We start from the raw sequence: 57,365 nt of genomic DNA, 5'->3' as shown, positions 1-57,365 counted from the left end.
AGGGCTCGGGGTTGCTGCCGCCGATCAGGGCGCGGACGGACTCGAAGGTCACGTAGGCGGCGAGGCCGAAGAACGAGAAGGCGAGCAGGCGCAGGGCCTGGCGTTCGCGGGTCTCGGGGAGGCGGTGGCGGAACTGCCACAGGATGATCAGGCCGCTGGACACCTCGACCACGGAGTCCAGGCCGAATCCGACCAGCGCGACCGACCCGGCGATGAGTCCGGCGGTGATGGCGATGATCGCTTCGATGATGTTGTACGTGACTGAGGCGCCGGCCAGCAGTTGCGCGCGGCGACTGAGCTTGCGGCGCTGCTCGGGGTCGGTGGTCCAGGTGCTGGGCGGGGTCACGGAGATCTGCAAAGGCTCGCTCACGACTGGGCCTCCACGCCGTACACCGGGCAGAGCGCGACCGCGTCGCCGGTGAGGCCGAGCAGTTGCTCGGCTGCCGTCAGCAGTTGCAGGGTCGCTTCGGGGTGGGTGAGGCTGAAGACCGAGGCCCGGCCCTCGGGACGGGATTCGACCAGGCCGCAGTCGCGCAGGCAGGCCAGGTGTTTCGAGACCGTTGACTGGGCCAGGCCGAGGTGCTCGGTCAGGTCGACGACGCGATGATCTCCGAGCGCGAGATGGCGCACGATCGCCAGCCGAGACGCATCACTGAAACCGTGGAACAAACAGGCCGCCGTGGTCAGTGCCGCGGTTTCGTCGACCTGATCAAGGGCAGCATCGCTCTCGGATACTTTCATCGCCATGTGGCGATGTTAGTGCCTTCATGTGCTGATTGTCCACTGCCGCTCGTCACCTGGCCCGGGGGTAGGTTCTGGTGCCATGAGTGTTGGCAAGTCCGTGGTGCTGTTCGTGCTGGCGGCGGTTGCCGAGATCGGTGGTGCCTGGCTGATCTGGCAGGGGTGGCGTGAGCAGCGCGGGCTATGGTGGATCGCCGGTGGAGTGGTTGCCCTGAGCGCCTATGGCTTCGTCGCGACTTTCCAGCCCGATCCGAACTTCGGCCGCATCCTGGCGGCGTACGGCGGTATTTTCGTCGCAGGCTCGCTGCTGTGGGGGATGCTGGTCGACGGCTTCCGCCCCGACCGGTGGGACGTCGCCGGCGCGCTGATCTGCCTGCTCGGTGTCGTCGTCATCATGTACGCCCCACGGGGTGCTCAGTGAAGGTCAGCGGAGGTGGGGGAGTCCGGTCTCCTCGAGGTCGAGGTCGTGTTGTAGTTGCCGGTGGGTGGCGTCGCTGATCTGGTGCTCGGCGTACAGGCGCCTCAGCTCGGTGGACTGGATCGCGATGACGTCTCGCCGTAGCTGGTAGTAGGAGTTCAGCGCCGATCTGTTGTCGTGGCTGTCGGGTTCCTCGTCCTGCTGGAGCCGGCGGCGGACCCGGTCGAGCGCGACGTGGGAGGTGGTCTCGAGGTCGGCGAGCTGATCGAGGTGGGCGAGTGCGGCGCGGGCGAGGCTTGCGCGGGTCTCGGACTCTTCGCGAGCGGTGTGCTCGGGTTCGAGTGCGAGGCCGGAACGATTGACCAGCGGCGCGAGGCTCAGGCCTTGTACGACGAGGGTGAACACCACAACGGCTGTGGTGAGCACCAGGACCAGGGAACGGCCTTCGAGTGGACGGCCGTCCTCGGCGGCAAGCGGGATCGACAGCGCGGCTGCCAGTGGTAGCACTCCGCGGGTGCCGGCCCATGACACGACGGCGGCGACGCGCCAAGACACCCGGCGACTGCTGGGGCGGAGAGCGACCGACAGGGGCAGCATCCACAGCACGCGCAGGCCGATCAGGAGGGCGGCGATCGCCAACGCCTGCAGGGCCCACAGGCCGGTGTCGTCCGGCAACTCGCGGACGAGCGCGGGTAGCTCCAGGCCGATGATGCTGAAGACGACGCTTTCCAGCAGAAAGATGACCACGGCGTAGACAGCATGCAGCTGCAGGCGGATCCGTGCGTCGGTGAGCCGGTGCCGGCTCCCGCTGATAACGACTCCGGCGACCACGACGGCCGTGACTCCGGAGGTGTGCGCCGCCTCGGCGAGCACATACGCCGAGTACGGCGTGACCAGCGCGATCACCGTCTCGAGCACCGGATCGGTTGTCCGGCGCCGGATCAGGGTCACGAGACCCGCGATACCCGCGCCGATCACGATGCCGCCACCGGCCAGGAGGAAGAACTCACCCCCGGCCGCCTGCCAGCTCACCGCACCGGAAGCGATCGCGACGGCCACGGCGACCTTGAACAGGACCAGCGAGGTGGCGTCGTTGAAGAGGCTCTCGGCGTGCACCAGCGTCTGCACCCGGCCCGGCAGCGCGAGCCTGCGTCCGAGCGCCGTAACGGCCACCGGATCCGTGCTTGCGAGTACGGCGCCGAGTACGAACGCCATCGACGCCGGCAGGGGAGTGAGCGCTACCGCCAGCGCTCCGACCGCCGCGGCCGAGGCGAGCACCAGACCAACCGCCAGCGCGGTCACCGGCCGCCAGACCACGCGCAGATCGCGCAATGACAGATCCTCGGCGGCGGCGTACAGGAGTGGTGGCAGGACCACGAGACCGATGATCTCGGGAGAGACCCGGAGGTCCGGCGTACCAGGGATCAGTGCCACGCCCAGGCTGACCAGGACGAGCAGGGACGGCGCCGGGATCCGCCAGCGCCGGGCGCCGGTCGCCACCGCGGTCGCGAACACGACCAAGAAGAGAATGATGCCCACTGACGACATGTGCGGTGCCCCTGATCCCGTTGTCCGGGTCGCTGCCGCACATGGCGGAAGTCCATCCCCGCGCCGACCAGGCTTCCCGGCACACCGGTCGCCACCCTATCAACCCGGGCGCCGGTCAAGTTCCGGTAACGACGCGTGAGAGAGCTGTGAGAGCTGCGAGGACCGGAGTGAGAGGTCTGCGAGAGACCTGCTGACCGGGCAAACAGTGGTGATCTTGTGTGGGCATGAGGACATTCGCCGTGAGGTGGGGCAGGTCATGAAAGACGTGATCTACCTGGCCGTCACCGTCATTACGTTCGCACTGGTCTGGTTCGTGCTGCGAGGGGTGGAGAAGCTATGAGCGCCGACAACATCGCGGGTCTGGTGGTCGCCGTGGCCCTGGTCCTCTACCTGATCGCGGCCCTGATCTTTCCCGAGAGGTTCTGATGTCGGACACCGCCGCCGGCCTCTTGCAGGTTGGCTTCCTACTCGTGCTCCTCGCGGCCGCCTACCGGCCGCTGGGTGGGTACATGGCGCACGTCTTCACGACCGAGAAGGACTCTCGGGTCGAGCGTGGCGCCTACAAGCTTCTCGGGGTGGACTCGAAGACCGAGCAGACCTGGGCTGTCTACGCCCGGTCCGCGATCGCGTTCTCGGCGATCAGCGTGTTCCTGCTCTACCTGCTGCAGCGGCTGCAGTCGCATCTCCCGCTGTCGCTGGGGCTTCCGAACGTCGAGTCCGGGCTGGCGTTCAACACCGCGGCGTCGTTCGTGTCGAACACGAACTGGCAGTCGTATTCACCTGAGGTGACGATGGGCCACCTGGTCCAGTTCGCCGGCCTCGCGGTACAGAACTTCCTCTCGGCGGCCGTCGGCATCACGGTTGCGGTGGTCGTGATCCGCGGCTTCGCGCGGTCGAAGACGGATCGGCTGGGCAACTTCTGGGTCGACCTGACCCGGACGGTACTGCGGATCCTGCTCCCGATCGCGGTGATCGGAACCCTGGTCCTGGTCGCGACGGGCGTCGTACAGAACTTCTCCGGCGGTCACGAGGTCACCTCGGTCGTGGGCCAGACCCAGACCATCCCCGGCGGCCCGGTGGCCAGCCAGGAGGTCATCAAGGAGCTCGGTACGAACGGCGGCGGGTACTACAACGCCAACTCCGCGCACCCGTTCGAGAACCCCAACGGTTTCTCGAACCTGTTCGAGATCTTTCTGCTGCTGCTGATCCCGGTCTGCCTGACCCGGACGTTCGGCCTGATGGTCAAGGACAAGCGCCAGGGCTACGCGATCCTCGGCGTGATGGGCACCCTGTGGGCGGCCTTCACCTTCTCCGCGACGTTCTTCGAGAACCAGGGCGCCGGTACGGCGACGCACGCGGCCGGTGCAGCGATGGAGGGCAAGGAGACCCGCTTCGGCGAATGGGCCTCGGCGCTGTTCGCCAGTTCCACGACCGGTACGTCGACTGGTGCGGTCAACGCGGCTCACGATTCGTTCACGCCACTCGGCGGCGGTACGACGCTGTTCCACATGATGTTGGGTGAGGTCAGTCCGGGTGGTACCGGTACTGGTCTGTACGGCATGTTGGTGCTGGCGGTCCTGACGGTCTTCGTGGCAGGGCTGATGGTCGGCCGGACGCCGGAGTACCTGAAGAAGAAGATCACCGCGCGCGAGATGAAGCTGGTCTCGCTGTACATCCTGGCCACGCCGACCGTCGTACTGGTCGGGGCGTCGATCGCGATGGGACTCGCGACCGCACGGGCGTCGATCTTCAACACCGACAGCCCGCACGGGTTCTCCGAGGTGCTTTATGCGTTCACCTCGGCGGGCAACAACAACGGGTCGGCGTTCGGCGGCATTAGCGCGAACATTCCCTTCTACAACACGGCTCTCGGGCTCGTGATGCTGCTCGGCCGGTTCGTGCCGATCGTGATCGTGCTGGCCCTGGCGGGTTCGTTCGCGAAGCAGCAGCCGGTGCCGGTGAACGAGGGCACGCTGCCGACTCACAAGGCCTTGTTCGTGACGATGCTGGTCGGTGTCGTCCTGATCGTGACCGGCTTGACCTACTTCCCTGCTCTTACTCTCGGACCTCTTGCGGAGGGACTGTGACTACCGCTGTAAAGACCCCTGCGCCGGCCCCGAAGGCCGAGCAGGTGGCAAAGAAGGCACCCTCGGGTCTGTTCGACCCGAAGATGCTGCTCACCTCGCTCCCGGATGCCGTGCGCAAGCTCGATCCGCGAGTGATGGTGAAAAACCCGGTGATGTTCGTGGTCGAGGTCGGCGCGGTCGCGTCGACGATCAAGGCGATCACGGACCCGAGTGTGTTCGTCTGGTGGATCGTGGTCTGGCTCTGGCTGACCGTGATCTTCGCCAACCTAGCCGAGGCCGTGGCCGAAGGCCGGGGCAAGGCCCAGGCCGAGACTCTGCGCCGGGCCAAGACCGAGACGACTGCTCGCCGGTTGACCGATTCCGGTGAGGAGGAGGTGCCGGCCGCTCAGTTGCAGCTCGGGGACCTGGTCGTGGTCGAGGCCGGTCAGATCATCCCGGGTGACGGCGATGTCGTCGAGGGTGTGGCGAGTGTCGACGAGTCGGCGATCACGGGCGAGTCGGCCCCGGTCATTCGTGAGTCCGGTGGTGACCGCAGTGCGGTGACCGGTGGGACGAAGGTGTTGTCGGACCGGATCGTCGTGAAGATCATGACCAAGCCCGGTGAGTCCTTCATCGACCGGATGATCGCGCTGGTCGAGGGTGCTTCGCGGCAGAAGACGCCGAACGAGATCGCGCTGAACATCCTGCTGGCCAGCCTGACGATCGTGTTCCTGATCGCGGTAGCGACCCTGCCGACGTTCGCCAACTATGCGAAGACCGATCTGAGCATCGTGATCCTGGTGGCCCTGCTGGTCGCCTTGATCCCGACCACGATCGGTGCGTTGCTGTCCGCGATCGGTATCGCCGGGATGGACCGGCTGGTGCAGCGCAACGTGCTGGCGATGTCCGGTCGTGCGGTCGAGGCGGCCGGTGACGTGAACACGTTGCTGCTGGACAAGACCGGCACCATCACCTTGGGCAACCGTCAGGCGGCCGAATTCATCCCGGTCGACGGGGTGACCGACACCGAGCTGGCCGATGCGGCGCAGCTGTCCAGCCTGGCCGACGAAACGCCGGAGGGCCGGTCGATCGTCGTACTGGCGAAGAACGGGTATGGGCTGCGTGAGCGGCACACCGGTGAGTTGCCGCATGCAACTTTTGTCGAGTTCACCGCGCAGACGCGGATGAGCGGTGTCGACATCGACGACCGGCAGGTCCGCAAGGGCGCGGCCGGTGCGGTCAACACCTGGATCAACGGCCACGGCGGTACGTCGGACCCGCGGCTCGGCGAGATTGTCGACGGCATCTCGGCCTCGGGCGGTACGCCGCTCGTCGTGGCCGAGGCGGTCGGCGGCACGGCTCGCGCACTCGGGGTGATCCACCTCAAGGACGTGGTCAAGGCCGGGATGCGGGAGCGGTTCGACCAGATGCGCGCGATGGGCATCCGGACCGTGATGATCACCGGTGACAACGCGCTGACCGCGAAGGCGATCGCCGAGGAGGCCGGGGTCGACGACTTCCTGGCCGAGGCGACGCCCGAGGACAAGATGGCGCTGATCAAGAAGGAGCAGGAGGGCGGCCGGCTGGTCGCGATGACCGGTGACGGTACCAACGACGCGCCGGCGCTCGCGCAGGCCGATGTCGGGGTCGCGATGAACACCGGCACGTCGGCGGCCAAGGAGGCCGGCAACATGGTCGACCTGGACTCGAACCCGACCAAGCTGATCGAGATCGTTGAGATCGGCAAGCAGTTGCTGATCACCCGGGGCTCGCTGACCACGTTCTCGATCGCGAACGACGTGGCCAAGTACTTCGCGATCCTGCCGGCGCTGTTCGCGGCGGCCTACCCGGGACTCGACCGGCTGAACATCATGCAGCTGCACTCGCCGCAGTCGGCGATCGTGTCGGCCATCGTGTTCAACGCGCTGGTGATCATCGCCCTGGTTCCGCTGGCACTGCGCGGCGTTCAGTACCGGCCGTCGTCGGCTTCCTCGATGCTCCGGCGCAACCTTCTGATCTACGGAGTCGGCGGGCTGATCAGCCCGTTCATCGGTATCAAGCTTCTCGACCTGGTGATCTCCTTGATCCCCGGTCTTCGGTGAAAGGCCAGATGATGAGGCAGTTCAGTACGGCGCTCCGCGCGCTGCTGGTGTTCACAGCGGTACTCGGTATCGCGTACCCGCTGGTGATGACCGGGGTTTCGCAGCTGTTGTTCCACGGCAATGCGAACGGTTCGATCGTGAAGGTGAACGGCAAGGCGGTCGCCTCCGACCTGATCGGCCAGGCGTACACGATGGACAGCGGTAAGAAGGACGACAAGGGCGACGCGATCATGGTCGCCGACCCGAAGTGGTTCCAGACCCGACCGTCCGCGGTCGACTACGACGCGATGGGTAGCGCGGCCTCGCAGTACGGGCCGAACAATGCCGACCTGCTCGCGGCGATCGAGGAGCGGCGCAAGACGGTCGCCGAGCTGGACGGGGTCGACCCGGCCCAGGTCCCGGCCGACGCCCTGACGGCCAGCGGCAGCGGACTCGATCCGGCCATCAGCCCGGCGTACGCCGCTCTGCAGGTCAACCGGGTCGCGCGCGAGCGTGGACTGGATGTCACTGCCGTGCAGAAGCTCGTGAAGGAGAACACCAAGGGTCGGTCCCTCGGTTTCCTCGGTGAGCCGGCTGTGAACGTGGTGACGCTGAACAACGCTCTCGCGGCACTCGGCTAAGAGCCGAGGAGATGAGTAGCAGAGCCGGGCGCGGTCACCTCAGGGTCTACCTGGGGGCCGCGCCCGGCGTCGGCAAGACGTACAAGATGCTCGGTGAGGCCCAGCGCCGGCGGGACCGCGGCACCGACGTGGTCGTCGGCTTCATCGAGACCCACAACCGTGAGCACACCGCTGCGATGCTCGACGGCCTCGAGGTGATTCCGCGCCGGATCCTGGACTATCGCGGCGCCAGCTTCACCGAGATGGACCTGGACGCGGTCCTGGCCCGCCGTCCCGAGGTCGTGCTGGTCGATGAGCTTGCCCATAGCAACGTCCCGGGCAGCCGGCACGTCAAGCGCTGGGAGGACATCGACGAGCTGCTGGCCGCCGGGATCGACGTGATCTCGACGGTCAACATCCAGCACCTCGAGTCGATCAACGACGTGGTCGAGAAGATCACCGGCGTACCGCAGCAGGAGACCGTGCCGGACCGGGTGGTCCGGTCCGCGGATCAGATCGAGCTCGTCGACATGACTCCGGAGGCGTTGCGGCGCCGGATGGCGCACGGCAACGTCTATGCGGCCGACAAGGTCGATGCTGCCCTGGGCAACTATTTCCGGGTCGGCAACCTGTCGGCGCTGCGTGAGCTCGCGCTGCTCTGGCTTGCCGACCGGGTGGATGCCGGGTTGCAGCAGTACCGGACGCAACATGACATCCAGTCGACGTGGGAGGCGCGGGAGCGGGTTGTCGTCGCATTGACCGGCGGTCCGGAGGGCGAGACCCTGATCCGGCGTGCGGTCCGGGTCGCGGCGCGCTCTTCCGGCGGCGATCTACTCGCCGTCCACGTGACCCGGTCCGACGGGCTGACCGGTGCCGACCCAGCCCGGCTGGCGCAGCAACGCGCGCTGGTCGAATCGCTCGGCGGGACCTATCACCAGGTCGTTGGAGATGACATCCCGACGGCGCTGCTGTCCTTCGCCCGAGCGGAGAACGCGACTCAGCTGGTCCTCGGTGACAGCCGGCGGTCCCGGTTGGCCGCGCTGTTCAGCGGCCCCGGGATCGGTGTCACATCGATCCGGGAATCGGGCGATATCGACGTACACATCGTCACGCATTCGCAGCGGGGACGCGGCCGGCTGCCGGGGCTGCGGGGGAGTCTGTCCCAGCGTCGCCAGGCCATGGGCTTCGTGCTCTCCGTCGTGCTGATGGCCGCGCTGGCAGTTCTGCTCGGACTCGGTGACGACGCCCTGAACCTGACGAGCGACGTACTGGTGTTCCTGCTCGCGGTAGTCGTGGTGGCGCTGGTCGGCGGACTGTGGCCGGCCTTGCTGACCGCGGTCGGCGGATCGCTGGTGCTGAACTACTTCTTCACGCCACCGATCCGGACCTTCAACATCACCGAACCGAACAACGCTCTGGCGCTCGGCATCTTCATCCTGGTCGCCACGATGGTCAGCTCGGTGGTGGACCGCGCCGCCCGCCGAACGCGGCAGGCCGCCCGGTCAGCGGCCGAATCCGAGACACTCGCGACGCTCGCCGGGGCGGTACTGCGGGGTGAAACGGCCCTGCCGGCATTACTGGAACGAGTCCGGGAAACCTTCGGTATGACTGGCGCCTGTCTGATGGAACGGGTGGACGACGAGGAGCTGACCGAGACCTGGCGCCCGATCGCCGGAGCCGGTACGCCGACTTGTCGCCGCCCCGAGGACGGGGACGCGGAGATCCCGGGGCGCGAAGACCTCGTGCTGGTCCTGCAGGGGAGGACGCTGGCCGCCGACGAACGCCGTCTGGTCGGGGCGTTCGCTGCCCATGCGGTGGCGTTGGTCGACCGGTCGCGACTGTCCGAGGCCGCGGCCGAGGCGAAACCGCTGGCGGAGGCCGACAAGCTCCGTACGGCGTTGCTGCGTGCCGTCGGCCACGACCTGCGGTCGCCACTGGCATCTGCCAAAGCGTCCGTGACCAGCCTGCGCAGCGCCGATGTGGAGTGGGGTCCGGCCGAGCGAGAGGAACTCCTCGCGAACGCCGACGAGTCGCTCGACCGGTTGAGCCGGCTGGTGGACAACCTGCTCGATCTCAGCCGCCTCCAGGCCGGAGTGCTCCCGGTGTTCACCCGCCCGGCGGCACTCGACGAGGTCATGGCCGGGGTGCTGGCCGAGCTCGGCGACGAAGGCGGTCAGGTGATCGTGGACATCCCGCACACCCTCCCGCTGGTGAACGCCGACCCGGCCCTGCTGGAGCGGGTGGTGGCCAACCTGCTGGGCAACGCGATCCGGCACTCACCCGCCGGCCGCCCGCCGCTGGTGACCGCGAGCACCCTCGGAAACATCGTCGAGATCCGGGTGATCGATCGAGGTCCGGGGATTCCGCGGGAAGACCGGGATCGGGTGTTCGCGCCGTTCCAGCGGCTGGGCGACACCGACAACACGACCGGCGTCGGACTGGGACTGGCGCTGGCCCGCGGGCTGGCCGAGGCGATGGACGGCTCGCTGCAGCCGGAGGACACCCCGGGCGGTGGCCTGACCATGGTGATTTCGATGCCAAAGGCAACAACCCGGGTGACCGACGTCCCGGTCCCGGGCAGCCGGGAACGAACGGGGACAACCGAATGACCAGAGTGCTGGTGGTCGACGACGAGCCGCAGATCGTGCGGGCGCTGCAGATCAACCTGAAGGCCCGGCGGTACGAGGTGCACACCGCCGCCAACGGCAGCTCGGCGCTGACGATCGCCGCCCAGCACCCGCCGGACCTGGTCATTCTCGATCTCGGGCTGCCGGACTTCGACGGCGTCGACGTGATCCGCGGGCTGCGCGGCTGGACCGAGGCGCCGATCCTGGTGCTGTCGGGGCGGACCGACAGCACCGACAAGGTCGAGGCGCTCGACGCGGGCGCCGACGACTACATGACGAAGCCCTTCGGGATCGACGAGCTGCTCGCTCGGCTGCGCGCCGTACTGCGGCGCAGCAGTGCGACCCCGGACGAGCCGGTGATCTACTTCGGCTCTACGAAGGTCGACCTGGCGGCCAAACGCGTCATCCTGGAATCCGGTGCGGACATCCGGCTGACGCCGACCGAGTGGCATCTGCTGGAGGTGTTCGTCCGGCATCCCGGCAAGCTGCAGTCGCAGCATCAGCTGCTCACCGAGGTCTGGGGGCCGGGGTACGAGACCGCAACCGGCAACCTGCGCTTCTACATGGGGCAGCTGCGCCGCAAGCTCGAGGTCGACCCGGCCCGGCCACGACACCTGCTCACCGAACCCGGTATGGGTTACCGCTTCGAACCCTAGTAAGGAGATATTGCATGGCTGTGGTGGACAACGCGGTGTACGTCGAGGGCAGCCGGGCCTGTGAGCCCGACTCGCTCGAGGACACCTACGAACTGCTCCGGGACCGGGACGGGATGGGGTGGATCGGTCTGTACCGGCCCGATGCCGCCGAGATCGAGTCGGTCGCCAAGGAGTTCGGAATCCACCGGCTGGCCGTCCACGACACCGTCTCGGCCCACCAGCGACCGAAACTCGAGCGGTACCAGGACGTCCTGTTCACCGTGCTGCGGCCCGGACGGTATCTCGACGACGTCGAACGGGTCGAGTACGGCGAACTGCACGTCTTCACCGGCAAGGACTTCGTCGTCACTGTCCGGCATGCCGAGACACCTGACCTCGGCGCCGTCCGGCGCCGGCTGGAAGGTACGCCGGAACTGCTGCGGCTCGGGCCCGAGGCGGTGCTGTACGCGATCCTCGACCAGGTCGTCGACGAGTACGTGCCGGTGGTGGACGGGCTGCAGACCGACATCGACGAGATCGAGGACCAGGTCTTCAGCGGCGATCCCGAGGTGTCCCGGCGGATCTACCATCTGCTGCAGGAAGTGGTGAAGTTCGAGCGGGCCAGCCAGCCGCTGCCGGTGCTGATCGCCGATCTGCGCCGCGGCTTCGACAAGTACGAGGTCGATCCGGAGCTGCAGGGGTACCTGCGTGATGTGTCCGACCACGTCGAGCGCATCGTGGACCGCGTCACCGGTTTCCGGGTGCTGCTGGTCAACCTGATCGGGATCAACGCGGGCCTGATCGGTCAGCGCCAGAACGAGGAGACCCAGCGGCTGTCCGAGCTGAGCCTGCGGCAGAACGAAGAGGTGAAGCGCATCTCGTCCTGGGCGGCCATTCTGTTCGCCCCGACGCTGGTCGCTTCGATCTACGGGATGAACTTCACTCAGATGCCCGAGCTCGGCTGGCAGTTCGGCTATCCGCTCGCGCTGGTCCTGATGGTTCTCACCGGTCTGGCCCTGCACCGCGTCTTCAAGCGGCGCGGCTGGCTCTAGCTCCGGCTGATCGACACGAGGGTGGGCGGTGTCTCCACGTCCAGGTCGTTGTCCGGGATCCGGAAGCGGAGGCGGCAGACGACCGCGTCGGTGTCCCGCCGGAGCGCGTGGGCCAGCAGGCCACCGCGGTTGTTCTGCAAGATCCGCTGCCATAGGTGTTCGGGTTCCACCTCACCGATCACGACGAACACGGTGTCGAAGTCGAGGTGGTTGATGTAGGTGATGATCGGAGCGGTGATCCGCCGGCGTTCGTCGTACAGGGCGATCAGGGGGACGCCGGGGCGCCACCGCTCCCAGTCGTCGAGCAGGCGGACGAAGGCCGCGACGTCGTCGGGATCGGTGGTGTTCACGGCGTGGACGGCGACGACGTCGTGGCCGAGGCCCTTGGCGACGGACAGGGCCTCGCGGGTGAGCTTGCTGACCGCATGCACCGGTACGACGATGCGCGAGCGCTGGGTGCTGGGCTTGTCCGGGATGCGGCCGAGGTCGAGGCGCCGGCCGATCCGGCGATAGCTGCGGTTGACCGCCTCCATCATCACGACGAGCAGCGGGAGAGCCACGGCGATCAGCCAGGCCCCCGACGTGAACTTGGTGACGGTCACGACCACGGCGGCCACCGCGGTGAGGACTGCGCCGACGCCGTTGAGAGCGAGCTTGAGCTGCCAGCCGTTCGGCCGCTTGTTCCACCAGTGCCGGACCATTCCGGTCTGGGAGAGCGTGAAGCCGACGAAGACGCCGATCGCGAAGAGCGGGACGAGGGTGTTCATGTCGCCGCGGGCCGCGATCAGGAGGAGCGCCGAGACGACGGTCAGGAAACCGATGCCGTACCGGTAGACACTGCGCTGGGCGCGCAACTGGAAGACGTGCGGAAGGAAGTGATCCTTCGCGAGCAACTGCGCGAGCACCGGCAGGCCGCCGTACGAGGTGTTCGCCGCCAGCGCGAGCAGCACCACCGTGGACGCCTGGACGACGAAGTAGCCGAGACCGTGACCAAGTGACGCATCGGCCAGTTGGGAGAGGACCGTGACACCTTCGACCGGCTTGATCTCGAAGCGCTTGATCAGGACGGCGAGGCCGATCAGCATCGTCGCGAGCAGGATGCCGAGGGTCAGTTCGGCACGCTGGGCCAGGACGACCTTGGGTTTGCGGAACGAGGGGACCGCGTTGGCGATCGCCTCGACACCGGTCAGCGCCGCACAGCCGTTGGCGAACGCCCTCAGCAGGAGCAACAGACCGATGGTCTGAACCTGACCGGCCTGCTCCGCGCTTCCGGCGGCCACGGCCGCCGGGCCCTCGCGGAACAGACCGGCCAGGATCACGGTCAAGATGGCGGCCACGAAGACCGCCGTGGGGACGACGAACATCCTTGCGCTGTGGGCGACGCCGCGCAGATTCACCGCAGTGACCAGAGCCAGTACGGCGAGCGCCAGCCAGACCCGGTAGCCGTACAGACCTGGCACAGCCGAGGTCAGCGCGGCAACTCCGGCGGCCACCGACACAGCGACGTTCAGCACGTAGTCGATCACCAGCGACGCGCCGGCGACCAGGCTCGCGCGACGACCGAGGTACTTCTTCGCCACGCCGTACGCGCCACCACCATCGGGGAAGGCCGCGATCACCTGCCGGTAGGACAGCACCAGCACCAACAGCAGTACCGCGATGGCGACGGTGACCGGCAGCGTCAGGCCGATCGCGGTCGCGCCGCCGAGCGCGAGCACCAGCACGATCGCCTCGGGCCCATAGGCCACGGACGCCATCGCATCCAGCGAAAGGGCCGCGAGGCCACCCACCACACCGAGCCGATGCCTGTCGTCCTCAGAGTCCCTCACGCCTCCACTCTCAGCCCTGAAACCTGAGGTGGCACCCATCCCTCACGAACCTCCAACAGCACTCTGACACGATCCTGTCTCTGTTAGAGAGCTGTGAGAACGGCCGTCAGGGCGACTGCTGCTGATTAGGCTCCGCCCAGTGAGTGAGACACGCGAGAACGACGTCGTCGGTACGCCGCCCGCGCGCCACGGACGGTTGGTCAGCTGGTTGCTGCACGATCGCCCGACTGGTCATGCGGGACCGCATCGGCCGGCGCCGCATCCCACCCACCGGTGGTGGAAGGTGATGTGCCTGACCGGTGTCGACTACTTCTCGACGCTCGGTTACCAGCCGGCGATCGCCGCGGCCGCGGTCGGCCTGCTGTCACCGGTGGCGACGCTGATCCTGGTCCTGCTCACCTTGTTCGGTGCGTTGCCGGTCTATCGCCGGGTCGCTGCGGAGAGCCCGCACGGCGAGGGCTCGATCGCGATGCTCGACCGGTTGCTCGGCCGCTGGAAGGGCAAGTTCACGATCCTGGTCCTGCTGGGCTTCATGGCGACCGACTTCATCATCACGATGACGTTGTCGGCGGCCGACGCGACCGCGCACCTGGTCGAGAACCCGTATGTGCCGCACTGGTTCGAGGGCAAGGAAGTGATCATCACTCTCGTCCTGCTGGCGCTGCTCGCCGGGGTCTTCCTGCGCGGATTCGGCGAGGCGATCGGGATCGCCGTCGTGCTCGTGGTGGTCTATCTCGGCCTCAACCTGGTGGTCGTGGTCGACGCGATCGGTCACCTGCTCGCGGCGCCGGAGCTGGTGACGAACTGGCGCGGCCTGCTGGCCACCGAGCACTCGAACATCTGGGTGATGATCGGCATCTCGCTGGTCGTGTTCCCGAAACTCGCGCTTGGTTTGTCCGGGTTCGAGACCGGGGTCGCGGTGATGCCGCAGGTCAAGGGTGCCCCGGACGACGATCCCGCCCATCCGGCCGGCCGGATCCGCAACACCCGCAAGCTGCTGACGACCGCGGCCCTGATCATGAGTGGGTTCCTGATCACGAGCAGCTTCACCACCGTCGTACTGATCCCGGCCGACGAGTTCAAGGACGGCGGCGAGGCGTCCGGCCGGGCCTTGGCGTACCTCGCGCACGAGTATCTCGGCAGCGCGTTCGGGACCGTGTACGACGTCAGCACGATCCTGATCCTGTGGTTCGCCGGAGCGTCGGCGATGGCCGGCCTGCTGAACATCGTTCCGCGCTACCTGCCGCGGTACGGGATGGTTCCGGATTGGGCCCGGGCCACCCGGCCGCTGGTCATCGTGTTCGCCCTCATCGCGTTCGTGATCACGTTGCTGTTCAAGGCAGATGTCGATGCGCAGGGCGGTGCGTACGCGACCGGCGTACTGGTGCTGATCCTGTCCGCCTCGATCGCGGTGACGCTGTCGGCGCGGCGGAAGGGGGAGCGGGGCAAATCGGTCGGGTTCGCAGCGATCAGCCTGGTGCTGCTCTACACGACGATCGCGAACATCATCGAGCGGCCGGACGGCGTCCAGATCGCCTCGTTCTTCATCGTCGCGATCATCCTGACCTCGCTGATCTCCCGGGCCACCCGGTCGCTGGAGCTCCGCGCCACCGCCATCCGCTTCGACGACGAGGCCTGCCGCCTCATCTCGGAGTCCTTGGTGGACGGCGAACTGCGGATCATTGCCAACGAGCCGAACGCCCGCGACCAGGCGGAGTACGAGGAGAAGGCGGCCGAGCAGCGCGAAGTGCGCAACCTGCCGGAGGGGCTGCCGGTCCTGTTCCTCGAAGTGACGCTGACCGATGCGTCGCAGTTCGAGACCGAACTCGACGTCCGCGGCGAGGAACGCTTCGGCTACCGGATCCTGAAGGTCGACAGCCCGAGTGTCCCCAACGCCATCGCCGCGCTGGCACTGAAGATCCGTGACGACTGGGAGGTCATGCCGCACATCTACTTCGCCTGGGCCGAAGGCAACCCGTTCTACTTCCTCTTCCGCTACCTGATCTCCGGCGAAGGCGACGTCCCGCCGGTCACCCGGGAGGTCCTGCGCCGGGCCGAGCCGCGCCGCTCGAACCGCCCCTGGGTCCACGTGGGGTAGCACTTGAGCTTAGTTCAAGATACGCTTCCTGAACTAAGCTCAAGTGGGAGGTTGTGATGCCGGTCGGTCTCTGGATCGTGGCGGGCGTGCTTGTTCTGCTCGGTCTGACGTTCTGTGTGATTCCGGTCGCGGCCTACCGCTACGGCGATGCGGCGCAGCGGGCCGCCGAGGCCGACGTACGGCGTCAGGGCGCCGCCGTGGAGCTCCTGGAACAGCACCGGGTCCAGTTCTCGGAATCGGGACGCGAAATGCTGTTCCCGTTCGGGATCGCAGCGGTGTTGTTCGTGCTGGCGGCCCTGGACCTGGCGGGCATCGGCGTGGCGCGGGTCCTGACCTGGATCCTGGCCGGTCTCTTGCTCACCGGCGGCGGATTCGTGACGGGGGCGCAGTTGCTTGCTGATCGCTACGTGGCGGCCGCGTTCCGGCGGTCGAGCGATCCGGCAGCGCGCGGACTCGACGCGAGCGCGGTGGTACGTGCCGCAGGCAACGAGTTCCCCAGCTGGCTGCGGCCGCTGCAGTTCGTGCGGTTTGTCCTGGCGACGGCCGGGTCGATCGTGGTGATCGTGCTGCTCGCGACCTCCGCCGTCGCCGCCCACTTCAGGTCTTGAGGTGCGCCTCGAGCCCGTCCAGGATGGCAGCGAGGCCGAAGGCGAACGGATCGTCGGCCTCGGCTTCGGGCTCCGTCGCAGGCAGGAGCCGGGCGCGCAGTCGCGGGAACTCCTGGGCGACCGCGTTGATCTGCTCGATCGTGTCCCGCAGTACCTGCTCGGGGTCAGGTCCGGCGCGCTGCGCTCTCGCGCGCCAGGCCGACTCGGACGCTTCACCCTGGGTCGCGCCGATCACGAACATGAGTACCGTCGCCGCAGCCTGATCGGCCTGCGCCGGTGTGAACCCGGCCGCTTCGTAGATGCCGAGCGTGTGGTCGTCGACCCGCGCCTTCCCCGGACCGTAGATGAGGTGTGTGCTCATGGCGGTGATCAGCCAGAAGTGGCGGCTGAGCATGTCGTGGATGCCGGTCGCCAACGCGGTCGTCGCGTCGCGCCAACCAAGGACAGCCGGGTCAGGCAACTCGACCTCGCGCCAGACGTGGTCGCCGGCTAGTACGACGAGGTCGTCCTTGTTCTTGACGTGCCAGTACATCGCGGTGGCCGCCACCCCGAGCTCGCTGCCGAGGCGCCGAACGTTCAGGCCGTCGACGCCTTCAGCGTCCAGTACGGCGATCGCCCCGCGGACGATGTCGTCACGGCTGAGGGTCTGGCGTGGCATGCGACGAGCGTAGCTTCTCCGCCGTCGCCCGGCGGACACCTGAGCGGATCAGGTCGTCGAGGCGCTCCCAGGCAGGTGAGGACGCGTTGACCGACGACTGGACCAGCTGGGGGAGCTGGGCTTCCGCCAACTCCTGATGGAGCTCCTCGACGCTGTACCTCGCCACCGACGCCTGGACGATGCGCTGGGCAAGTTCCTCGAGAGCCGGATCGTCCGGATCAAGGCCGTACGCCCGATCGCAGCCCAGGTAGAGGGCAACCAGGGTCGGATCGGACTGCGCCTGGGCCTGATCGACGAAGTACTGGTGAGCGCGCTCAGGATCGGTTGCGAAGGTGAGGATCCACAGATCGCGCTCCATCGCGACCCACCGCTCGGAGAACCCGAGCGCAGGCAGTCGGCCCAGGTGCTGCTCGACATCGGCAGGCAGGAACGGGCTGCGACCGGAACCGAGCGCCCGCAACCGATCGCGCGCGGCGACAAGCCGGTCGATCCGAGCCGTCAGGTCGGCTTCGATCCCGGTGACCGCCGACCGAAGCTCAGGAGCCGGCGCACCGGTCAGGGAGGCGACCTTGGCGAGCGGTACGCCGGCCTCGGTCAGGGTGCGGATCTTGATCGACTGGATCAGATCCTGCGCCGTGTATCGCCGATAGCCCGATGCGTCCCGAGGCGGCTCCGCAAGCAGGCCCTTGGCGTGGTAGACCCGGATCGTCTTGGTCGACACCCCGACGTACTGCGCAAGCTGCCCGATGGTGATCACCAGCCCAGCTTCTCGCACTTGACCTTGCCCCAAGGGCAAGGCGGCACGATCGCGGTATGACGAATTCCGAAGCCGACCGGCCGGCCCTCCGAGCACTGGCCGACGAGGGTAACGAGCGAGCCCAGGACCGCCTCGCCGAACTCGCCGACGCCCGCGGCGACCTCGACGAGCTGAACGAACTACTGGACGAGGGAAACGACCGTGCCGGTGAGTTCCTCACCCGCCGCGCGGCCGCCAACCGCGACCTCCGAGAACTGCAGCGCATCGCAGACGCCGGGTACGACGAAGCTGCCGACGTACTGGATCGACTACTCAGCTCCGACTGACCAAGAGTTGGGGAATGAGCGGACCGGGCCCGGTACGGCGACGCCGACCAGGTCGCCGGGGTGCGGTGCGTTGTGGCCCGGCACCCGGGCCACAAGGCGGGTTGCGGTCTCGGTCAGGTCGAGGCGGAGCATCGCGTCCGGGCCGTGGTAGGCGGTCGAGACGACCCGCGCGGTCAGGCCTGTCGGGGCGCCGAGGGTGAGTTGCTCGGGTCTGATCATGACCAGTACGGCGCCGGTGGTGGGCTCGGCGAGATCGAGTTTGCCCAGGACGCAGTCGACGATTCGGCCGTCGGCGTGTCCAGGGAGCAGCATGGTTTCGCCGAGGAATGCGCCGACCTCGGGTGTGACCGGAGCCTCGTAGACCTCGGCCGGGCTGCCGATCTGGGCGAAGCGGCCGTTGAGCATGACGGCGACCTGGTCCGCGAAGGACAGTGCCTCGGCTTGGTCGTGGGTGACCAGGACGGTGGTGGCGCCGCGTTCGGTGAGGGCAGTGAGCGTGGCCTCGCGGGTGGCGGCGCGCAGTGCGGTGTCGAGGGATGAGAAGGGTTCGTCGAGGAGTACGACGGCGGGTTCGCGGGCGAGCGCGCGGGCCAGTGCGACGCGTTGTTGCTGGCCGCCGGACAGTTCGTCCGGTCGGCGCTTGGCCAGGTCCGGGGACAGCCCGACGAGTTCGAGCAGCGGGCCGACTTGGGTTGCGCGGCGGCGTTCGGCCCGGGGGAGTCCGAACAGGATGTTGCCGGTGACATCGAGGTGTGGGAACAGTGCGCCGTCCTGGCGAACGTAGCCGACTCCGCGTCGTTCGGGTGCGACGAGCACCTGCCCGTCGGTGAGGAGCTTGTCGCCGATCTCGATCCGCCCGCCGGCCGGCCGGACGAATCCCGCCAGCGCGCGGAGCAGTGTCGTCTTGCCGCTGCCTGACGGTCCGAGTACGGCGAGGGTGCCGCCGGGGCGGACCTGCAGGCTGACGCCGTCGAGGACGGGCGGGCCGCCGTACCCGACAGTGAGGTCGCTGATCGTGATGCCGGCGCTGGTCATCGCTGGTCCAGGATCTGCCGGCGCAGCAGCACGGTGAGCGGGGCGGACAAGGCGATCATCGCCGCAGCGTAGGGCGCGCTCGCGACGTAGTCGAGCTCGTCACTCGCCGACCAGAACGCCGTCGCGAGCGTCTCGGTCCCGGTCGGGGCGAGCAGCAGCGTCGCGGTCAGCTCGGTGACGGTGGCGAGGAACACGAGAACGAAGCCGGTCAGCGCGGACGGGAGGACGAGCGGCAGCACCACGCGCGCAAAGGTACCGGGCCCCGGCACGCCGAGCGAACGCGACGCCTCGATCAGTTCGGTCGGTGCCGCGGCCAGGCCGGATCGCCAGGCCACCATCGCTCGCGGGAGGAACAGGATCGTGTACGCCGCGACAGCGAGCGCGGCGGTTTGGTAGACGGGACGTGCCCAGCGCACCGAAAGTGTCACCAGGGCAAGGCCGATCACCACGCCGGGGAGTGCGCTGGCGACGTACGTCACGCGTTCCAGACCAAGGGCGAGCCGGGACGGGTAGCGATGCAGCAGCCAGGCTCCGGGCAGCGCAGCGAGTGTTGTCGCCAGACCGGCGAGCAAGGCCAGTCCGACACTCGATCCGGTTGCCGCAAGCAACGATCCGAGATCCACGGCGCTTTCGGCGATTGCGCGCTCGAGCCAGCGCAGCACGATCACGGCGGGCACCATGACGGCGAGACCGACCAGAACTGCGAGCGCGCCGAGCGCCGGGACCGACCACGGGCCGAGCCGGTGGGCGATCGGCCGCTGCCGGGTTCCGGACCCGAGCCGGGCGATCCTCCTCCGGCCACGCAGCGGCACCTCGGCCGCGAGCAGCGCCAGGCAGAGCAGGACGAGGACCGCGGCGAGCAGGCTGCCGGCGGCGTTGCTGAACCCGACCGCGAACTGCTGCAGGATCGCCGTAGTGAACGTCGGGAACCGCATCATCTGCAGTACGCCGAACTCGGCGAGCAGGTGCAGAGCGACCAGCAGCGCACCACCGGCGATGGCTGGCCGCTGCTGCGGCAGGACAACACGGAGCAGCGCGGTCAGTCCCGATGCACCGAGTGAGCGCGCGGCATCGAGGTGTCCTTGATCCAGCGCGCGCAGCAGAGCGGCTGCTGGGAGGAACACGAACGGGTAGTACGCGAGCGTGGTGATGAAGACGGCACCGCTGAGCCCCTGGACCGACGGCAGCACAGAGGTCCACGCATAGCTGCTCACGAAGGCCGGTATCGCCAGCGGCATCAGCAGCAAGGTGCGCCAAACTCCCGGCGCGGGCAAGGTGGTCCGCTCGACCAGCCAGGCCGCGCCACATCCGAGGACGACGGTCGCCGGTACGACGAGTGCCACCAGGACCATGGTGTTTCGGAGGAGCTCCGCGGTCCTTGGCCGAAGCAGCAGCCGTGCCGCCTCTGCTGTGCCCGCGGCTGCCGCTTGACCGAAGACGACCAGCAAGGGCGACACGACCAGTACGGCGACCAGCAGAGCCGCGCCGACCACCAGCCACGGCGCCCGCACGGTCCGGTGGACCTGCACGGCCGGCGGTTCGTCGTACGGCGTACTGGGTTCGGCGCGGACGTCAGAGAATGCCGGCATCGGTCATCAACCTGCTGACCTCGTCGGAGTTCAGGGTGAAGGGGTCGACCGGGGGCGCCTGCAGGGTGCTGAGCGGCGGTAGCGCAGGGGCCGAGGAGACGCCGATGCCGACCGCGTACTCCATCGACTGCGAGTCGACGAGAACCTTCTGCCCGGCCGGGCTGGTGATGTACTGCAGGAACTTGCGCGCCTCGTCCGGCTTCTTCGCGCCGGCGAGCACCGCGCCGCCCGAGAGTGAGACGAAAGCTCCCGGGTCCTGGTGCTTGAAGTAGTGCAGCTTGGTGTTGCCGCTGCCCTCCTTGGTGCCGGCCTGGTCGCGGTACCAGTAGTAGTGGTAGATCACGCCGCACGGGATCTCGCCGGCGTTGACGGACTTCATCGTGGCGATGTTGTTCTGCAGCGGCCGGGCGTTGTTCTTGAGGCCGTCGAGCCAGTCCTTGGTCTTCTGTGCGCCCTGTCCGGCGAGCATGCCGGCGACGATGGCCTGGAAGTCGGCACCGCCCGGCGCGCAGGCCCAGCGGTCCTTCCATTCCGGTTTCTGCAGGTCCAGCAGGGACTTGGGCAGTTCGGCGTCGGCCAGCTTGGACGGGTTGTAGACCAGCACGGTGGAACGGGCCGCGATCGAGATCCATGCCTTGGACGACGGGGTGAGGCCGGCCGGTACTTGGGCCCGGGTCGCGTCCTCGATCGGGGCGAGCAGTTTGTTCCGCTCGACCAGAGTCATGGCCGGGCTGTTCTCGGTGAGGAACACGTCGGCGGGGGAGCCGGAGCCCTCCTCGACGATCTGGTGCCCCATCGAGGAGTCGGAGCCCTTGCGAACCTGCACCTTGATCCCGGTCGCCTTCGTGAAGGCCTCCGCCCAGGCCTTGGTGAGGTTCTCGTGCTGCGCGGAGTACACCTGCAGCGAGCCGGGGTCGGCGGTGTACTCGTCCCCGGACTTGGAGCCGCACCCCACCAGGCCCATCGTGCCGAGGGCCCCGAGGCCGGTCAGGAAGGTACGACGACGCATGGGGCAGTCCTTTTCTCGGAGAATGCAGGGAGCCGGCGCAAGACAGCGGTGCTGATGAGGCAGAACACGAGCCCGATGCCGAGTGCGGCGGTGAACTTGGCGACCGGGGAGTCGAAGAACGCGAAGACCTGGAACTGTACGAGATAGATGTGCAACGACGCCGCCGCGAGCACGCCGAGTGGCCGGACCAGCAATCGCGGCACCGGAACCGTCGGCACGAAGGCCAGCAGGACAAGGCCTGCCTGGATGGTCAAGGTGCGCTCCCAGACGGGGAAGAAGCCAGCCGTGGCGGCCGCCGCGACGCCGGCCGCGACGAGGCGTCGCCGCCAGGTGCCGGCGACCGCCATTGCGATCCCCGCGACGAACAGCCAGGCGGCCGTGCCGGGCAGACCGCGCACGGGGCCGTCGTACAGCGCGGGGACCGTGTAGCGGGGAATGAGCAGGAGCACCAGTGCCACCATCGTGGTCCGCCACGGATCGGCCGCATAGGCGGCACGCACGCGGCGGAATGCCAGTACGGCGGTGGTGGCGGCGGAGACGAGCAGCAGCGCCTCCACGAACCAGAAGATGTTGATCTCACCGGGCCGCACCAGCCAGTGCACCAGCGCCAGGCTCGACCAATGGATCCACTTGAACCCGAACACCATCGCCGCGGCGACAGCAACCGACGGTACGGCGATCCCGATCGCGCCGCGGATGGTCCGACGTACCCGCTCGGCCGTCTCCTGGGCGCTTAGGACGTACCTGGCGAACAGGAATCCGGCGACCGCGAGCAGGATGTGCGCGCCACCTGCGAGACGAAACAGCCCGACATGGCTGCCGCAGATGGTGATCACGGCCGCGCCGCGCAGGAGCACTGTCGTCTCGACACGCTGGGTCAGAGCGCGCCGGCTCGGCTCCGCACCGCGCTGGGCCGCGAGACCGATCAGCTCGCGGACTGGTCGATGGTGCCAGTCGGTGGGCAAGTGCCCGAGCAGTCGGGTCAGGCCGAGTGACGCGGCGACGTGGTTGAACGAGTCGCCGCCGAGCTCTGCGAACGACCGGTCGAGGTCGATCTCGTGGCGGCCGATCAGCGGTGCAAGCACGCTCAACACGGAATCGCTCGCCACGGAGGCGGTCTCGTGCAACGCGGCACTCCCGCGCCGGTCGGGTTTGCCGTTGGGCAGCATCGGCAGCTGGGGCACGTCGCGCACCGAGACCACCGAGGCGCCGAGTCCTGAGGCGGATGCAGCGCTCTCCAGGACGGCACGCGCCGTCCGGCCGCGCGGGACGTAGGTGACCTGCAGCTGATCGTCGGTTCCGGTGACACAGCAGTGGAGTCCCTCGCCTCGCAGCCCACGCTCGACCTGACCGAGATCGATCCGGATCCCCATGATCTTGACGTAATCGGAGCGTCGGCCCACGATCCGGACCAGTCCGGCTTCGTCGATCGTGGCCAGGTCGCCGGTTCGCAGCTCGGTGTGCATCCGGCCGAGTGCGAGGTCGTCGGGATGTTCGGCGTACCCAAGCATCACGCCAGGCCCGGTGAACACCAGCTCTCCGACCGCCCCGTCGGCCTGTTCGATACTGTCCAGTCGGAAGGCGGAACCTGCGATCGGCCAGCCCACGGCGTCCGGGTACGCACCGGCCAACTCAGGCGGCAGAACGGCCATCCGCGCGGTCGCCTCGGTCTGTCCGTACATCACCGCGAGCGCCCACCCGCCCGCACGACCACGCGCGTCCAGCTCGCGGACCCTCGCAGCGGGGAGCGCACCGCCGGCCTGGGCGAGCAGGCGCAGCGAGGGCAGCTCGTCGAGAACTCCTTGTACGTCGAGAAGATCGGCCACATGTGGTGTGGCCGGGAGCAAGCTGACTCGGCACCTGCGCAACTCGTCAAGGAAGGCCGATTCGGTCACCGAACCGTCCCAGAGCACCGCGGTGGCACCGGCCAGAAGCTGGGCGTGCAGGACCGAGAGGCCGAAACAGTAATGCAGCGGAAGGGAAGTGACAGCTCGGTCGGACGGGCTGATGGACAACGCTGCCACGATCGCGTCCGCATTGCTGATCAGGTTGCTGTGGCTGAGTCGCACCAGCTTAGGAGAGCCGGTGCTGCCGGAGGTGCTGAGCAACAGCGCCAGCTCCGGGTGAAGCTCGTGCTGTGGACCGGCAACTTCGCTGAAGCTACCGTCGCCGCGCAGCCAGACGTCCGGCGGGTAGGCCGCCGTGATCGGAGCGTGCTCGGGTGGAGTCACCAGCGCGACATGCCCGGCGCGGAGCACGGCGAGGTAGCCCAGCACCACGTCACACCGAGCCGTGAGCGGAATGTGCACCAACCGGCGCCCCGTCTGAACCGCGGGCAGGCCGGCCGCCAGCGCATCGACTCGCTCGGTCAACTCGGCATAGGTCAGCACCCCGGCGCCATCGATCAGGGCAGGGTGGTCGGTATCGGCGGCTGCGGACACCGGAAAAGCCCCGGTGGACGGCCGGGCTTGCGGCGGAAACACGAGGTGAGGCTAACCTAAGCATTCCTGAGTCATCAACAACCCGGCACCGTGACGGTTTTCACCGTCCGCTGACCTAGGATTTGGGTCATGTCGGCGGTGGCTCGTGCTCGGTGGGCGGTTGTTGTCTGCCTGCTGGCGCTGCTCTGTGTGGCTGGGCGCAGTTGGCCCGCGGCGGCGGATCATCCCATGCCGGCGATGGATCACGGGCGGCACGCGGTCGGCGATCAGCGCCAGGACGCCGGACCGGGTGGGCATTGTGTCGATCCGAGTCAGCAGTGTCACCAGGCGACCGTTGATGTTGTGGTGGCGTCCGTCGCGGCTGCGGATCTCGCTTCGCCTGATGCGCCGGCGCTGAGATGCCCGGGGCTGGTGCCTTGTGTCGATGCGTCGGTTGATCGGCCACCGGACATTCATGCCCTGTGTGTGAACCGGATCTAGGAGGTGTGCGGCTCGGTCAGCCGCACATTCGACTCACTGATCCCACACACAGAAAGTATTCAGCATGGCCAGTTCTCTGACCTTGTTCGTCACCGGTTTGACCACCGGTCTCTTGGCGGGTGGGGCGTCCTGTGCTGCGGTCCAAGGTGGACTGCTCGCGAGCGCCGTGACCCGTCGTCACAAAGCACTGTCCGACGAAAACCACCAGCATGTTGGCCCGTTCGCTCCGGTTGCTGCCTTCCTGGGTGCGAAGCTCGTGTCGCACACTCTGCTCGGTGCGGCACTCGGAATCGTCGGGGCCGCGATTCAACCCGGTCCTCGGACCCAGGCGATTCTGCTGCTCGCGGCCGGTGTCCTGATGGTGCTGTTCGCCCTCGACATGATGGGCGTCTCAGCGGTAAGGCGCTTCATCCCGCAACTGCCCGCCTCGTGGGGTACGCGGGTCCGCCGATCCGCGAAGTCGAGCAGCGCCGGGGCCCCGGCAGTCCTCGGCTTCCTGACCGTTCTGATTCCGTGTGGCGTCACACTGAGCATGGAGCTCGTCGCAGTCACCACGGGATCCGTGCTCGGTGGAGCCGCCGTGATGGCCGGATTCGTCATCGGGACGGGTCCACTGTTCGCAGTCATCGGCGTCGTCCTGCGCTCGGCAGCGAGACTGTGGCAAGGACGGCTCAGCGTTGCAACCGGCGTCGTCGTACTGGCTGTCGCAGTCTGGACACTGACGTCCGGCGTTCGGCTCGGTGGCTGGTGGCCCGACGGTACCGCCCCGGCGGCCGCGGAAACGGTTGTGCCTGCAACAACGGTCCGTACCGTCGACGGGCGGCAGATCGTGACCATCCAGGCGCGCAGTGACGGCTACACGCCCGAGATGGTGGTGGCGAAGGCAGACACCCCGACCACCCTGGTTGTCGCGACGAACCGGACGGGCGGTTGTGTCCGCTCCTTCGTGATTCCGGCCCTCGACAAGCAGCTGATTCTCGAAGCGACGGGGGAGACGAGCGTCGATCTCGGTACGCCGAAGTCCGGCACGCTGAAGTATTCGTGCGGGATGGGCATGTACTCCGGTCGTGTCGTCTTCAAGGGGGCAGGATCATGATCTTCGAGATCACCGGAATGCACTGCAGCAGTTGCGGCCTGCTCGTCGACGACGCCATCGAGGACATCGCAGGTGTCTTCTCGTCCACGACGGACACCCGCACCGGCCGGACCGTGGTGGACGGAATTGTTGCCCCGGCCTCGGTCACGGCCGCCATCGAGTCCGTTGGTTACACCGCGCGTCTGCTGACGGTGTAACTTCGACGCCGCTCCTAGCCGCTCGGCGACGCGCGGCTAGGAGAAGGCGGCAGGTCACTGGTTAGCCGGCGCGGCTTGAGGTTGCGGCTAGCTCTAGTTGGACCTCTCCGCGTGGCGGGTGCGGGACGTCTTGCCGGACTCGGGCCCTCAAGGTCAGGAGGCCGTGGCTTGGTGCGATGCCGAGGTCGTGGGTGAGGGCGTCCAGGAAGGCGCTGATTCGGTGTCTTGCGTGGGCGAGACGTCCGTAGGCGAGGTCGGCTTCGACGATGGTGGTGACGGCGAGCTCGTTGTAGGGGTCGCCGATCAGCATTTGGTGGGCGTATTCGAGGGACTCGTCGATCTGGCCGCGCTCGCCGTGGATCTGCACAAGACGTAGTAGGGCCTCGCGTTGCAGTGCCTGGTAGCGGCGGCGGTACGGCGTGAGCCATGGTTGCGGACTGTCGTCTTCGAGCAGGCGCCTGTTCATGTGGCCGACGACCTGACCGTAGTAGAAGCAGGCTCGCTGGGCGTCGCCGCGGCTGTCGCTCGTGCGGCCCTGGTCGAAGAGGCGGTCGACTTCGGCGGTGTCGGTCCACCACTCGCTGTCGGCCTCGAAGCGGTAGAAGTTGTTGCTGCTGCGCCTTATGTACGACGATTCCTCGCCCGGGCGCAGGTCGGGTTCGAGCATGCGGCGCAGGCAGTGCATCGCGACGTGGAAGCTGCTCGCGGCTTTGTCCGGTGCGGCGGCCGGGAACGCCAGTTCGATCAGTTCGTCGATCGAGCGCGGTTGGCCCTGGTTGAGCAGGAACCACTTCAGCAGCAGCTGAGCCTTCTCCCGGCGCTGGCTGCGTTGTCCCAACGCCTCGTCACCCCGGAACACCCGGAACGGGCCGAACAGGTACGCGCGATAGACCGCCTTGTGCTCTCGCTCCCTGGGGTGAATCCAGTCCAGCGGCTCGAGCGTCCCCACCCTATGGTTAACAGCATTCACTCTAATTGCCCTCCGTAACCCCAGTCTATAGGCGTACGGCTTGTTAACATGGTTTAGCGTGAATGTTGTTCACTAGAGTTGTCAAGCGTTACTGTTACAAGCGATGGGCTGTGCTCCCTGTCGCAGCCGCCTGGCCGGAGGTTGGCAATGACTCAGCGTGAATCCAGGGGTGAGGGGCCTGACCGACCCGTCCTCACCCGCCGGGAACGTCAACGGCTCGCGACCTTCGACGAGATCGTCGAGCTCGGGCGGTCGATGCTGCGCGACGGGCGGGAGGTGACGCTCCGGGCTTTGGCAACGGAGATGGGCCTGACGCCGCCGGCGCTATATCGATACGTCAAGAACCCGGCGGCTCTCAACGAACTGCTCTCGGACGCGATCTTCGCCGACGTCGCCCGGGAGATGGTCGAAGCCGGCGAGGTGTACGGCGACGAGGACCCCGCGGCTCAGATCGTGGCGGCCGCGACTGCGTTCCGTGATTGGGCGCTGGACAACAAGTCCGAGTTCCAGCTCGTCTTCGTGACCAACTCACTGTCCGGTGAGCGGACAATTCGTACCGAGTCGGGCAGCTACCCACTGTCGCGGGGAGTCAGCGGTACCGGGAGTCACGGCGTTGAACTGTTCGCAGACCACTTCGGCGGCGCCCTGGCGAGGCTGTCGAAGCAGTCACCCTTTCCGGTGCCCGCGCCGGAGGAGCTCGATCCCGACTTCGTGGCGGTCCACAGCCAGGCCTCAGAAGCCCGGTCCGAGTTGGCCGCACTGCTCGGCAAGGACGCGCTGGGGATGGTCTGGTTGTTCGAGTTCGCCTGGGCTCAGTTGTTCGCGATCGTGACGCTGGAGGTCTACGGCCACATCCGGCCGCAGCTGATCAAGTCCGGAGTCTTGTTCCGGGCCCAGATGCGCGAGATCGGCAGCCGCGTCGGTATGGGTGACGACTGGGAGCGGCTGGTCGAGGTCAGTCAGGCGGTCGCCGAACGCCGCGCGAAGCAGCGGGCGGCCATCGTCTAGCGGACTGCGACTTACGCCGGTGATAGGCAGGCTGTAAGTCGCTGAGCAGATGGTTGAGCGGGAAAGTCCGCTCTGAGGAGGCCATGTGCTCAGGTGCCTCGCGATCATCGGGCGGGGAGCACCCGCCCTGCAGGTGATCCATGCTGTCCGTGACCTGAACGGGGACCTGCCCTCGGATCGAGGGGTGCGTGCGGTGGTGCTCCACCTCAGCGAAGACCGGTCCGCACGCTGCGTCCGTGACGCCGATGCCGCTGTGGAACTGGGATCCGCTAGGGATCACCTGTTTGGTGAGGCGGCCGTGCTGGCGCGGGTGCTGACGGAGGTGGGTGCGGATGCCGTCTGGACCGGCGGCTGGCCGGACGCGGAGGACTGTGTGCGCGAGGTGTGCCGGACCCTCGGACTTCCGTTGCTCGGTGCCGGTTGTGAGCCCGCGGTCGCGGGAGTAGTGGTCGGCTCCGGTGCAGTCGTTGCTGCTGGCATCGATCGTCTGGTGGACGAGCTCAGGATCGCTGCGGACGTGCCGGTGGGTGCGGCCGGCGTGGTGAGGCCCGCCTTCGCGGCCGCCGCGGAGCTGCGATTGGTCGATCTGGAGAACGGGTCGGAATGCGGCCGCCGCATCCGTCTGCTGGAGTTGCCCGGCGGCACGGGAATCCAGGTGGATCCGGGTGTGTCCCAAGGCGACGCGGTGTGTGCCCTCGGGAGTCCGGTCGTGGCGCGGATCACGGCGTACGGTGCGACCGCGCGCGAGGCGATCGCGCGCTTGGGTCGCGCCCTCACCGGTACGACGGTTGTCGCGGCTGGGGCAAGAAGCAACAAGGGCGAGCTCTTGGCCGAGCTCGGCAGCGGTCGGCCGCAGACTGCGGGCCGGATCGCATTGGTCGCTGCGGCAGTTGAGGCGTGCGCCCGCGCCCTCGCCGAGGACGTCGCGACCTTCCTGGACACGGCCGCGCGTGGATTGCCTGCGCTGGGGGCGGACGACGGACACGCCGTTCATCTGGGCCTCGACGGCATCACCTATCGCGTGCATGCGCTCCAGCGCACCAAGGACATCTACCAACTCTCGATCCACAGCGAGTTCGGCGCCGCTGCCGACGTCGAGGTGCAGGTCGAGAGACTCGATGCGTTTCGGCGGCGGCTCACCATGGACGGCTCGGCAGTCACCGTCGTCACGTCGGCGCACGTGGGGTTCGAGCTGGTCGAGGTGGCCGGTCATCCGATCCGGATCGAGCATCGGGACGGGTTGATCCTGCGATCGCCGATCCCGGCCCTCGTCGTCCAGCAGTCCGTTGCTGAGGGCATGCGTGTCGTCGCCGGTACGCCGCTCGCCGTGCTTGAGTCGATGAAGCTCGAGTCGGTGGTCCGGGCGCCGTTCGACTGTGAGGTCGGGGAGTGGTTGGTCCAGCCCGGCGCGCAAGTCGCGTACGGCGCCCCGCTGGTCAGGGTCGGGTCAGTCGTGCTGGAAGCGAAGCAGCCAGCGACGGGAGATGTCCTGAGCGGGGGCGCTGATCCAGCCACGCGGCTCGGAGCTCACGACGAGATGCTGGCACAGATCCTCGGGTTCGATGCTGACGAGGCGATCGCGAGTGCCAGGCTCGCGGCCTACCGGACGACGTCGGGCGGTCCGCCTGGTGCCGAAGAGGTCGACCTCCTGACTGCTTACACCGACCTGGACGACTTGTACCGGTGTGCTGATTTCCACCGCTATCTGCGTTCGCGTAGTTCGGACGACGAGGACGGGCTCTGGAGTCGGCTCAAGCGCGCATCGGCTTGGTACGGAGTCGCTGAACTGCCTGCGCCCGACGTGCTCCTCCGGATCTGCCGGGCGCACCGCCGGCGGGAATCGACGGCCAAAGAGGTCGTCGCCGCGGTTCTCCAGCGTTGGCTTCACGAGAGCGCCTCCGGGGTGAGCGGGGCACAGGGGGTTCTTGATCGGTTGTCCGAGGCAGAGCGAGCGCGGGAGCTTCGGGATCTTGCACTGGCGGTTCGCCATCGTTGGTACGAGCGGCCGTCGCCGGACACGCTGAACGCTCCGGAACTGGGCGACGCGGCCCGGCGGCGCCTGCACCGGCTGGAGCTTTTCCAGGTCAAGCGCGTGCCGTCAGACGTTCCGGTGTACGAATGCCGCGCAGCCATGAACCCGTCGGACCGGCGGCTGGTCGCGATCGGCGAGATCTCCGATCCGGACGACGGGAAGGCCGTCGAGCGGGTCGTCAACGACTGCATGGCGGCTGTCCGGATCGCGCGGGCCTCGGCACCGCCCATCCTCGGCCGCATCCACATCTGGATCCACGGTGCCAAGACATCCGTCGAGGATCTGGCGCCACTTGTTGATGATCCGGACCTGGAAGAGCTGATCCTGTACGGGCGACCGGGCCGACGTCTGACCCTTGATCCGCTGAGCCGGACGCCCGTCGTGTCCGACGCCCAGGATCTGGACGAGCCACTGCGGCCTTTCGACGCGGACGAGCTGCGATCCAGGCAGGCGAGCGCGCGCGGATATCCGAGCCCGCATCATCTGGGCAGGTTCCTCGCGGGCGCGGACGGCTCCTTCACGGAGCTGAACCTTGACGCGGATGGTGCCCTCGTTCCGGTCGATCGCGGCTCTCCCCGCGGTAGCGCCGGGCTTGTCGTCGGCACGGTCACCACTGTCACCCCCACCTATCCCGAAGGTATGACCCGGGTGCTGATGTGCGGTGACCCGACCCGTGCACTCGGTGCGGTCGCCGAGCCGGAGTGCCGTCGGATCATCGCCGCGATCGATCTGGCCGAGCGGCTCGGCGTACCGGTCGAATGGTTCGCGCTGTCGTCCGGAGCACGGATCTCGATGGACTCCGGCACCGAGAACATGGACTGGGTCGCTGCGGCCTTGCGCAGGATCGTGTCGTTCACGCAGGCCGGCGGCGAGATCAATGTCGTTGCTGCGGGCATCAACGTCGGAGCTCAGCCGTACTGGAACGCCGAGGCGACGATGCTCATGCACACCAAGGGCGTGCTGATCATGACGCCGCTGAGCGCGATGGTGCTGACCGGCAAGCGATCCCTGGACTTCTCCGGCGCGGTGTCGGCCGACAGCGAGGCCGGTATCGGTGGCTACGAACGCGTCATGGGCCCGAACGGGCAAGGCCAGTACTGGGCCCCGAACCTGGCCGGCGCGGCCGGCATCCTGATGCGGCACTACGACCATACGTACGTCGCTCCTGGCGAGGTGGGACCGCGGTGGGTGCCGACCGCTGATCCGGTCGATCGGGATATCAGCGAGTACCCGCATGCCGTCGACGGTTGTGACTTCCGTACGGTCGGCGAGATCTTCTCCGTCGAACACAACCCGGAGCGCAAGAAGGCCTTCGATATTCGGACCGTCATGCGGGCGGTCACGGATCAGGACTCGACGCCGCTCGAACGCTGGGCCGACATGGCCGACGCGGAGAACGCGGTCGTCCTCGACGCTCGTCTCGGCGGACACGCCGTCTGCCTGCTCGGCGTCGAGTCACGGCCGACGCGTCGACAAGGTCTCGTCCCCGCGGACGGGCCGCCGATGTACAGCGCGGCGACGTTGTTCCCGCGGGCGTCGAAGAAGCTTGCGCGTGCCATCAATGCCGCCTCCGGGAACCGCCCGCTCGTGGTGCTCGCCAACCTGGCCGGCTTCGACGGATCCCCGGACTCACTACGGAACCTGCAGTTGGAGTACGGCGCCGAGATCGGCCGGGCCGTCGTGAATTTCCAGGGGCCGATCGTGTTCTGCGTCGTCGGCCGGTACCACGGTGGTGCCTTCGTCGTCTTCTCCAAGCGGCTGAACCCGAACCTCACCGCGCTGGCTGTCGCCGGTGCGCGCGCTTCGGTGATCGGGGGCGCTCCGGCGGCCAACGTCGTTCTGTCCGGTGAGGCCAGGCGGCGTGCTCGGGCGGACGGTCGGGTCGCGGCTCTGGAGGCCGACCTGGAGTCGATCAGTGGGCCTGAGCGGTTGCGCATCGGCCTGGACCTCGCTGATGTGCGGGACTCCGTCCAGGCGCAGATGCTGGACGAACTCGCGCACGAGTTCGATCGCGTCCACGACGTCGATCGGGCCGTCGCGGTGGGGTCGGTCGACGCAGTGATTCCGCCGGGCGACCTCCGGCCGGCGATCATCGCGGCCGTTGAAAAGCCCGGCCAGGACGCGGCCGGGTCAGCTGGATGACAGTCGCCGACGGAGTGCCGTCACCCGCGGGCTCGGGCGCGTCCCCAGATCCTCCTTGAGCGTGCGCACGAAACGATCCAGCTCCGACTTCGCGGCGGCGAGGTTGCCCTGCGCGAGGTGTACCTCGACCAGTGCGGTGACGGCGCATTCGGAGTACGGATCGCGGTCGAGGATCCGCTGTGCGAAAGCCAGCACGTCGTAGCGGCGGCCCAGATCGCTGTACAGCTTGAGGAGCGCGTGGAGCGCCTCACTGTGCTTGCGGTCGTGGAGGTCGCGAAAGTCGGTGAACGCGTCCTCGTACAGCTCCTCCGGGAGGAAGCCACGGCCGTAGTGGTCGACGAGTTGCAGCAGGGTCGCGATCGCTGTGGTGTGGTCATCGCGCTCGGCGCTTGCCTGGACCGATCGCCACAGCCAGTCCACCTCGCCGACGTCGGTCCACCAGAGGTGTTCGTCGAACCGGTACCGCCCGGTGTCGTCGGTCCGGACGAACCGTGACGGACTCCGGCTGGGTAAATCCGGGTCCAGGACGCGGCGCAAATAGTGCAGGGTCACATGGAGATTCTTGGTGGCGGACTTTGCGTTTCCATTCGGCCACAGAACGTCACACAGTTCGGCCGCGCTGAACGATTGTCCGGGATTCAACAAAAACCATTTGAGGAGTGTCCGGGCGCTTTTCCGGCCCCAGGCCTGATCGGCGATGTCAGTGCTGCCCCGGGCGACCCGGAACGGGCCGAACAGCCATGCACGAAAGGGCTCTTGAGGTGCGAGCGTTTGATTTTCCGACCGGGCACCCAACGTAGCCTCCCCGCGACAAAGGGTGATGGAGCTCTCGGACCCGGCTGCAGCCAATTACCCCGGGCAACGAGAGTACTACGGTTCCGGGGTCATTTTCGGTATACAAACCGCTACCTTCCAAATCAGGTAAGTCCCGCGTAATCGCCTCGCCTCAGCCTGTTATCAGGATGACTACAGGGGGATGCGATGACGCGACAGACCCGAGTCCGGATTGCTGATTTGCCCGCCGACAAGCGGGCTCAACTGGTCGAGGCATTAAAAGCCAAGCCTGCCGCCGAGACCGCAGGCCCGAACCATTACGACGTGGTAATCATGGGCGGCGGCGTGGCCGGCCTGACGGTGGCTTTGCAGCTGCGCAAACAACGCCCTGGTATCCGCCTGCTCGTGGTGGAACGACTGGAGCATCCGGTGCCGGAAACCACGCACAAGGTCGGGGAGTCGACGGTCGAGATCGCCGCGCACTACCTGCGGGACGTCCTCGGGTTGGGTGAACATCTCGAGACCCGGCAGATCCGCAAGTTCGGCCTCCGGATGTTCTTCTCGAACCACGACAACACCGACATCACCCAGCGCGTCGAGCTCGGCAGTTCGGTGTTTCCGCCGCACGCCACGTACCAGCTCGACCGAGGTCGCCTCGAGAACGAGCTCGGGCGGTTGTGCGCGGAGCAGGGCGTCGAGCTCGTGACCGGGAGCAGAGTCCAGCAGGTCGACCTCGACGCTGAGCGCACACCCCACCACCTTCGGGTGGCGACCGGCGAAGAGGAGCGCGAGGTCACCGCGAGCTGGGTGGTCGATGCCACCGGGCGCAACCACATGCTGCAGCGCAAGCTCGGTCTGCAGAAAGCGGTTGGCCACGCGGCGAACGCAGCGTGGTTCCGGGTCGGTCACCCGATCGACGTGAGCACCTGGACAGACGACACTGACTGGCAGAAACGGGTCGAAGGCCGGCGCGAGCTGTCGACCAACCACCTGATGGGGCCGGGGTACTGGGTCTGGCTGATCAGGCTGGCCTCCGGGTCGATCAGCATCGGCATCGTCGCCGACGCCAACCGGCACAGCTTCGACGGGTTCAACACCCTGGAACGCGCACTCGGCTGGCTGGCCGAGCACGAACCACAGTGCCACGCGGAGATCCGGCAGCACCTCGACAAGGTGCAGGACTTCCGCGTCATGAAGGACTACTCGTACAGCTGCGACCAGGTGTTCGACGGTCGCGCCCGGTGGTGCCTGACCGGCGAGTCCGGGATCTTCCTCGACCCGTTGTACTCGCCCGGGCTGGACCTGATCGCGATCGGCAACAGCCTGGTCGCCGACCTGGTCGGGCGATCACTGGACGGCGAGGACGTGACGGCCGCGGCGGCGATCCACGACTCGCTCTTCCGGCGGATCACCGAGATCTGGCTGGCGATCTACGAGAACCAGTACTCCCTGATGGGCAACGCCCGGGTGATGAGCTCGAAGGTCATCTGGGACACCGCCTTCTACTGGGGTGTGTTCGGCCTGCTGTTCTTCCAGGACCAGTTCCGCACCGTCGCGACGAGCCCGACGGTCGCGAACGACCTGGCCCGGCTCACCGATGTCAGCAACCGCGTACAGGCGTTCTTCCGCGAGTGGGCCGGTATCGACGACCGCGAGCTCGAACCCCGGTTCGTGGATCTGTACTCCCCGTTGAACTTCATGGTGAATCTGCATGGCGGGATGGCCGACGATCTGTCCGACGCGCAGTTCGCCGAGCGGTTCTCGGCCAACACGCGGCTGTTCGAGCAGCTGGCGGGTCAGCTGATCAGCACTGTCATCGATGCCCACGGCGACCGCTACTCCGACGACCAGGTGGTCGCCCAGATCCAGGCGTGGCAACGCGATCCACTGATCGGCGAGCTGGTCGCCGCCTATCGGCGGGAGCGTCGCCGCAACCCCACCAGCGAGGGCTGGATGGTCCTCGGCCGCAGCGGCGCGAACAACCATGAACAGCAGATCGAAGAGGTGACCTATGCCTGACATCGCCGGCCGGTACGACGTCGCCATTCTCGGCGGCGGGATCACCGGACTGACCCTTGCCCTGCAACTCAAGCGGACCGACCCCGATCTCGAGGTCACGGTGATCGAGCGCAAGCAGCACCCGGTCCCCGAGGCCGCGCACAAGGTCGGCGAGTCGAGCGTCGAGGTCCAGGCGCACTACCTGCGCGACGTGCTCGGGCTCGAGGAGCACCTGGTCAACGACCAGTTGCACAAGTTCGGCCTGCGGATGTTCTTCAGCCATGACGGCAACGCGGAGATCGCGCACCGGGTCGAGTACGGCCAGATCGCGGCGGCCCCGCTGCCGTCGTACCAGCTGGACCGCGGTCGGCTGGAGAACCACCTCGGTGAGCTGATCGCCGAGCACGGGGTCAGGTTCGCCCACGGCAAGGTGCTCGGCACCGAACTCGCCGAGGACGAGAGCGACCATGTCGTCGAGGTTGAGGACGACGATGGTACGCACCGGATCGCGGCGAGGTGGGTCGTCGACGCGACCGGGCGGGCCGCCCTGCTGAAGCGCAAGCTCGATCTGGCCAAGCCGGTCGCCCATCGGGCGAACTCGGTCTGGTTCCGAATCGCTCACCCCGTCGACGTCCAGGGTTGGTCGACCGACGAGGCCTGGCAGGACCGGGTCTGCGACGGTCAGCGGCGGCTGTCGACCAACCACCTGATGGGTCCGGGCTACTGGGTGTGGTTGATCCCGCTCGCCTCCGGGTCGACGAGCATCGGGATCGTCGCCGAGGACAGCGCGCACTCGTTCCAGGACTTCAACACCCTCGATCGGGCTCTCGACTGGCTGGATGCGCACGAGCCGCAGTGTGGTGCGGAGGTCCGGCAGCACAGCGAGAAGATCCAGGACTTCCGGGTGATGAAGGACTACGCCTACAGCTGTCAGCAGGTGTACTCGGAGAATCGCTGGTGCCTGACCGGTGAGGCCGGGGTCTCGATCGACCCGCTGTACTCGTCCGGCGGCGACCTGATGGCGATCAGCAACGGTCTCATCACCGACCTCGTCGTCCGGGACCGCCGCGGTGAGGACATCGAGGACATCGCCGCTGCCCACAACCAGGTGTACCTCGTGCTCAGCGACATCTGGCTGGTCGCGTACGAGAACCAGTACCCGCTGATGGGCAACCCGAAGGTGATGGTGGCGAAGGTCGTCTGGGACACGATCATCTACTGGGCTGTCCCCGGACTGCTGTTCTTCCACGACAAGCTCCGCCGGCTCGGTGACAGCCCGCGCGCGTTCGGGAACCTGCAACGGACCTGGGAGCTGCACACCCGGGTCCAGCAGTTCCTGCGCGAGTGGCACGGCGTCGACTGCGAGCCGGCCTCGAACACCTTCGCCGACCCCTACTCGCTGCTGGACTGGATCGTCGACCTGCACAACGGGATGGCAGCCGGCCTGCCCGACGAGGAGCTCGAGGACCAGTTCACCGCGAACGTGATCCTGCTCGAGCAGCTCGCCGGTCAGCTGGTCACGACGGTCATCGACCAGCTCGCAGCGCGCGGCATGGCTCAGGAGCAGATCGGCAAGTGGCGCGGCGACGAGTTACTGCAGGAGGTCGTCGAGCGGTTCCATGAGTACGAATCGATCAACCCGATCGACAGCGCCTGGATCACGTTGGGCAGCGAACCCGCGACGGTGGGCTCGTGACCGGCCTGCCCACCGAGGTCGATGTCGCGATCCTCGGTGGGGGAGTGGCCGGACTGACCTTGGCCCTGCAGTTGCACAAACAACGGCCCGGCACGCGGATCGCCGTACTGGAACGGCAGAGCCACCCCGTGCCGGAGACGACCCACAAGGTCGGCGAGTCCACCGTCGAGATCGCCGGGTATTACCTGCGGCAGGTTCTGGGCCTGCAGGAACACCTGCGGACCGAGCAGCTCGACAAGTTCGGGCTCCGGGTCTTCTTCTCCCACAACGGGAACGACGACATCACCCGCCGAGTCGAGCTCGGCCACTCGGTGCGCCCGCCCGGCGCGGTCGGCACCTACCAGCTCGACCGGGGCCGGCTGGAGAACGCGCTCGGCCGGATGCTCGCCGACGGCGGCGTTCAGTTCGTGTCGGGCGTCAAGGTCGAGGCCGTCGACCTCGCACCGGAATCCGACCACCACCGGGTCACCGTTCGGGACGCCGACGAGGCGGTCGGCGAGATCCAGGCGAAGTGGGTCGTGGACGGGACCGGGCGGAGCGCGCTACTGAAACGCAAGCTGGGCCTGGCGAAGAAGGTCGGACACCGGGCGAACGCCGTCTGGTTCCGGATCGCCCACCCGATCGACATCGACCGATGGTCCGACGACCCGGACTGGCGCGGCCGGATCGTCGAAGGCCGGCGCGAACTGTCCACCAATCACCTGATGGGACCGGGGTACTGGGTCTGGCTGATCCGGCTCGGCTCCGGCGCGATCAGCATCGGCATCGTCACCGACGCCGACGTGCACCCGTTCGGCGAGCTGAACACCTTCGACCGGGCCATGGAGTGGCTCACCGACCACGAGCCGCAGTGCGCGCGGATGATCGAGGAGCACCGCGACAAGCTGCAGGACTTCCGGATCATGAAGGACTACGCCTACAGCAGCGAACAGGTGTTCTCCAGCGACCGCTGGTGCCTGGCCGGTGAAGCCGGAGTGTTCCTGGATCCGTTCTACTCCCCGGGGCTGGATCTGATTGCCATCAGCAACGGTTTGATCGCGGACCTGGTCGGCCGGGCGCTCGACGGCGAGGACGTCGAGGAGACCGCGGCGATCCACAACACAGTGTTCTTCCTGCTCACCGACGGCTGGCTGACCATCTACGAGAACCAGTATCCGCTGATGGGCAACGCCCGGGTGATGACCTGCAAGGTGGTCTGGGACACGGCCGTCTACTGGGCCGTACCTGGGCTGCTCTACTTCCAGGACAAATGGCGGGTGCTGGCCGATCACCCCGGCCTGCTGGAAGGGCTGGCCCGTTTCGGCACCAACAGCAAGGAAGTTCAGCGCTTCTTCCGCGAGTGGGGCGCCGTGGACAAGGAATCGCCGGACCAGGCATCGTTCACCCGCTTCTACGACTTCGACTTCATGCCCAAGCTGCACATCGGCATGACCGCCGATCTGGGTGAGACCGATCTGCAGGAACGGTTCGACGCCAACGTCCGGTTCATCGACCAGCTGTCCGGCCAGATGATCGCCACGGTGCTCGCAGAGTTCGAATCCGATCCGGATCACCTTGCGAAGCAGGAGCAGGCACAGCGCTGGCGCAAGGACGAAGTCCTGATGTCCCTGATCGAGGTCTACCAGGCCGAGCAACTGTCCAACCCGGTCGACGACCGCTGGATCACCCTCAGGCCGACCGCCGACACCAGTACCGGAGACCGCTGATGACTGCCAACGCCCTCCCTGACGGCTCCTTGCTCCACGAGCGGATCACTCGCCTGCCGACCGACAAACGCGCACAGCTGCTTGCTCGGCTGCGCGCCGAGCCGGCCGTCGCCGACACGCCGTGGCTGGTCCGCTTCTCGCGGGGTGACGCCCCACGGCTCCGGCTGTTCTGTTTCTCGTACGCCGGAAGCGGTGCCTCGATCTTCCGCGGCTGGACCGACGGGCTGCCGGTCGATGTCGACGTGTGGGCGGCGCAACTGCCGGGCCGCGAGACCCGGGTGGGGGAACAACCGGTCCGGCGGATGACTCCGGTCATCGACGCGCTGTACGACGCCATCCGTCCCCAGCTGGATCTGCCGTTCGTGTTCTTCGGGCACAGCATGGGCGCGCTCGTCGCGTTCGAACTCGCCCGGCGGCTGCGGAGCGCCGGCGATCCCGAGCCCGCCCATCTCTTCCTGGCGGCGTTCCGGGCTCCGCAGCTGGCCAACCCGAACATCAAGATCTACCACCTGCCGGACGAGGTGCTGAAGACCGTTCTGCTCAAGGAGGGGACGCCGCAACAGGTTCTCGAGAACGACGAACTGATGCGCGCGCTGCTACCGACTCTGCGGGCCGACTTCGAGTTGTGCGACACCTACGAGTACGGCGCCGAGCCACCGCTCCGGATGCCGCTCTCCGTCTTCGGAGGGCATCAGGACGTGCGGGTCGGCCGGAGTGATCTGGAGCCCTGGCGCGACCAGGCGGCCGGACCGTTCCGGCTGGCGATGATCCCCGGTTCGCACTTCTTCCTGCACAGCGCGCAGGACCTGCTGCTGACCGAACTCGTCCGCGACCTCGGGGCCACCGCCCTGATCAAGGAAGGAGCACCCGGCCATGACCGATCGATCGCCGGCTGACCGATCCCGCGACCCGATCGCGATCGTCGGAATCGGCTGCCACTTCCCCGGCAGTGCGAACAGCCCAGGCGCCTTCTGGGACCTGTTGTGCAACGGAGTCGACGCCACCCGGGACCTGCCGGCCGACCGCTGGGAGACGGGCAAGTTCTACGATCCGGCCGGCGGCAAGCTCGGCAAGATGAGCACGTTCCACGGCGGGTTCCTCGACCGGATCGACGAGTTCGATGCCCAGTTCTTCGGCATCTCGCCGCGTGAAGCCATCTGGCTGGATCCGCAGCAGCGCCTGCTGCTGCAGGTCGCCTGGGAGGCCATGGAGGACGGCGGCCAGGTCCCCGAGTCCTTGGCGGGAACCGATGTCGGTGTCTTCATGGGCGGTTTCACCCTCGACTACCAACTGCTGCAGAACTACGGCATCTACAGCCGCTACGAGCTTCAGACGCATTCGGCCACCGGCATGATGATGACGATGCTGGCCAACCGGCTGTCGTACTCCTTCGACTTCCGGGGCCCCAGCCTGGCGGTGGACACCGCGTGCTCCGGTTCGCTGGTCGCCGTACACCTGGCGGCGCAGGCGATCGCGAACGGCGAGTGCTCGATGGCTTTGGCCGGCGGCGTGAACGTGATGATCGCCCCGAACATGACCATCGCCGAGTCCAAGGGCGGATTCCTCGCACCCGACGGCCGGTCGAAGGCGTTCAGCGCGTCCGCGAACGGATATGCCCGCGGTGAGGGTGCCGGTGTCGTGGTCCTCAAGCCGCTGAGCGACGCGCAACGTGACGGCGACCCGATCTACGCACTGATTCGGGGGAGCGCGGTCTCGCAGGACGGGCATACCAACGGCATCACCGTGCCGAACGGCGACTCGCAGGCTGCGGCGATGCGCGCGGCGTACCTGCGCGCTGATATCGCACCCCACGAGGTCCAGTACGTCGAAGCTCACGGAACCGGGACACCTGTCGGTGACCCGATCGAGGCGGGTGCGATCGGACGGGTGCTCAGCGAGGGCCGTGCCGCCGCGGACCGCGTGGTCATCGGGTCGGTGAAGACGAACATCGGTCACCTCGAGGCCGCGGCCGGTGTCGCAGGACTCATCAAAACCGCGCTGGCACTCAAGCACGGCAAGATCCCCGGCCAGCTGCACTTCGAGGATCCCAACCCGGCCATCGACTTCGAGCGGCTCCGGCTCCGGGTTCAGACCCAGCTCGGTGACTGGCCGGCAGCGTCGGCTCGTCGCCTCGCGGGGGTGAACTCGTTCGGATTCGGCGGCACCAACGCGCACGTCGTCCTCGAGGGACCGCCTGCCCAGCCGGCCCCGGCCCGCCGCTCGCACGACGGGCGTTACCTGCTGCCGCTGTCGGCTCGCTCACCCGAGGCGCTCACGGCCGCGGCCGCGACGATGGCCGAGCATTTGTCCGAGAACGCCGTACACCTGCTGGATCTCGGGCACACGACCGGCCTTCGCCGCAGCCACCACGAGCACCGGCTTGCGGTTGTCGCATCGACGCCGGCTGATGTCACGAAGTACCTGCGTGAGTTCAGTGCCGGGCGCGCCACGAAGGCGGTGACCTCCGGCCGGTCACCCGCAGGGGCCAAGCCCAAGCTCGCGTTCGTCTTCTCCGGCATGGGCCCACAGTGGTGGGCGATGGCCCGGCAACTGCTGACCACGGAGCCGGTGTTCCGGGCCGCGGTCGAGAGGTGCGACGAAGAGCTTCGCAAGTACGCCGGTTGGTCGCTGCTCGACGAGATGCTCGCCGCCGAGGACGTGTCGCAGATGGCCGAGACGAGGATCGCGCAGACGGCGAACTTCGCCGTCCAGGTCGGTTTGGCCGAGCTGTGGCGGACGTGGGGGATCGAGCCCGACGGCATTGTCGGCCACAGCACCGGCGAGGTCGCCGCGCAGTACTTGTCCGGTGTCTTGTCGTTCGAGGACGCCGTGAAGGTGAACTACTACCGGAGCAGCCTGCAGCAGCGCGCGACCGGCACCGGCCGGATGCTCGCGGTCGGGCTGACTCCGGAGACTCTCGACAAGGCTGTCGCGGACGCGGGCCCGTTGGTATCGGTTGCCGCGGTCAACAGTCCGTCCGCGGTCACTCTGTCGGGCGACGCGGTGATCTTGGAGAGCATGGCCGCGCAACTGGAGACCTTCGGTGTCTTCCACAAGTTCCTCACCGTGAAGGTGCCGTACCACAGCCACTGCATGGATCCGCTGCGCGACGACCTGCTGGCCGGACTCGCGGATCTGAAGGCCCAGCCGGCGACCGTTCCGCTGTATTCCACCGTGACCGGGACCAGAATCGACGGCGGCAGCGTCAATGCGCACTACTGGTGGCAGAACGTCCGGGCCACCGTGCTCTTCGCGTCCGCGTTCCGGGAGATGCTTGCCGACGGCTACACGCACTTCCTCGAGATCGGTCCGCACCCAGTGCTCGCCGGCTCGATGAAGGAACTTGCCGCCGAGCAGCAGGCCGACGTACTGGTCGTGCCGTCGCTGCGCCGCGACGAGGCTGATCACGACGTTCTGCTCAGCTCGCTCGGGTCGCTCTACTCCCACGGGCAGGACGTGCAGTGGGAGACCTTCTACGACGACGGCGGGCACATCCAGCTGCCGACGTACCCGTGGCAGGCCAAGCGGTACTGGAACGAATCGGTCGAGGCGCGCGAGGACCGGCACTACACGCAGGTCCATCCGCTGCTCGGTCAGCGGGTCAGTGGCAGCCAGCCTGCCTGGGAGCGCGAGTTCGGTGTCGGCGTGCTGCCGTACCTGGCCGATCACCGGATCCAGGGCACGACCCTGGTCCCCGGCGCCGCGATGATCGAGATGGCGCTGGCGGCCGCTCACGAGGTGTACGGCGATGCCTGCTACACGGTCGAGGATCTCGAGTTCCGCAAGGCCGTGGTACTCCCGGAGACCGCTGACCCGAGATTGCGGACGACTCTGCACCAGGAGTCGGGGCGCGTCGAGATCGCCGGCTATACCGCCACGCCGTCGGGCGACCGTACTTGGACGATCCATGCGACCGCCCAGCTCGGCAGGCGGACGACGAAGCCCGTACGCCGGGACCTCGCTGCCGCTCGCGCCGGCTGTGACCGCGATGTGCCGCGGGACGACTTCTACGACCGGTCCCGGCAGATGGGCTTCGAGTACGGCCCGGTGTTCCAGGCGGTGCAGGACATCATCAGCGGGCCGGGCTCTGCCGTCGGCCGGATCACCGTCCCGGAGCAGATCCGCGACGACCTGTCGTCGTACCGATTCCACCCCGCGCTGATCGACGCGGCCTTCCAGGTGTTGCTGACCGCTGCGACTCCACAGACCGAGGGCCTCGGTACGCCGTACCTTCCGGTCGGAGTCGACAGCATCGCCGTCCACGAGTCGCCGCGCGACGAGATGTTCGTGGTCGCGGAGGTGGTTCAGGCCGATGCCCGGGTCGTCGTCAGCGATCTGGCTCTGTGCGACGCGGACGGGACTGTACTGGCCGAGATCCGTGGATTCCGGGCACAGTCGCTGCAGGCCGCGTCGAGTCAGAGCCTGGATCGTCTGGACCGCAACCTGCACGAGTTGGCCTGGCGGGAGCAGCCGCTCGAGCCGGCGCCAACCGCGGAGCCTGACTCCGCCGCTTGGATCGTGTTCACCGACTCCTCCGGTGACGCCGTACGGCGGTTGCGCGACGCAGGTCGTCACGTGATCACCGTCGAACATGACGACGTACCGGAACTGACCGAGACGGCGGCTGATACCTACAGCGTGAATCCGGCGGACGCCGACCAGTACAAGGCGTTGTTCCGCAAGCTGGGACAGGAAGTCTCGGTCGGCAAGGTCGTGCATCTGTGGAGCCTGGACGCACCGTCCGGCGACGACTTCTCGGCGGATTCGCTGGAGAGCAGCCAGGAGCTCGGGTCGGTGTCGGTGCTCTACCTCATGCAGGCTCTGGCCGCCGAGCTCAACCACCAGCTCGCGCAGGTCTGGCTGGTGACTCGCGAGGCACAACCGATCGAGGGTGGACCGGTTGCGGTGTCGCAGGCCCCGCTGTGGGGGATCGGCCGCCTGGTCGGCCACCAGGAGTTCCCGAGCCTGTGGGGCGGGCTCGTGGACCTCGGGCCCTCCGATGATTCGGCGAGGCTGATCGAGGAGATCGACTCGGCCGCCGGTGAGGATCAGGTTGCCTACCGCAACGATCGGCGATACGTCGCGCGGCTCGCGCCGAGTACGAACCTGACCCCGCCCTTCCCGGTCCGGCTGCGGCCGCACGGCAGCTACGTCGTCACCGGCGGACTGGGAACGCTCGGGCTTCTCGTTGCCCGCTTCCTGGTGGATCGCGGTGCGCGGCACGTGGTCCTGATGGCGCGGACCGCCGTACCGTCGCGGGACACTTGGCGTGACCTCCCGGTAGACCACCCACAGCGCGGTCTGATCGATCAGTTGCTGACACTCGAGACGAGCGGCGCCACCGTGTCGTGTGTCGCGGTCGACTCGGCTGATGAGGATCAGCTGCAGGCCTGGTACGACGATCATCAGCGCAATCACCGGCCGCCGATCAGCGGCGTGATTCATACCGCGGGTGTGGTCGAGGACGAGCTGATGGTCCGGATGACGCGAGAGTCCTTCGACCGGGTCATGCGGCCGAAGCTGCGGGCGGGATGGCTGTTGCACCAGCTGTTCGCCGACGTACCGCTGGACTTCTTCGTGCTGTTCGGTTCCACCGGCTCCGTCATCGCGTCGGCGGGCCAGGCGAACTACGCGGCTGCCAACGCCTTCCTCGACGCCTTGGCCGCCCACCGCCGCCGGCAAGGTCTGCCGGCGTTGACGATCGGCTGGGGTCCGTGGTCGATCGGCATGGTCGAGAAGCTGAACCTCGAGCAGATGTACGCGCGGCGCGGGATCGACCTGATCACGCCGGAGTCAGGTACGCAGATCCTGGCCCGAGTCCTCAGCCAGCGCCCGGCCCACCTGGTGGCGATCACGGTCGATTGGCCGGCCGCCCGGGCGGCCGCGATTGCCGGTCAGCTTCCGCCGATGTTCGCCGAACTCGGCATCAGCAGTGGCGACGAACAGTCGTCCGAATCAGCCGTCGATGCGGACTCGATTCTGGACGGCATCCGGCAAGCCCCCGAGGACGAGCGGGCCAACCTGCTCAGGGACCTGCTGCGCGACATCGCGGCCACTGTCCTGAATCTCGAGGCCGCCGAGCTTGGGGACGTGGAGAACCTGAGCAATCTCGGCATCGACTCGATGATGGCCGTCGAGGTGAAGGCCCGGATCGACATCATGCTCCGCGTCGACGTCCCGGTACTCGACCTTCTCCAGGGCGTCAGCGTCGTCGACCTCGCGGCCCGCATCCTGCCCCGGCTGGATCTCGCGGCGACCTCGGCCGACGAGCCGGAGTCCGTACCCGCTGCGGCGGAACCCAGCGACGACGAGCTCGAGGAGCTTCTCGCCAAGGCCTCACCCGACGAGCTCGAAGCGCTGCTCGCCGAGCTCGAGCGCGAAGAAGGGATGGATCATGAGCCAGCTTCTTAGCCGGTTGCGTCGCGTGGTGATGGGTGTGCCGGACCGCGAAGCCACCGGGTTCAGCCGGGGCGATACGCCGAACTGGAACCACCTGAAGACAGTGGTCCGATCGGCCGTCGGCGGCTACCACGCCGTGCTGGACGGACACCGGCTGGACGACCTGATCCCGAGGTTGGACCAGACCCCGCTGGAGTTCCGCGGCTATGCCTACGAGGGCGCGGCCATGGGCCTGACCGGGATGGACCTGTTCCTGCCCGGGTCCCGGTTCGAGCGGTATCTCGACGGCCCCGGCCGGCCGCACATCTACATGGTGCACATCGGTGCCGGCGAAGCGCTGGGCAGGTTGAAACGCAAACCCGAGCCGTTCCTGGCCAAGCTGCCCGACCCTGCCCTGCGCTGGCTGGTGATGGACGGCTACGGCTTTCACGAAGGCTTCTTCAAGCCGGCCAAGTTCGTCCAGGCACAGCGGGTTCCGTCGCACCTGTCGCCCTTCGGCCGCCGCGTCTTCGACCAGGGCGTCGGACGCAGCATCTGGTTCGCGTCCGGCGCGGACATCGATGAGATCGCGCAGGCGATCGGGGCGTTCCCGGCACATCGGCATTCGGACCTCTGGCTCGGCGTCGGAGTGGCTTGCGGGTACGTCGGTGGTGTCGATCGAGCCACGGTCGAGCAACTGCGCGACGCCGCAGGCCGGCATCTCGCCCGCGTCGCAGTCGGTACGGCGTTCGTCGCCAAAGGCCGCATCCGCGCCGGCAACCCGATCCCCGGTACCGAGCTGGCGTGCGAGGTGCTGTGCGGCATGACCAGCCGGAAGGCGGCCGCGCATGTCGACGAGGCGTTCAAGGATCTGCCGGACAGCCCGGCCCGGCCGGCGTACGGCGTACTGCAGGAGCGGCTGGAGGTCGTGTTCAGTTCCGTTGGGCAGAGTCTGGGGGAGCCGGCATGAGCGTCCTGGGAACTCTGCTGCGACCGGTCTTCGAAGTCACACCGACCGATGTCCCGGTCCTGACCAGCGGAGACGGACCTACGACCGAGCGGTTGAGCAAGGTGGTCTTCACTGTCACCGAATGCTGCGAGCTGACGTTGATGACGCGGCGCGACAAGCTGGTGGCCAAGCTCGACGCGTATCCCGAGGAGTTGCTCGGGTTCGCCTACGAAGGCGCCGGTATCGCGCTGGCCGCCCTTGACGACGTACTGCGGTGGAAACAGCGCACCCGGTCGTTCGTCGACGGGCCCGCGCGCGACTACATCTTCGCGGTCTACCTCGGTGCCGGCATGGGCCTGGCCCGGCTGCACCGCAATCCCGAGCCGTTCCGGCGTCGCCTCGACGACCCGGTGATGGGCTGGGCGGTGCTGGACGGATACGGCTTCCACGAAGGCTTCTTCGCCTACCGCCGGCATGTGCAGGAGCGAGCCACGCCACGGCACCTCAGCGGCTACGGCCTGCGGGTGTTCGATCACGGTCTCGGGCGTGGCCTCTGGTTCGCGACCGGTGCCGATGCGAAGCGGGTCCACGCGACGATCGACGGATTCCCGCCGTACCGGCAGGGCGATCTGTGGGCCGGTATCGGGCTGGGCTGCGGGTACACCGGCGGCGTCGACGAGCAGTCGCTCGAGACCTTGCGCGCGCTGGCCGGTCGGCACCTGTCGCGACTGGCCGAGGGCGTCGTCGTCGCCGCCCGCGCACGCCATCAGGTCGGCAACCCCGGCGACACCGTCGAGCTCGCCTCTCGCGTGATCTGCGGGTTGAGCAGTCAGGAAGCCGCCGAGATCGCCCGGAACGCACTGGACGACCTCCCGGACGACGACATCGAACCCGCCTACGAACTCTGGCGGCAGCGCATCCGCTCCCAGTTCCCGAATCCGTCCCAGGGGGATCAGACATGACGCAATCGCAGTTGGCCATCCACATGTTCCTTCAGCTCGCGATCATCCTGGCTGTCTGCCGGGTGGTCGGTCTGCTGGCCCGCAAGATCGGGCAGCCGCAGGTCGTCGGCGAGATGATCGCTGGGGTCCTGCTCGGGCCGTCCCTGTTCGGACTACTCGCTCCGCACTGGCAACAGGACCTGTTCCCCAAAGGTCCGTCGATGACGATCATCTACGCGGCCGCCCAGGTCGGGATCGTGCTGTACATGTTCCTCGTCGGTCTGGAGTTCGACACGAACCTGATCAGGCACCGGGTCCCGAGCGCGGTCTCGATCTCGCTCGCCGGAGTCCTGACACCGCTGGTGCTGGGCGTGCTCGTGGCACTCATGCTCGTGCAGGACGAGGGCAGGTACTTCACCACCGGAGTGAAGGACTGGCAGGCGATGCTGTTCGTCGGCGTCGCCATCGCGATCACCGCGTTCCCGATGCTCGCCCGGATCATCGTCGACCGGAAGCTGGCCGGCACGTCGCTCGGCACTCTCGTGCTGGCTGCCGGTGCGACCGACGACGCGATCGCGTGGTGCCTGTTCGCCGTCGTACTGGCCGTCTTCAAGAACGACCCGATGCTCGCCCTCCTCGCGATCGGCGGCGGTGCGCTGTACGGGGTCTTCGTCCTCACCGCCGGCCGGCGGCTGCTGCAGCGATTCCTCGGCACGCGGGCGGAACGGCAGGGTGGCGTCAGTTCGCCGATGCTCGCCGTGATCCTCATGCTGCTGATGTGCGCGGCCTGGTACACCGACTTCGTCGGGATCTACGCGGTCTTCGGTGCCTTCATCCTCGGGGTGGCGATGCCGCGCGGCGTGATCGCGGTCGAGGTCCGCCGCTCGCTGGAACCGCTCGTCACGAACTTCCTGCTGCCGTTGTTCTTCGTCTTCTCCGGTCTCAACACGCAGATCGGACTGGTCAACAGCATCGGCCTGCTGGCGATCGCGGTGGTCATCCTGGCTGCTTCGATCCTCGGCAAGGGAGGAGCCTGCTACCTGGCGGCACGGCTGAACAAGGAGTCGCAGCGGGAGTCGCTCGCGATCGGCAGCCTGATGAACGCGCGCGGGCTGATGGAGCTCATCCTGCTCAACATCGGGCTCCAAGCCGGTCTGATCACGCCGACGTTGTTCACGATCCTCGTTCTGATGGCAATCGTGACGACGCTGATGGCGACGCCGCTCTTCAACGCCTTCTACGGCCGGTTCCGCAAGCAGCCGGAGAACGACTTCATCGGCGCCGCTGTTCCCGCCAAGGTTGCGGTAGAACGATGAGACTGCCACTCGGAAAGTTGCTCAAGCCGGCCTTCCCGCTGTCCGCCGAGGCGTTCCCCAAGATGGCCGCCGAGCGGTTCGGCGCCCAGGAGGACATGGACAAGACCTGGCTCACCTTCGAACCCGTCGCGCGCACGCTGGTCGACAGCTTCTACGAGACCCTCGACGACCCGCGGCACAGCGTGCTCGTGCCGCACCTGGATTCGATCGAGCCCGAGCTCCGCGGAATCGCCTACGAGGGTGCCGGCATGGGCCTGATGTTGCTGGACAGCCTGTTCCCGTTCAAGAAGCGGCTGCCCGCGTTCATCCACGGCCCGGGCGCGCCGTACCGGTGTTTGATCTACATCGGCGCGGGCCTCGTGCTGCCGCGGGTGCCGATCAGCCCGCAGCGGTTCCTCGCGCAGCAGGATCCGCTGCTGCGCTGGCTGGTGATGGACGGCTACGGGTTCTATCAGAGCTTCTTCGCCTGGCAGGAGACCGTCGAGAAGCACCAGGTGCCGAGATCGGTCCGGGGCTACGCCAAACGCGGCTTCGATCAGGGTGTCGGCCGCAGCCTGTGGTTCTCGACCGGCGCGAACGTCGAGCGGATCATTGCCACGATCAACGGATTCCCGGCCGACCGGCAAGGCGACATCTGGAGCGGTATCGGCGTGGCCTGCGCGTACGCCGCCGGTGTGATGGACCGCGATGCCATCGTGACGCTGTTTGAGGCCGCGGGCCGGCATCGGTCCAGCCTCGCGGTCGGCAGCGCGATCGCGTCGATCTTCCGCGAGCAGTCCGGTCAGCCCGCGCCACACACCGACCTCGCATGTGACGTGATCTGGGGCCAGGACGCGAACGCGGTCGCCGCACTCGCCCATCGGGCCGGGCTCGGTCTCACCCACGACGGACCCGAGCCGGCGTACGAGGTCTGGCGGCACGCGATCGGCAACGTCTGGACCAGTACGCCGGTCGAGCGGCCGACGGAGGTCAGCGCATGAGCGCCGTCGGCCAGGTGCGCCGCCGGATGTTCGGGATCCCGTCGGCCAAGGCGGTGTTCTCCCGGCCGGGATTCGCGCCGGCGGCGTGGGACCGGTTCGCGCCGGTGGCGATCAACCTGATGGAGGGGTACCACGCGACCCTCGAGGATCCGCGGTTGTCCACGCTCGTGAGGCGTCTCGACGCGGTCGAACCGGAATTCCGGGGCTTCGCCTACGAGGGCGCCGGGATGGGGCTTGCGGCACTCGACGCGGTCGCGCCGTGGAAGAACCGGCTCAAGGCCTTCGTCGACGGCCCGGGGGCGGCTCACATCTACCCAGTTTACGTCGGCGTCGGACTCGCCTATGCGCGACTTCGCCGTACGCCGGAGGCCAACCTCGCCGGCCTGGATCCGTTGCTGGGTTGGGTGACCGCCGACGGATACGGCTTCCACGAGGCGTTCTTCAAGCGGCGCAAGTACGTCGACCAGCACGCGGTGCCGACCCGGTTGTCGCACTACGGCCGGCGGTTCTTCGACCAGGGCATCGGCCGGGCGCTGTGGTTCTCCGGTGGCGCCTCGGTCGACCGGGTGATCCAGCAGATCGGCGGATTCCCGGTAGCCCGGCACGCCGACTTGTGGAGCGGCGTCGGCCTCGCATCGGCGTACGGCGGAGGTGCCGAGCCCGGCCAACTGCAGTCGCTGCTGGACCGGATGCGACTGTTCCAGCCGCAGCTGGCCCGCGGAGCCGCCACCGCGGCCTGGGGACGCGAACACGCGGGCAACCCGGCCGCCCACACGGATCTGGCGTGCCAGATCTACTGCGGGCGGGACGGTCGGGAGGCGGCTGCCGCGCTCGAAGAGGCCGCCCACGACCTGCCCGTGATCAGCGTCGAACCGGTCTACGAGATCTGGCGCCGGCGTACCGAGCAAAGCCTCGCCGCCTAGCGCGGGCGACATCGAGACCGCCCAATCGAAAGGAACCGACGTGTACGACGCGATCGTGATCGGTGCCCGGGTTGCCGGCGCCCCGACAGCCATGCTGCTGGCCAAGAAGGGGTACCGGGTGCTGTTGCTGGACCGGGCCACCTTCCCGAGTGACACCGTCTCGACCCACATGATCACCGTGGACGGCAGCGCGTACCTGCGGCGCTGGGGTCTGATCGGTCAGATCGAGGCGTCCGGCTGTCCGCCGGTGCGCAACATCGTGCTGGATCTGGATTTCCCGCGGTACGGGCATTTCACGCTCACGGGGTTCCCTTACCCCGACCAGGATGGGTTCGGTGCCATCTATGCGCCTAAGCGCACAGTGCTCGACAAGCTGCTGGTCGATGCGGCGGTCGCGGCCGGTGTCGTCGTCCGGGAGGGGTTCTCGGTCCGGGAGGTCCTGATGGACGGCGACCGGGTGGTAGGCGTCCGCGGCCGTGGTTCGAGCGGTATCCCCGTCACCGAGCACGCGAAGATCGTCATCGGTGCCGACGGTCTGCGGTCGGTCGTTGCCGAGACCGTGGGGGCTCCGGAGTACTTCGTCGTACCGCCGAAGGCCTTCGGGTACTACACGTACTGGGACAACGTCGAGCTGGCCGGACTGGAGTTCTACACCCGGCCCGGATCCACGGTGATCGCCTTCCCGACCCATGGCAACGAAGCCGCGGTGTTCATCGAGCGGCCCGAACGCGACTTCGCCGGTTTCAAGACCGACGTACAGGCCAGTTATCTCGAGACGGTGGACAAGATCGCGCCGGACCTCGGCAAGCGGATCGCGGGCGGGCGGTTGGTGCAGAAGCTGAAGGGTGCGGGCAACCGTCCGAACTTCTTCCGGCGGCCCTACGGTCCCGGCTGGGCACTGGTCGGTGACGCCGGAGTCCACAAGGATCCGATCACCGCTCAGGGCATCACCGACGCGTTCCGCGATGCCGAACTGCTCGCCGACGCGATCGACGCCGGCTTCTCCGGCCGTAAGCCGTTGGAGACGGCGCTGCGGACGTACGAGTACAAGCGCAACCTGGCGCTCAAGCCGCTGTACGACTTCATCGTCGACCACGCCGCGATGGAGCCGTTCGACGACGCCTTCCAGGACGTGCTGGCCGCGATGCGCGGCAACCAGGACGCCATCAACCAGTTCTTCGGCGTCATCCAGAACACCGTCCCGTGGGACGAGTTCTTCTCGCCGTCGAACCTGTCGCAGCTGATGGGGCTGCCCGCGGAGTTCGAGCTGGCGGAGGCAGTCTGATGACCTACGTGATCACGCAGGCATGTGTCGGCAGCAAGGACACCGCGTGCTGGGACGCCTGCCCGGCCGACGCGATCCACCCGAGCCCGAACAAGGCCGAGTTCGCCGACCACGCCCAGATGTACATCGATCCGACGGAATGCATCGACTGCAGCGCCTGCGAGCCGGCCTGCCCGGTCGAGGCGATCTACCCCGAGGACGAGGTCCCGGACGAGTGGCGGGACGCGATCGCGCTGAACCGCGACTACTTCGCGAGCCCGGCCTGTGACACAGCGTCGAACTAACTTTCACGCCGAGTAAGCCAACCGGAAGTCACCGGTCCTACCGTCGTCCTCAGGGGCACCTTGTGCGCCCTGAGGTCGTGACGACCTGTCAGGAAGGAAGCAAGGCCATGACCATGACCGTCGGAGAACTCTTCGAAGCCCTCTCGACCCGGTTCGACACCGATGCCGCCGCGGGCCTGAACCGGACCCTGCAATGGAAGATCACCGACGAGGACCCGGGAGTCTGGGCCTTCGAGATCACCGACGGCCAGGGCCGCCTCATCCCCGGCGGCGTCGACGCCCCGGACACGACCTTCACCACCACCGGCGAGACCTGGATGGCGATCGCCGAGGGCCGGCAGGACGCCATGCGCGCGTTCATGACCGGGAAGCTGAAGGTCAAGGGCGACATGATGCTCGCGATGAAGGTGCCGAAGCTCTTCCGGACCGGTTTCTGACGGCGACGAGACAGAGGAGCTGAGTATCGTGCCGCAGTTGACCGAAGCCACGACAGACCCCGAGAAGGCCCGCCTCGAGCGGATCGCCGAGCTCACCGACCCGGCCACCATCCGGTACCTCGAGGCGATCGGGGTGCAGGAGGGCTGGACCTGCGCCGAAGTCGGTGCCGGAGCCGGCTCCATCGCCCGGTGGCTGTCGAACCGGGTGGGCCATTTCGGCAAGGTTCATGCCATCGACATCGATCCCAGTTTCATGGCGGGGATCAGCGCGCCGAACCTCGAGGTGCGTGAACAGGACATCGCCACTACTCCGCTGGAGGAAGGCACGTACGACGTCGTGCATTGCAAGATCCTGCTGATGCACCTGGCCGACCGCGAGCGCGTCCTGGGCGAGTTCGCCCGGGCACTCAAGCCCGGTGGCTTCCTCCTGGTCGAGGAGGCGGACATCCGCAGCATCCAGCGCGTCGATCCGCCGTCGCCCCTGCTTACCCGGGCAGCCGCCGCGCTCGAGACGTTCTTCTACTTCGGCGGAGCCGACCCGGGCTATGGGATGAAGCTGCTCCCGGCAGTACGCCGTACCGGGTTGAAGGTGCTGGGCACCGACTGCCAGTTGACCGCCGTTCAGGCCGGTACGCCGGAGGTCCAGACCATCACGATGAGCCTGGCGAAGCTGGCTCCGATGATCGTCACCGCCGGCCTGATGGGCCAGAAGGAGATCGAGGCCGCGTTCGACCAGCTCGAGCAGCCCTCGGACACCGTCATCTACACGCCGACCACGGTCTCGGTGTGGGCCCAGCGCAGCGACGACTAGAAGGAGTCAGACCATGCTCTACGTAGTGATCGCGTACGACGGCACCGAGCCGGGCACCTTCGAACGGCGGATGCTGGTTCGTCCCGCGCACATGGCCAACGGCGAGAAGATGATGCAGGACGGCTCGTTCCTGTTCGGCGGCGGCATTCTCGACGGCGCCGGAAAGATGGCCGGCGGCGTCCTGGTCGTCGACTTCGAGAGCCGTGCCGAGATCGACGAGTGGCTCGAGAACGAGCCCTACATCCTGAACAAGGTGTGGAGCCGGGTCGAGGTGCATCCGTTCCTGGTCCCGCCGCAGTTCCGCAGCCTGTTGCCCGAACACCGGCCCGAGCCGGTGGCCGGTTAGACCGTATGCCCCTATCGGAGAGCCAGGAAATGAACACCACCTCACGCCGTACCGGATTACTGACCTTGCTGGTCACCAGTCTGGGATCCTTCATGGTCCTCTTGGACGGGTCGATCATCTTCGTCGCCCTTCATGAGATCCAGCAGGATCTCGGCGGCGAACTGTCCCAGTTGCAGTGGACTGTGGACGCGTACACGCTGCCGTTCGCGGCGCTGATGCTGACCGCCGGAACGCTCGGCGACCGGCTGGGCCGGAAGAAGGTCTTCCTGACCGGCCTCGTCCTGTTCGTGCTCGGATCGGTCCTGTGCGGTTTCGCGCCCTCGGTCGGTCTGCTCATCGCGGGACGGGTCGTGCAGGGGCTCGGCGCCGGCGCGATCAGCACCGGCAGCCTGTCGCTGCTGGTGTCGACCTTCACCGATCCGCCGGGCCGGGCCAAGGCCATCGGTATCTGGACCGCGGTGTCCGGAGTCTCGATCGCCCTCGGCCCGCTGCTGGGCGGGATCCTGATCGAATCGTTCAACTGGCAGGCGATCTTCCTGCTCAACGTGCCGATCGGCATCATCGCGCTGCTGCTCGGCGTACCGCGCCTGATCGACTCAAAGAACCCGGCAGCCCGCAACGTCGACCTGCCGGGCCAGGTGCTGGCCGCGGGTGGGTTGTTCTGTCTGGTGCTGGGTCTGATCGAGGCCGGACGTGACGGCTGGGGTTCGCCGACGATCCTGGCCCTGCTGGGTGGAGCCGTCGTACTGCTGATCGGGTTCCTGGCAGTGGAGCTGCGCAGCAAGGAACCGTTGCTGCCACTGGAACTGTTCCGCAATCGCACCTTCGCAACGGCCTGCCTGATCGCGTCCCTGCTCGGGTTCGTGATCGTGGGTGTCATGTTCTTCATGGCTCAGTACTTCCAGGCCGTGCAGCAGCATGATGCTCTCGCGACGGGTCTGCGGTTGCTGCCGCTGACCCTCGGCATCTTCTTCCTCTCGCCGCCGGCCAGCCGGATCGCGGGGAAGGCCGGACCGCGGATCCCGATCATGGTCGGGGCGGTGCTCGCGACACTCGGCTTCTTCCTGCTGTCGACGATCGAGCCCACCTCCGGCTTCGGCAGTGTCTGGTGGAAGCTCGGTCTGGTCGGTGTCGGTATCGGCTGCATGTTCGCGCCGTTGACCTTGGCGGTCATGGCATCGACGCCGCCACAGCGCGCCGGCCTCGGTTCGTCGATGATCAACACCACCCGGATCACCGGCTTCACCGCCGGCGCCGCCGTACTGGGCACGATCGTCGCCAGTCAGACCGACGGCGCGAGCTCGGGTGGTCCGGCAGTGGTGGTGGATGCCTTCCACACGGTGTTCTACATCTGCGCGGGTGCCACGATCCTGGCCTTGGTCGTCGCGGCGGCCACGATGGTTCGTGGCCGGCTGCCCGGGCCGGGACAGGCTCCCGGCCGGGCTGCGGCCGCGCCGGGAGAAGGCCAGGCGGCGGTCTCGCCGCAGGGCTGATCTCCCTGGCATCGTGACGGTACGGCGACAGTGGGCACTGCCCTCGACGAAAGGACCTCTGCAATGGCGTACGACCGGGATCTGGCCGACCGCATCCGCGATGCCTTCGCCGGGCTGGCGGTGCGGGAAGTGAAGATGTTCGGCGGTCTGACCTTCATGGTCAACGAGAAGATGACCGCCACTGCGAACACTCACGGCGACCTGATGATCAGGTGCGACCCGTCGCGGGTGGAGGACCTGCTGGCGCGCGACGGTGCGGACTGGCCCGAAATGCGCGGCAAGAAGATGAGCAAGGGCTGGATCGTCGTCGAGGCCGGCCGCATCGAGTCGGACAAGGTCCTGGGGTCCTGGCTGGACGAGGCGCTCGACTACAACGAGAAGGTGACCGGAAGTGGCGACTAGACAAGCAACGGAGTTCGGCGGCTTCCCGCGCGCGTTGTTCACGTTCCTGGCGGGGCTGGAGAAGGACAACTCCAAGTCCTACTGGGACGCCAACAAGGCGACCTGGGAGGCCGAGGTCCGGGATCCGGTGCAGGCGCTGATGGCCGACCTCGAGCCGGACTTCGGTCCGCTGCGGACGTTCCGGCCGAACCGCGACGTCCGGTTCTCGAAGGACAAGTCGCCGTACAAGACCTGGGTCGGCGTCACCACCAGCGAGCGTGCGGTCGGCGGCATCGGGTACTTCCTGCGGATCGAGTCCGGTGCCATCCGGTTGGCCTGCGGATCGATGGTGATGGCCACCGATCAGCTGGAGCGGTTCCGGGCCGCCATCGACAACGCGGCCAGCGGCGCCGACTTCGACAAGCTGAGCAAGCAGCTCGCCGGCAAAGGCCTGACCGTCGGCCCGGGCCGCGAGGACCCGTTCAAGCGGACCCCGGCCGGCTACCCGAAGGACCACCCGCGAGAAGAGATCCTTCGGTGGAAGGGCGCCGTCGTCGTCAAGGAGTACGAGCAGGCGGTCTGGATGCACAAGGCCGGTGCCGCCGACAAGGTCCGGGAAGTCTGGAGTGGGGCCGCCCCACTGACCAACTGGATCACCGAGCACGTGGGGGAGAGCACGACCCCAGTACGCCGCCCGCGCGGCTGATCAGGCGTTGCCATGCCCAGGAGGATTCGGGCGGTGCTGATCTGCGTCGCCCTGCTGTGTGTCTATGTGCTCGGCTACGCCGTGCTGCTCAACCTGCTCTACGGAGTACTGCCTGCAACCTCTATCAATCCTTGGGCCAACCACCCTTAGACGATTGGCGGAAGCTGTCATGTCCCACCTGGATCTGGTCACCCTGCTGACCTACGACATGGAACGCACGAAGGCCTTCTACTGCGAGATGCTCGGTTTCGAGGAGGTCCCGGAGTTCTCCCGCGGTGAGCACTTCTCCTGGCTGCGCTCCAAGAAGCGCAGCGCCAGCATCGCCTTGTTCAACGCCCGCGAGAAGGCGGAGCGGCCGACGGTCGCCCACATCCCCGACGAGAGCGGCGGCGTGATGATCGGCTTCGAGGTTGACAGCGCCGCGGAGCAATACGAGATCTGGAAGGCGCGCGGCGACATCCCGATCCGCACCGAGGTTTTCGACATGGGCAAGGGATTCACCTTCGGCGCACAGGACCCAGAAGGCAACTTCATCCAGTGCTTCGACGTCCACCCGCACTTCCGCGAGATCCAGCAGCGCATCGGAATGGACTGACGACGGACGCAACGCGCTCGGGCCGGGGTCGGCTTCACCCGTTCAGCCAGGCATACACCGAGGCGCTGAACGTCGGTGCCGACGCGTACACGGACGCCCCCTACTACTCGCCGGTGCTCGATGCGTGGGGGCGTGACCTGTACGACGGCGTCGACCCCCGCCTGCGCGCCGCCGTACTGCATCTGGCAACCGCAGCCGCGAGCAGTCGGCCGAAGGAGGACGTGTTCTTCCGGTTGGCCGATTGGCTCGGTCGGGTCGAGCCAGTCGTCTGGTACTCCGAAACCGGGTTCCTGCAAGCGGCGTGGATGCTGCGCGACCGCCCGGTCATCGAGGACTCTGGCAGCTTCCTGCGCGGTTGGCCGACCGGCGCGTACTCGCGCGAGTGGCGCGATCAGCTCGACCACCTTGTCGACGAGGACGCCGGCCGCGACGCTGCCCGCGAAGACGCGGAGCCCGCAGTCGAGGCTCTCGTCGAGAGCGGCCTGTTCGCACTTGACCGAGCTGCCTTCATCTGGCGCCGGGAGTCGATGCGAAACGTCATCGACAGCCTCTCGCGGGTGCACGGCGCCGGCCCCGATCGCGGCGACATGTGGGATCTGGAGGAGCTGCTCAACGAGCCGCTCCAAGCAGCCGTGAGGTCTGTCGCCAGGACGACCGCTCGAACGTTATGCGCCCAGTTCGGCGTCGCTCTGCATAGCCCGGCACCGGACGCGCACCCGGTGTACGAGGTTGGCGTGGGGGTCTGTAATGCCGCCGTCATGGCCGCAGTGATGCCCCTGGTCCATGCCGCGCACTTGCGCGAGCTGGACGCGTTCAGACTCATCGCTACGGGCCAGCCATTCCCCGAGCCACCGATTTGGCTACGGCCGATCGAAGACAGCGCCTAGATCCCGCCGTACCAAGGAGGCCGTCCACTCGTTGTCACGGCGTGGAGATCAATTGGCTGGCCATCGTGCCGGCAACTGTTGTGGGCATGGCCGTGGCGCGCTTCTGGTACGGCAAGTTCTTCCTGGGGCTTTGGTGGAAGTTGACCGGCATCGCCCCAGAAGACTCCAAGAACGCCAGCCGAAGGAACCTGACCCAACTCCTCATCGGCAACAGCGTGACCGCGGTCGGTCTGGCAGCCGGAGTGGGAGCCGCATCAGATGCCACCGGCAACGAGTCGGTCTGGGTCGCGCTGCTGGTCGGTCTCGTTGCCTCGCTGACGTTCTCGGCAACCACGCTTCTCCAGCACAATGCCTTCGAGCTCAAACCACCGAAGCTGACCATCCTCAACACCAGCTACCAGCTCGTGCTGTTTCTC

General features: G+C 67.5%; 50 protein-coding genes (2 of these 50 cut by a window edge). 38 read left to right on the top strand and 12 right to left on the bottom strand.

Annotated elements, in window-relative coordinates; all coding sequences use genetic code 11:
* Together ACFTSF_RS11275 and ACFTSF_RS11270 are read right to left on the bottom strand one after the other, a co-directional pair.
* Positions 1-370 carry the 5' portion of a cation diffusion facilitator family transporter gene (locus ACFTSF_RS11275; protein ID WP_380153705.1) on the bottom strand. It extends 350 nt beyond the left edge of the window, so only the first 370 of its 720 coding nucleotides appear in the window; its start codon is at positions 368-370; its stop codon lies off the left edge, out of view.
* Positions 367-741, bottom strand: coding sequence for an ArsR/SmtB family transcription factor (locus tag ACFTSF_RS11270; protein WP_380153984.1), 375 nt, complete (start codon positions 739-741; stop codon positions 367-369). The genes ACFTSF_RS11275 and ACFTSF_RS11270 overlap by 4 nt, the downstream gene beginning before the upstream one ends.
* An 82-nt stretch (positions 742-823) precedes the next feature.
* Here ACFTSF_RS11270 and ACFTSF_RS11265 point away from each other — a divergent pair, with 82 nt between their 5' ends.
* On the top strand, positions 824-1,162 hold the full coding sequence (locus ACFTSF_RS11265; protein WP_380153704.1) for a YnfA family protein: 339 nt from the start codon (positions 824-826) through the stop codon (positions 1,160-1,162).
* Between the two features lie 3 nt (positions 1,163-1,165).
* Here the strand turns inward: ACFTSF_RS11265 and ACFTSF_RS11260 are convergent, their stop codons facing one another.
* Positions 1,166-2,707: a Na+/H+ antiporter gene (locus tag ACFTSF_RS11260; protein ID WP_380153703.1), complete on the bottom strand. Its 1,542-nt coding sequence runs from the start codon at positions 2,705-2,707 to the stop codon at positions 1,166-1,168.
* Between the two features lie 336 nt (positions 2,708-3,043).
* Here ACFTSF_RS11260 and kdpF point away from each other — a divergent pair, with 336 nt between their 5' ends.
* Genes kdpF through ACFTSF_RS11225 form a run of 7 tightly spaced genes read left to right on the top strand, consistent with a single transcriptional unit; the run spans position 3,044 to position 11,788 of the window.
* Positions 3,044-3,133: a K(+)-transporting ATPase subunit F gene (gene kdpF, locus ACFTSF_RS11255; protein ID WP_380153702.1), complete on the top strand. Its 90-nt coding sequence runs from the start codon at positions 3,044-3,046 to the stop codon at positions 3,131-3,133.
* Positions 3,133-4,794: a potassium-transporting ATPase subunit KdpA gene (gene kdpA, locus ACFTSF_RS11250; protein WP_380153701.1), complete on the top strand. Its 1,662-nt coding sequence runs from the start codon at positions 3,133-3,135 to the stop codon at positions 4,792-4,794. The genes kdpF and kdpA overlap by 1 nt, the downstream gene beginning before the upstream one ends.
* 44 nt (positions 4,795-4,838) lie before the next feature.
* Positions 4,839-6,875: a potassium-transporting ATPase subunit KdpB gene (gene kdpB / locus ACFTSF_RS11245; protein WP_380153983.1), complete on the top strand. Its 2,037-nt coding sequence runs from the start codon at positions 4,839-4,841 to the stop codon at positions 6,873-6,875.
* 8 nt (positions 6,876-6,883) lie between these two features.
* Positions 6,884-7,495, top strand: a complete 612-nt coding sequence (gene kdpC / locus ACFTSF_RS11240; RefSeq protein WP_380153700.1) for a K(+)-transporting ATPase subunit C — start codon at positions 6,884-6,886, stop codon at positions 7,493-7,495.
* 11 nt (positions 7,496-7,506) lie between these two features.
* Positions 7,507-10,083, top strand: coding sequence for a DUF4118 domain-containing protein (locus tag ACFTSF_RS11235; RefSeq protein WP_380153699.1), 2,577 nt, complete (start codon positions 7,507-7,509; stop codon positions 10,081-10,083).
* Positions 10,080-10,757 (top strand): response regulator, encoded by a 678-nt coding sequence (locus ACFTSF_RS11230; RefSeq protein ID WP_380153698.1) that lies wholly within the window; start codon positions 10,080-10,082, stop codon positions 10,755-10,757. The genes ACFTSF_RS11235 and ACFTSF_RS11230 overlap by 4 nt, the downstream gene beginning before the upstream one ends.
* Positions 10,758-10,771: 14 nt before the next feature.
* On the top strand, positions 10,772-11,788 hold the full coding sequence (locus tag ACFTSF_RS11225) for a magnesium and cobalt transport protein CorA (protein WP_380153697.1): 1,017 nt from the start codon (positions 10,772-10,774) through the stop codon (positions 11,786-11,788).
* Here ACFTSF_RS11225 and ACFTSF_RS11220 read toward each other — a convergent pair.
* Positions 11,785-13,617 (bottom strand): APC family permease, encoded by a 1,833-nt coding sequence (locus ACFTSF_RS11220; RefSeq protein ID WP_380153696.1) that lies wholly within the window; start codon positions 13,615-13,617, stop codon positions 11,785-11,787. The genes ACFTSF_RS11225 and ACFTSF_RS11220 overlap by 4 nt on opposite strands.
* A gap of 139 nt (positions 13,618-13,756) precedes the next feature.
* Between ACFTSF_RS11220 and ACFTSF_RS11215 the strand changes: the two genes are divergently transcribed.
* Both ACFTSF_RS11215 and ACFTSF_RS11210 read left to right on the top strand, forming a co-directional pair.
* Complete coding sequence (locus tag ACFTSF_RS11215; RefSeq protein ID WP_380153695.1) at positions 13,757-15,715, top strand: amino acid transporter; 1,959 nt, start codon at positions 13,757-13,759, stop codon at positions 15,713-15,715.
* Between the two features lie 56 nt (positions 15,716-15,771).
* Positions 15,772-16,323 carry a hypothetical protein gene (locus ACFTSF_RS11210; RefSeq protein ID WP_380153694.1) on the top strand — a complete coding sequence of 184 codons (552 nt, stop codon included), beginning with the start codon at positions 15,772-15,774 and terminating at the stop codon, positions 16,321-16,323.
* Here ACFTSF_RS11210 and ACFTSF_RS11205 read toward each other — a convergent pair.
* Together ACFTSF_RS11205 and ACFTSF_RS11200 are read right to left on the bottom strand one after the other, a co-directional pair.
* Positions 16,313-16,981, bottom strand: a complete 669-nt coding sequence (locus tag ACFTSF_RS11205; RefSeq protein ID WP_380153693.1) for a TetR/AcrR family transcriptional regulator — start codon at positions 16,979-16,981, stop codon at positions 16,313-16,315. The two genes, ACFTSF_RS11210 and ACFTSF_RS11205, sit on opposite strands and share 11 nt — an antisense overlap.
* Positions 16,956-17,738, bottom strand: coding sequence for a MerR family transcriptional regulator (locus ACFTSF_RS11200; protein ID WP_380153692.1), 783 nt, complete (start codon positions 17,736-17,738; stop codon positions 16,956-16,958). Before ACFTSF_RS11200 ends, ACFTSF_RS11205 begins: the two co-directional genes overlap by 26 nt.
* A gap of 56 nt (positions 17,739-17,794) precedes the next feature.
* Here ACFTSF_RS11200 and ACFTSF_RS11195 point away from each other — a divergent pair, with 56 nt between their 5' ends.
* Positions 17,795-18,064, top strand: coding sequence for a hypothetical protein (locus tag ACFTSF_RS11195; protein WP_380153691.1), 270 nt, complete (start codon positions 17,795-17,797; stop codon positions 18,062-18,064).
* Here the strand turns inward: ACFTSF_RS11195 and ACFTSF_RS11190 are convergent.
* The 4 genes from ACFTSF_RS11190 to ACFTSF_RS11175 are packed head-to-tail and all read right to left on the bottom strand — an operon-like array spanning position 18,047 to position 24,180.
* Positions 18,047-19,099, bottom strand: coding sequence for an ABC transporter ATP-binding protein (locus ACFTSF_RS11190; RefSeq protein WP_380153690.1), 1,053 nt, complete (start codon positions 19,097-19,099; stop codon positions 18,047-18,049). The genes ACFTSF_RS11195 and ACFTSF_RS11190 overlap by 18 nt on opposite strands.
* Complete coding sequence (locus ACFTSF_RS11185; RefSeq protein ID WP_380153689.1) at positions 19,096-20,688, bottom strand: ABC transporter permease; 1,593 nt, start codon at positions 20,686-20,688, stop codon at positions 19,096-19,098. The genes ACFTSF_RS11190 and ACFTSF_RS11185 overlap by 4 nt, the downstream gene beginning before the upstream one ends.
* The gene (locus tag ACFTSF_RS11180; protein WP_380153688.1) at positions 20,672-21,697 is read right to left on the bottom strand and encodes an iron ABC transporter substrate-binding protein; all 1,026 of its coding nucleotides are present in this window, start codon (positions 21,695-21,697) and stop codon (positions 20,672-20,674) included. The genes ACFTSF_RS11185 and ACFTSF_RS11180 overlap by 17 nt, the downstream gene beginning before the upstream one ends.
* The gene (locus ACFTSF_RS11175) at positions 21,676-24,180 is read right to left on the bottom strand and encodes an AMP-binding protein (protein ID WP_380153687.1); all 2,505 of its coding nucleotides are present in this window, start codon (positions 24,178-24,180) and stop codon (positions 21,676-21,678) included. The genes ACFTSF_RS11180 and ACFTSF_RS11175 overlap by 22 nt, the downstream gene beginning before the upstream one ends.
* 87 nt (positions 24,181-24,267) lie before the next feature.
* Between ACFTSF_RS11175 and ACFTSF_RS11170 the strand changes: the two genes are divergently transcribed.
* From ACFTSF_RS11170 to ACFTSF_RS11160, 3 genes are all read left to right on the top strand, one after another.
* Entirely contained in the window at positions 24,268-24,618 is a 351-nt protein-coding gene (locus ACFTSF_RS11170; RefSeq protein WP_380153686.1) for a hypothetical protein, read from the top strand.
* A gap of 64 nt (positions 24,619-24,682) precedes the next feature.
* Positions 24,683-25,714 (top strand): sulfite exporter TauE/SafE family protein, encoded by a 1,032-nt coding sequence (locus ACFTSF_RS11165; protein ID WP_380153685.1) that lies wholly within the window; start codon positions 24,683-24,685, stop codon positions 25,712-25,714.
* On the top strand, positions 25,711-25,911 hold the full coding sequence (locus ACFTSF_RS11160) for a heavy-metal-associated domain-containing protein (protein ID WP_380153684.1): 201 nt from the start codon (positions 25,711-25,713) through the stop codon (positions 25,909-25,911). Before ACFTSF_RS11165 ends, ACFTSF_RS11160 begins: the two co-directional genes overlap by 4 nt.
* 61 nt (positions 25,912-25,972) lie before the next feature.
* On the opposite strand, the gene ACFTSF_RS11155 is transcribed toward ACFTSF_RS11160, so the two are convergent.
* On the bottom strand, positions 25,973-26,860 hold the full coding sequence (locus ACFTSF_RS11155; RefSeq protein WP_380153683.1) for a BTAD domain-containing putative transcriptional regulator: 888 nt from the start codon (positions 26,858-26,860) through the stop codon (positions 25,973-25,975).
* 168 nt (positions 26,861-27,028) lie between these two features.
* Here ACFTSF_RS11155 and ACFTSF_RS11150 point away from each other — a divergent pair, with 168 nt between their 5' ends.
* Both ACFTSF_RS11150 and ACFTSF_RS11145 read left to right on the top strand, forming a co-directional pair.
* Positions 27,029-27,889: a TetR/AcrR family transcriptional regulator gene (locus ACFTSF_RS11150; RefSeq protein ID WP_380153682.1), complete on the top strand. Its 861-nt coding sequence runs from the start codon at positions 27,029-27,031 to the stop codon at positions 27,887-27,889.
* 85 nt (positions 27,890-27,974) lie between these two features.
* The gene (locus tag ACFTSF_RS11145) at positions 27,975-32,063 is read left to right on the top strand and encodes a carboxyl transferase domain-containing protein (protein ID WP_380153681.1); all 4,089 of its coding nucleotides are present in this window, start codon (positions 27,975-27,977) and stop codon (positions 32,061-32,063) included.
* Here the strand turns inward: ACFTSF_RS11145 and ACFTSF_RS11140 are convergent.
* Positions 32,052-32,858 (bottom strand): BTAD domain-containing putative transcriptional regulator, encoded by an 807-nt coding sequence (locus ACFTSF_RS11140; RefSeq protein ID WP_380153680.1) that lies wholly within the window; start codon positions 32,856-32,858, stop codon positions 32,052-32,054. The two genes, ACFTSF_RS11145 and ACFTSF_RS11140, sit on opposite strands and share 12 nt — an antisense overlap.
* Before the next feature lie 186 nt (positions 32,859-33,044).
* Between ACFTSF_RS11140 and ACFTSF_RS11135 the strand changes: the two genes are divergently transcribed.
* The 22 genes from ACFTSF_RS11135 to ACFTSF_RS11030 all read left to right on the top strand — a co-directional run.
* Positions 33,045-34,856: a tryptophan 7-halogenase gene (locus ACFTSF_RS11135; RefSeq protein WP_380153679.1), complete on the top strand. Its 1,812-nt coding sequence runs from the start codon at positions 33,045-33,047 to the stop codon at positions 34,854-34,856.
* Positions 34,849-36,531: an NAD(P)/FAD-dependent oxidoreductase gene (locus ACFTSF_RS11130; protein WP_380153678.1), complete on the top strand. Its 1,683-nt coding sequence runs from the start codon at positions 34,849-34,851 to the stop codon at positions 36,529-36,531. The genes ACFTSF_RS11135 and ACFTSF_RS11130 overlap by 8 nt, the downstream gene beginning before the upstream one ends.
* Complete coding sequence (locus ACFTSF_RS11125) at positions 36,528-38,237, top strand: NAD(P)/FAD-dependent oxidoreductase (RefSeq protein ID WP_380153677.1); 1,710 nt, start codon at positions 36,528-36,530, stop codon at positions 38,235-38,237. Before ACFTSF_RS11130 ends, ACFTSF_RS11125 begins: the two co-directional genes overlap by 4 nt.
* On the top strand, positions 38,237-39,133 hold the full coding sequence (locus ACFTSF_RS11120; protein WP_380153676.1) for a thioesterase II family protein: 897 nt from the start codon (positions 38,237-38,239) through the stop codon (positions 39,131-39,133). Before ACFTSF_RS11125 ends, ACFTSF_RS11120 begins: the two co-directional genes overlap by 1 nt.
* Complete coding sequence (locus ACFTSF_RS11115; protein ID WP_380153675.1) at positions 39,111-44,648, top strand: type I polyketide synthase; 5,538 nt, start codon at positions 39,111-39,113, stop codon at positions 44,646-44,648. The genes ACFTSF_RS11120 and ACFTSF_RS11115 overlap by 23 nt, the downstream gene beginning before the upstream one ends.
* Complete coding sequence (locus ACFTSF_RS11110; protein ID WP_380153674.1) at positions 44,632-45,585, top strand: DUF1702 family protein; 954 nt, start codon at positions 44,632-44,634, stop codon at positions 45,583-45,585. Before ACFTSF_RS11115 ends, ACFTSF_RS11110 begins: the two co-directional genes overlap by 17 nt.
* On the top strand, positions 45,582-46,526 hold the full coding sequence (locus ACFTSF_RS11105; protein ID WP_380153673.1) for a DUF1702 family protein: 945 nt from the start codon (positions 45,582-45,584) through the stop codon (positions 46,524-46,526). Before ACFTSF_RS11110 ends, ACFTSF_RS11105 begins: the two co-directional genes overlap by 4 nt.
* Entirely contained in the window at positions 46,523-47,821 is a 1,299-nt protein-coding gene (locus ACFTSF_RS11100; RefSeq protein WP_380153672.1) for a cation:proton antiporter, read from the top strand. Before ACFTSF_RS11105 ends, ACFTSF_RS11100 begins: the two co-directional genes overlap by 4 nt.
* Positions 47,818-48,801 (top strand): DUF1702 family protein, encoded by a 984-nt coding sequence (locus tag ACFTSF_RS11095; RefSeq protein WP_380153671.1) that lies wholly within the window; start codon positions 47,818-47,820, stop codon positions 48,799-48,801. The genes ACFTSF_RS11100 and ACFTSF_RS11095 overlap by 4 nt, the downstream gene beginning before the upstream one ends.
* A complete protein-coding gene (locus ACFTSF_RS11090) occupies positions 48,798-49,724 on the top strand; it encodes a DUF1702 family protein (RefSeq protein WP_380153670.1) in 927 nt (308 codons plus the stop codon). The genes ACFTSF_RS11095 and ACFTSF_RS11090 overlap by 4 nt, the downstream gene beginning before the upstream one ends.
* A gap of 40 nt (positions 49,725-49,764) precedes the next feature.
* Positions 49,765-51,009: an NAD(P)/FAD-dependent oxidoreductase gene (locus tag ACFTSF_RS11085; RefSeq protein WP_380153669.1), complete on the top strand. Its 1,245-nt coding sequence runs from the start codon at positions 49,765-49,767 to the stop codon at positions 51,007-51,009.
* Positions 51,009-51,293: a ferredoxin family protein gene (locus tag ACFTSF_RS11080; RefSeq protein WP_380153668.1), complete on the top strand. Its 285-nt coding sequence runs from the start codon at positions 51,009-51,011 to the stop codon at positions 51,291-51,293. Before ACFTSF_RS11085 ends, ACFTSF_RS11080 begins: the two co-directional genes overlap by 1 nt.
* Before the next feature lie 107 nt (positions 51,294-51,400).
* Positions 51,401-51,730 (top strand): SCP2 sterol-binding domain-containing protein, encoded by a 330-nt coding sequence (locus ACFTSF_RS11075; RefSeq protein ID WP_380153667.1) that lies wholly within the window; start codon positions 51,401-51,403, stop codon positions 51,728-51,730.
* Positions 51,731-51,758: 28 nt separating this feature from the next.
* Entirely contained in the window at positions 51,759-52,541 is a 783-nt protein-coding gene (locus tag ACFTSF_RS11070) for a class I SAM-dependent methyltransferase (RefSeq protein WP_380153666.1), read from the top strand.
* 13 nt (positions 52,542-52,554) lie between these two features.
* Positions 52,555-52,887, top strand: coding sequence for a YciI family protein (locus ACFTSF_RS11065; protein ID WP_380153665.1), 333 nt, complete (start codon positions 52,555-52,557; stop codon positions 52,885-52,887).
* A gap of 29 nt (positions 52,888-52,916) precedes the next feature.
* Positions 52,917-54,380 (top strand): MFS transporter, encoded by a 1,464-nt coding sequence (locus tag ACFTSF_RS11060; RefSeq protein ID WP_380153664.1) that lies wholly within the window; start codon positions 52,917-52,919, stop codon positions 54,378-54,380.
* Positions 54,381-54,443: 63 nt separating this feature from the next.
* Positions 54,444-54,782 (top strand): TfoX/Sxy family protein, encoded by a 339-nt coding sequence (locus ACFTSF_RS11055; RefSeq protein WP_380153663.1) that lies wholly within the window; start codon positions 54,444-54,446, stop codon positions 54,780-54,782.
* Entirely contained in the window at positions 54,772-55,467 is a 696-nt protein-coding gene (locus ACFTSF_RS11050) for a DUF2461 domain-containing protein (protein WP_380153662.1), read from the top strand. The genes ACFTSF_RS11055 and ACFTSF_RS11050 overlap by 11 nt, the downstream gene beginning before the upstream one ends.
* A 12-nt stretch (positions 55,468-55,479) precedes the next feature.
* Entirely contained in the window at positions 55,480-55,617 is a 138-nt protein-coding gene (locus ACFTSF_RS11045; protein WP_380153661.1) for a hypothetical protein, read from the top strand.
* A 19-nt stretch (positions 55,618-55,636) separates the two neighbouring features.
* Positions 55,637-56,062 carry a VOC family protein gene (locus ACFTSF_RS11040; RefSeq protein WP_376029009.1) on the top strand — a complete coding sequence of 142 codons (426 nt, stop codon included), beginning with the start codon at positions 55,637-55,639 and terminating at the stop codon, positions 56,060-56,062.
* Positions 56,005-56,949: a hypothetical protein gene (locus ACFTSF_RS11035; RefSeq protein ID WP_380153660.1), complete on the top strand. Its 945-nt coding sequence runs from the start codon at positions 56,005-56,007 to the stop codon at positions 56,947-56,949. The genes ACFTSF_RS11040 and ACFTSF_RS11035 overlap by 58 nt, the downstream gene beginning before the upstream one ends.
* A 41-nt stretch (positions 56,950-56,990) precedes the next feature.
* Positions 56,991-57,365: the 5' portion of a DUF1761 domain-containing protein gene (locus tag ACFTSF_RS11030; protein ID WP_380153659.1), read on the top strand. The gene runs 30 nt beyond the window's last position; only the first 375 of its 405 coding nucleotides appear in the window; it begins with the start codon at positions 56,991-56,993; its stop codon lies beyond the right edge, outside the window.

Source organism: Kribbella sp. NPDC056951 (assembly GCF_042674205.1).
In the GTDB taxonomy this organism is placed as follows: Bacteria; Actinomycetota; Actinomycetes; order Propionibacteriales; family Kribbellaceae; genus Kribbella; species Kribbella yunnanensis.
This window is presented reverse-complemented; position numbering and strand designations above follow the sequence as displayed.

Bases quoted from the DNA above. Each gene is read 5' to 3' on its own strand.
- ACFTSF_RS11135 (WP_380153679.1), top strand. From the start codon at position 33,045: ATGACGCGACAGACCCGAGTCCGGATTGCTGATTTGCCCGCCGACAAG.
- ACFTSF_RS11075 (WP_380153667.1), top strand. From the start codon at position 51,401: ATGACCATGACCGTCGGAGAACTCTTCGAAGCCCTCTCGACCCGGTTC.
- ACFTSF_RS11060 (WP_380153664.1), top strand. From the start codon at position 52,917: ATGAACACCACCTCACGCCGTACCGGATTACTGACCTTGCTGGTCACC.
- ACFTSF_RS11150 (WP_380153682.1), top strand. From the start codon at position 27,029: ATGACTCAGCGTGAATCCAGGGGTGAGGGGCCTGACCGACCCGTCCTC.
- ACFTSF_RS11190 (WP_380153690.1), bottom strand. From the start codon at position 19,099: ATGACCAGCGCCGGCATCACGATCAGCGACCTCACTGTCGGGTACGGC.
- ACFTSF_RS11225 (WP_380153697.1), top strand. From the start codon at position 10,772: ATGGCTGTGGTGGACAACGCGGTGTACGTCGAGGGCAGCCGGGCCTGT.
- ACFTSF_RS11265 (WP_380153704.1), top strand. From the start codon at position 824: ATGAGTGTTGGCAAGTCCGTGGTGCTGTTCGTGCTGGCGGCGGTTGCC.
- ACFTSF_RS11040 (WP_376029009.1), top strand. From the start codon at position 55,637: ATGTCCCACCTGGATCTGGTCACCCTGCTGACCTACGACATGGAACGC.
- ACFTSF_RS11235 (WP_380153699.1), top strand. From the start codon at position 7,507: ATGAGTAGCAGAGCCGGGCGCGGTCACCTCAGGGTCTACCTGGGGGCC.
- ACFTSF_RS11055 (WP_380153663.1), top strand. From the start codon at position 54,444: ATGGCGTACGACCGGGATCTGGCCGACCGCATCCGCGATGCCTTCGCC.
- ACFTSF_RS11230 (WP_380153698.1), top strand. From the start codon at position 10,080: ATGACCAGAGTGCTGGTGGTCGACGACGAGCCGCAGATCGTGCGGGCG.
- kdpF (WP_380153702.1), top strand. From the start codon at position 3,044: ATGAGCGCCGACAACATCGCGGGTCTGGTGGTCGCCGTGGCCCTGGTC.
- ACFTSF_RS11120 (WP_380153676.1), top strand. From the start codon at position 38,237: ATGACTGCCAACGCCCTCCCTGACGGCTCCTTGCTCCACGAGCGGATC.
- ACFTSF_RS11180 (WP_380153688.1), bottom strand. From the start codon at position 21,697: ATGCGTCGTCGTACCTTCCTGACCGGCCTCGGGGCCCTCGGCACGATG.
- ACFTSF_RS11165 (WP_380153685.1), top strand. From the start codon at position 24,683: ATGGCCAGTTCTCTGACCTTGTTCGTCACCGGTTTGACCACCGGTCTC.
- kdpC (WP_380153700.1), top strand. From the start codon at position 6,884: ATGATGAGGCAGTTCAGTACGGCGCTCCGCGCGCTGCTGGTGTTCACA.
- ACFTSF_RS11115 (WP_380153675.1), top strand. From the start codon at position 39,111: ATGACCGATCGATCGCCGGCTGACCGATCCCGCGACCCGATCGCGATC.
- ACFTSF_RS11045 (WP_380153661.1), top strand. From the start codon at position 55,480: ATGCCCAGGAGGATTCGGGCGGTGCTGATCTGCGTCGCCCTGCTGTGT.
- ACFTSF_RS11110 (WP_380153674.1), top strand. From the start codon at position 44,632: ATGAGCCAGCTTCTTAGCCGGTTGCGTCGCGTGGTGATGGGTGTGCCG.
- ACFTSF_RS11195 (WP_380153691.1), top strand. From the start codon at position 17,795: ATGACGAATTCCGAAGCCGACCGGCCGGCCCTCCGAGCACTGGCCGAC.
- ACFTSF_RS11270 (WP_380153984.1), bottom strand. From the start codon at position 741: ATGAAAGTATCCGAGAGCGATGCTGCCCTTGATCAGGTCGACGAAACC.
- ACFTSF_RS11130 (WP_380153678.1), top strand. From the start codon at position 34,849: ATGCCTGACATCGCCGGCCGGTACGACGTCGCCATTCTCGGCGGCGGG.
- ACFTSF_RS11080 (WP_380153668.1), top strand. From the start codon at position 51,009: ATGACCTACGTGATCACGCAGGCATGTGTCGGCAGCAAGGACACCGCG.
- ACFTSF_RS11065 (WP_380153665.1), top strand. From the start codon at position 52,555: ATGCTCTACGTAGTGATCGCGTACGACGGCACCGAGCCGGGCACCTTC.
- ACFTSF_RS11170 (WP_380153686.1), top strand. From the start codon at position 24,268: ATGTCGGCGGTGGCTCGTGCTCGGTGGGCGGTTGTTGTCTGCCTGCTG.
- ACFTSF_RS11260 (WP_380153703.1), bottom strand. From the start codon at position 2,707: ATGTCGTCAGTGGGCATCATTCTCTTCTTGGTCGTGTTCGCGACCGCG.
- ACFTSF_RS11090 (WP_380153670.1), top strand. From the start codon at position 48,798: ATGAGCGCCGTCGGCCAGGTGCGCCGCCGGATGTTCGGGATCCCGTCG.
- kdpA (WP_380153701.1), top strand. From the start codon at position 3,133: ATGTCGGACACCGCCGCCGGCCTCTTGCAGGTTGGCTTCCTACTCGTG.
- ACFTSF_RS11210 (WP_380153694.1), top strand. From the start codon at position 15,772: ATGCCGGTCGGTCTCTGGATCGTGGCGGGCGTGCTTGTTCTGCTCGGT.
- ACFTSF_RS11205 (WP_380153693.1), bottom strand. From the start codon at position 16,981: ATGCCACGCCAGACCCTCAGCCGTGACGACATCGTCCGCGGGGCGATC.
- ACFTSF_RS11095 (WP_380153671.1), top strand. From the start codon at position 47,818: ATGAGACTGCCACTCGGAAAGTTGCTCAAGCCGGCCTTCCCGCTGTCC.
- ACFTSF_RS11185 (WP_380153689.1), bottom strand. From the start codon at position 20,688: ATGCCGGCATTCTCTGACGTCCGCGCCGAACCCAGTACGCCGTACGAC.
- ACFTSF_RS11100 (WP_380153672.1), top strand. From the start codon at position 46,523: ATGACGCAATCGCAGTTGGCCATCCACATGTTCCTTCAGCTCGCGATC.
- ACFTSF_RS11105 (WP_380153673.1), top strand. From the start codon at position 45,582: ATGAGCGTCCTGGGAACTCTGCTGCGACCGGTCTTCGAAGTCACACCG.
- ACFTSF_RS11160 (WP_380153684.1), top strand. From the start codon at position 25,711: ATGATCTTCGAGATCACCGGAATGCACTGCAGCAGTTGCGGCCTGCTC.